The organism is Pseudomonas sp. B12(2026) (assembly GCF_057767015.1).
The window spans coordinates 3,556,662-3,614,332 of sequence record NZ_CM173430.1 but is presented as its reverse complement, the minus strand read 5'-3'; the positions used below and the strand labels follow the sequence as shown (position 1 = coordinate 3,614,332).

Here is a 57,671-nt window from a genome sequence, read left to right as displayed (position 1 = left end):
GTTGGTCGACGACGAACCGATGATCCTGACCGCCCTGAAACGGGCGCTGCGTGACACCGAATGGGAGGTGGAGGCTTTTTCAGACCCGGTGCTGGCCCTGCACGGACTGACCGAGAAGCCCTACGAGGTGATCATCTGCGATCACCACATGCCGGACATCGACGGCGTGACCTACCTGCAATTCGCCAAGCAATGCCAACCGCGCAGCATCCGCATATTGCTCAGCGGGCTGGCCGATCACCAGGCGCTGACGCAGGCGATCAACCAGGCGGAAATCTACCGCTACATCCCCAAGCCCTGGGACAACGACGAACTGGTCGGCATCATCGACGCGGCCCTGACGCTCCACCGGACGCGGGAGCAGGAGCGGAAGGACCTCGACCAGTTCCACATCCAGAAGCACCGCGACGATGCCGAGCGCATGCAGATCAGGGTGCTCAAGAGCCGCCATGGCGAGCTCTACGAAGTACGCCGCGACGAGCATGGCCTGATCATCCTGGACGGTGACGAATAGCCCCCGCGGCCGGGCGGACACCGCCGAGGGGGAGTCCTGCAATGGCGCCCCGGCCCGGCGTGGAGTTGGCGACGCAAGGGGCGCAAAGCAGCGCACGCCGGCGCGCTGTGCCACGCGCCGGCGATGACGCCCGGCGGGGCCGTCAGGCTTCGCGGTAGGTGCCTTTCTGCCGGGCGGCGTGGCTGGCCAGCGCATCCATCAGGGGCGGCGACAGGCAATCGTAGGGCTCCAGATTGAGTTCGCGCAGGCGCCCGCGGATCGCCGCCATCTGCGAGGGCGGGGTGCCGTTCTCGATCACCGAGGAGACGAAGGCGGCAAAGCCCGGCGCCGCCCAGCCGTCCTGCGGGGAAAGCTCGGTATGTACGAAATCCAGGCCATAGAAGGCGTGCCCCTGGTTCTCGATGCGGCCGAACAGGTGCGCGCCGCATTCGCGGCAGGCATGCCGCTGGATGACGGCGTTTTCGTCGACGATATGCAGCTTTTCGGGGTGGGCCACCACGCTGACCTTGTCGCGCGGCACCACCGCGATCACCGCGAAGGTCGCCCCCTCCGGCTTCCAGCACTTGGTGCAGCCGCAGGCGTGGTTGTGCAGCGTCTGGGCGCCGACCGCGACTTCCACCTTGTCGGTCGCGCACAGGCACTGCAGCGTTCCGCCGCTGAAGCCGGGCTGTTCCGGGCGGATGCCGTTGTCCACTGAAGGGTGAATGTGAATCGCGCTCATGGAATCGATCCTCCTGGCGTTCGATCCGGCAGGGCGGGCGCAGCGACATGCCGCGCCCCGAAGCCCCGTCCGTCGAAATGGATGATGGCCGCAGATGGACGTGTCTTCGTGCGGCAGGCCGAAGGTCTTGTCGATGCCTTCGTGGGCGAGGGCGTCCGGGGCGGGGCGGTCCCGCCGTTCGTCGCTTCTTCACCCTGCCGGGAAGCCGGGGATGCCGGCCGGAGGCCGAGTCCTTCCGGGTGCGGCCGGTGACCCGCGGGAAGGACCGGGGAATGGCCGCGTGCCGGCTCCGGCGCCGCCGATAATGATCGGCTGCCCTCAATCACGATAGGCGAGTTTCGGGGAGCCTCCCAGGCACCTTGATTCGATTGTGAGGGGACGATGGGGATGCGGCGTCGAGTCTCTTCTGTCAGTTGAAGAGACTCGACGAGGAGGGCGCCCGACAGCCAGCGTCTGTCACTCGCCCTGCCATTTCCTGAACAGAACGCTGGCGTTCACCCCGCCGAAGCCGAACCCATTCGACAGTGCGTATTGGGTGTTGAGCTTCTGGACCTTGCTGGAAATGCTCAGGCCCGCGGCGGAAGGATCGGCGCTCTCCAGGTTCAGGGTCGGTGGTGCAACCTGGTCTCGCAGCGCCAGCACCGTGAAGATGGCCTCGATGCCGCCTGCCGCGCCGAGCAGGTGGCCAGTCGAGGATTTCGTGGCGCTGATCACGGGCGACTTCTCGCGGAAGACGGCCTTTATCGCGGCCAGCTCAGCGTTGTCTCCAACGGGGGTGGAGGTGGCATGTGCGTTCAGGTGGCCGACCTGGTCCGGTGCGACGTCCCCTTGCTGCAAGGCTTGATGCATGGCCCGTCGGGCGCCGTCGCCATCTTCCGGCCCCGAGGTGATGTGGTAGGCGTCGGCGCTGGTTCCGTAGCCGACCAGCTCCGCAAGCGGCTTGGCTCCGCGCGCCAGTGCGTGCTCGAGTTCCTCGATGACCAGAAGGCCCGCGCCCTCGCTCATGACGAAGCCCTCCCGCGCGCTATCGAACGGGCGGGAGGCTTTTTCCGGGGCGTCGTTGAAGGCGCTTGCCAGCGTCCGCGCGGCGGCGAACCCAGCGAGGCTGACCCTGTGGATGGCGGCTTCGGCGCCGCCACAGAGCGCGACGTCCACTTCACCGGATCTGATCATGCGGGCGGCATCGCCAATGGCCTGTACGCCAGCAGCGCAGGCGGTCACCGGCGTCCCGAGCGGGCCTTTCAGATGGTGGCGGATCGAAACCTGGCCGGCGGCGAGGTTGCAGAGGAAGGACGGTATCGTGAAAGGCGAGAGACGGCGGGCGCCCTTGGCATCCGTGGTGCGGACCGCCTCCGCGATGGCCGGGAAACCGCCGATGCCCGAGGCGATGATCGTGGCGGTGCGCTCCTGCTCGATGGCGGTGGCCGGCGCCCATCCAGCCTGTCGCAGGGCGTCTTCCGCTGCGGCCAGCGCAAACAGGATGAAGCGATCCACTTTGCGCTGTTCCTTCTGGGAGAGAACGCTGTCGGGGTCAAACCCGCCCAGAGGGTCCGTCTCCACCCCCGGCACCTGCCCGCCGATGCGTACCGCCAGATCGCCAATCAGTTCCTCCGGCAGCGCATGAATACCGGAGATGCCCGCCAGCAGACGCTCCCATACCAGTTCGACACCCCGACCGAGCGGTGTGACCGCTCCCATTCCGGTAACGACGATACGCTTTCTCATGAAGGCTTCGCTCCTTTGCGGTTAAATACCTGGGTAAAGGACGTTACTATCATAATGAAAGTTACATCCGAAGCCGATTTCTTTAGCCAACGATGAGCGATGCCCATGCAGCGTAAGACCCTCACCGACTCCGAATGTCCGATCGCCCTCAGCCTGGAACGGGTGGGCGAATGGTGGAGCTTGCTGATCATGCGCGACGCATTGCAGGGGGTGTCCCGGTTCGACGAGTTTTCCAAAAGCCTGGAAATCTCGCCGAACATACTGACCCGAAGGCTGAACTCGCTCGTGGACGCCGGGCTGCTGGAGCGGCGCGCCTACAGCGTCAAGCCGCTGCGTCACGAGTACATCCCGACGGCGAAAGGGAAGGACCTCCAGGTCGTGCTCTATGCATTGATCGCCTGGGGTAACCAGCACTTCATCTCGAACGACATCGCCATACAGGTTGTGGACAGGACTTCAGGAAGGCCGCTGCGTCCCGTGATGTTCGATGAGGCAGACGGCAGAGTGGTGCCGTGGGACGAATGCGACCTGGCCCCCGGACCTGCCGCCAGTCAGGGCATGTTGGAGAGGCTGCAGCTGATGAAGCGCTCGCTGAAGTCGTAGCTCAGGGCTGCTCTCCAGGGAGTCGAATGGAGACTTCCAAGACCACTCGCTCCAGTCGACGGTGCGTCTTTGCACGGCTGGACTTGAAGGTACGGACGCGAGACGAAAAAACCGGCCCCGATGACCGGGGCCGGTTTTTCGTGGAGCAGGATCAGGCGATACGGCGCAGCGCCTTGCCTCCTTTTTTGGAGCGGGTATGGCGGAACAGGTCCTTGGGATCGTTTTCCTCGTCATTCTCGCCCCACGGCACCAGGTCGATACGCTGACCGAGGTTGAGCCGGGTCGCCTGCTCGTTCACATAGCGCAGCGCGGAGTAGTCCTCCAGCGCGAAGCCGACCGAGTCGAAGATGGTGACCTGCTCGGCGCTGGCGCGTCCTGGCAGCTGTCCGGCCAGGACGCGCCAGAGGTCCACCACCGGGAAGTCCGCCGGCATCTGCTGGATTTCGCCCTCGACCCGCGATTGCGGTTCGTATTCGACGAACACCTTGCCGGCGCGCAGCACGTCCGCGTGCAGTTCGGTCTTGCCGGGGCAGTCGCCGCCGACGCCATTGATGTGCATGCCGGGTTCGATCATTTCCGGGGTCAGGATGGTCGCGTAGGCCTTGTCCGCGGTCACCGTGGTGACGATGTCGGCGCCACGGACCGCCTCGGCGGTGGAACTGGCGCGGATGATCTTCAGGTTCGGGAATTCCGCCAGGTTGCGGATCAGCTTTTCGGTCGCCAGCGGGTCGATGTCGTAGACGGCGATTTCCTCGATGCCCAGGTGGAAGTGGAAGGCCAGCGCCTGGAATTCGCTCTGTGCGCCGTTACCGATCAGTGCCATGCGCCGGGAGTCGGGGCGCGCCAGTGCGCGGGCCGCCATCAGCGAGGTGGCGCAGGTGCGCAGGGCGGTCGCCACGGTCAGCTCGGAAAGCAGGATCGGGTAGCCGGTCTCGACATCGGCCAGCACGCCGAAGGCCATGACGGTGTAGAGCCCGCGCTGGGTGTTCTGCGGGTGGCCGTTGACGTACTTGAAGGCATAGCTCACCGGGTCGGAGACCGGCATCAGCTCGATGACGCCGATATCGGAGTGATTGGCGACCCGGGCCGATTTATCGAAGGATTCCCACCGCACGAAGTCCTGCTCGATGGTGTCGGCCAGCTCGCCGATGAAGCGCGCGACACCGATTTCTTGCACCAGTTGAGACATCGTGGGGACATCGACGAAGCGAGTCATGGCAGGACCTCCAGCTATTTTGATTGGTATTGGAATTTCAGCTTTGGTATCCCGAACGCCAATGCCTCGCGCGGATTCGCCAGGACCTTGTGACAGGTTGTCCGTGTTCGGCCGGGAGAGGCCATTGCACGCCGTGGGATGCCGCCATTCTCCCACCCGGCCTGGGGAAATCCCGGCTGTAATGGCGGGGCGCGCCGACCGATCCGGCTGTATTCGTCGCTGCGGACAGCCGATTCTGCTGTGTGGGATCGGCCTGGGAGACAGGCCATTTTCCGCTCGGGAAACAGGGAAAACGCGGGACGTGGCGTTACCGTGCCGACTCTTTGATGGTCGTCAGTTCGGGATGGGCGACGAGCTTGTCGATGTGCAGGCTTTCGTCGTTCAGCCAGGTCTCGGTGAGGGCGCGATAGTGCTCCATGTCCCGGCAGCGCATGCGCACGCTGTAGTCGAAGGTGCCGCTGATCAGCTGGCAGTGCAGCACTTCCGGGCAGGCGATGACGCAGGCTTCGAAGGCCTTCTGCGCGGTGCGCCCGCTCTGGTTCGACAGCGCGACCAGCACCAGCAGCGACAGGCCCGAGGCGATTTTCTGCTCATCGATGACGGCGCCGTAGCCGCGGATGATCCCGTGCTTCTCCAGCTTGCGGACGCGCTCCTGGCAGGGGCGCGGCGTGAGATGCACCAGCGACGAAAGCTTGCCGTAGGTGATGCGGCCCTGGTGGCGGAGGATTCTGATGATCTCTTCGTCGATGCGATCCAGCGTGAATGACGACGCGGTGTCCTGGTCTTTCGTGCTCATGGTTTCTTGCGTTCTGATTAAGCGGAAAGGGCCGCCGGACGCGCTTCATCGAGTGGCGTCCGGCGGCCCTTGCCTTTATGGGGTACGGCTCTGTCGTCTGTCAAAGACCGCCATCGACTGCATGGCGGCACAGGTGCGGGCCCGGTCAGATCTCCCTGGCCAGCCCGGTGTCGTTGCCACGCCGGTTCATCACGACGAGATAGACCAGGCCGAGCGCGATCCAGCCAATCCCCAGCGACTGGGCTTCGAAGCTCATGCTGACCAGCACATAGGCGATGATAACCAGGCCGATCAGCGGGAAGACCAGGTGCTTGAACACCTGCCCGGTCTTCTGGCGGATGAAGTAATGGTTGATCACCGCGACATGCAGCAGGCAGAAGCCGGTCAGCGCGCCGAAGTTGACCAGGGAGGTGAGCACGTCCGGGGAGTCGAGGAAATAGATACCGATGCCCAGCGACAGGACGCCCACCAGGTAGAGGCTGATGTGCGGGGTCTGGTAGTGCGGGTGGACCTTGGCCAGCACGCGCGGCAGCTTGCCGTCGCGGGCCATCGAGTAGAGCAGGCGGGAGACGGCGGCCTGCGAGGTGATCGACACGGTCACGCCCCAGGCCAGGGCGGTGGACACGGCGGTCAGCGTCGACAACCAGCTGCCGCCGGCCGCTTCGGCGATTTCATAGAAGGCGGTGTCCGCTGACTTGAACTGCATACCCGCGGCCAGGTCGGTGGCCAGCCAGGTCTGGATGATGAAGATGCCGCCCATGACGAACAGCGCGATCAGTGATGCACGACCGATCTGCCGGGCCGGGTCGCCCTTGACTTCTTCCGCCAGCGTGGAAATCGCGTCGAAGCCAAGGAACGACAGCACCGCGATGGACACCGCCTTCATCACCAGCCCGAGGTTGAAATGTTCCGGCTGCAACAGCGGCTCCAGGGTCAGGCGGCCGTTGCCCAGCCCTGACTGCAGGGCCTGGTAGCCAACGATCAGGAAGATTGCCAGTACCACCAGCTGGGCGATCAGGAACAGCAGGTTGAATCTCGCGGCCAGGGTAATGCCACGCAGGTTGATGAGCGTGGCGGACACCAGGAAGAACAGCATGAACACCAGCTTGGGGATCGCCGGGAACAGGTGGTTCAACGCCAGGGCGCTGAACACATAGAGCAGCGGCGGGATCAGCAGGTAATCGAGCAGCAGCACCCAGCCAGCGATGAAGCCGACGTGTGGATGGATGCCGCGCTGGGCGTAGGAGTACACGGACCCGGCGATGGGGAAGGCGCGGGCCATGGCGCCGTAGCTGAGCGCGGTGAAGAGCATCGCGACCATGCCGACCAGATAGGCCATGGGGACCATGCCACGGGCCTCTTCGTAGACCCAGCCGTAAACGCCGAAGGGGGCGATGGGGATCATGAAGATCATGCCGTAGATCACCAGGTCGCTGAGGGTGAGACTGCGGCGGAGCTGTTGCTTGTATCCGAACTGTTCGATAGCCACGGGAAATTCCTCTGGGAACGGCAGCTTTAAGGGTTCGGCGCTCTTGCGCTGAATTGTTCTTGTTGTCAGAACCTGCCCGGCCCTCGAACGGGGTGAGCCGGGTGGGGTCCTCAGAGCCAGGGAGCCAGGCGCTTCGCCCAGGTCTCCACCCCTTGCGGGGTCCGCAGTCCGTCATTGCGGATTTCGATCAGCACGGCGTCCACGCCGCGTTCGTCACCATGTACAGGGACGGTCATGTCCTCCAGTGGGTCGATGAAATAGGGTTGGTTCGAGCCGATTTCCTCGCCGCTCTGGCGCAGCCCGCCGATGATGCGGCGGGCGTAGGTTTCGGCCCTGCCGAAGAGCACGCCGGCGACCCACGGGCGAGGCTCGCCCCGGTACTCCGGTGTGAAGCTGTGCACCCCGACTATCCTTGGCGTGCGCTGCGCTGCGAGGCGCTCGTCGACCAGCTCGGCGAGTCGCCGATGGAACGGCTCGAAGATGCATGACACCCGTTCCTGCCGGGCGCCGGCGGCCAGCCCCTGATTGCCGGGGATCGGGTAGATCTCGCTGTGCTCGGGAATGGCGTCCGGCGCCGCCAGCGGCCGGTTCAGGTCGATCAGCAGCCGCGAGTAGCTGGCCACCAGCAGCGTGGCGTCGAGGCGGGCGGACAGGGCTTGCGCCAGGTCCAGCGCGCCGATGTCCCAGGCGATGTGTTCCCGCGCGGCGGCGTCGTCCAGCCCCAGTTGCCGCAGCTCTTCGGGGATGTAACGGCTCGCATGCTCGCAGACCAGCAGCACGGGGCTCTTGCCCCGGGGGTTGATGACCTGGAACGGCGGGCGCCGGTAGAGGCCGGATTCAGTAGAACTTTGCATAGGATTCACACAGTTGTTCTTCGCTGAGGTCGCGGGTCAGGGCCAGTTCCTGCCGCTTCATGGCGAAGTAGGTTTCCAGCAGGGCCGGCGGCAGCTCATTGCACAGTTCGCGGTCCGCCATCAGCAGTCGCTGGGCTTCGTCGAGCGAACCCGGCAGGGCCTTGATGCCCAGTTTTTCGCGGTCTGCGGCGCTGAGGCTGTGCGGGTCCACGTCGGTCACCGCCGACAGCGGCAGTTCCTGCTCGATGCCCAGGCGCCCGGCGATGAGCACGGCGGCCATGGCCAGGTGCGGGCTGGCGGTGGCATCCATGGGGCGGAACTCGAGGTTGAACTGGCGCGCTTTCGGCTTGCCGCCGATCTCCACCACCGGGCAGATGCGCAGCGCGGCTTCGCGGTTGCGCAGGCCGAGGCAGGCGTAGGCGGCGCTCCAGTGGTGCGGTTTCAGCCGCAGGTAGGAAACGGCGGTCGGCGCGGTGAGCGCACAGAGCGCGGGCAGGTGGCGCAGCACGCCGGCCGCCCAGTGTTCGGCGAGCTTCGACAGGTTGCTGGCGCTGGACTCGTCATAGAACACCGGGGTGCCATCCAGGCGCTGCAGGCTCAGGTGCAGGTGAACGCCATTGGTCACGGCGCCGGGGGCGAGCAGGGGCGTGAAGCTGCTGCGCCAGCCGAACTGCCGGGCGATCTCGCGGGTCACTTCGCGCACGTTCACGGCGCGGTCCGCTGCCGCAACGCCCTGGGTGGGGCGGCAGGTGACTTCGTACTGGTTGCGGCCGTACTCGGGCAGGAACATTTCCGGTTCCGCGCCGATCTGCTCCAGCGCGCTCATCAGCCAGCCGCCGAAGTTGCCGGTCTGCCGCTGGGCCTGCAGCGAGAAGGCGGCGGCGTGCTCAACGGGCAGGCCGAGCAGGTTGAATTCGTGCTCGAAGGCGGCGGTGACCTGCAGGTCGAGCTGGCGGTAGCGCGCGATCTCCCCGCGTAGCAGCGTGCGCGGGCAGACCGGCCAGGGTGCGCCCGTGGTCGTCACCAGGTCGCCGTGCAGGTAGTCCAGCGGCGCCGCCTGCGGGTCCGGGCCGTTTTCCAGGCGCACCCGGCTGCCCGGATCGGGCAGCAGGCGCAGGTCGCCGTGGCTGCCCCAGGGGTTGTCGTCGGCGATGATGTCCTGGGGTGTCAGCGCGCTGTTGGCGGGTACCCAGCCGCAGCCGGTCGCCAGTTGATCGGCGACGTCCGCTTCGGGGAGCGAACGGCCGCGGGTGATGCCGCAGAGATCGGTGGTGACGAAGCTGGTCAGGCGCAGCGGTGTGCCGGGATTGTTATTGTTGTGGCTCATGGCGTTCTTCCGGGGTCAGGCCAGCGTGGCGATTCGCGCCAGCACGGTGTCGGTGTCGGTGATCCAGCAGTAGCCCTTGATCGCGTCCAGGCAGGCCTGGTGGCGCTCGGGGGTGTGGGTGGCGCAGGCGTCTTCCACCAGGGTGACCAGATAGCCACGGTCAGCGGCATCGCGTACCGCCATGTCGACGCACTGGTCGGTGACCACGCCGCAGACGATCAGGTGGCGGGTGTTCAGGTTGCGCAGGACGTAGTCGATGGCGGTGGAGTTGAAGACGCCCGAGGAAGTCTTCGGCAGGACGATCTCGTTTTCCTGCGGCGCCAGGGCGTCGATCACCTGGGCGTCGGGGCTGCCCTTGGGCAGGTGCATGTCGGACAGCTTGTGGTCCAGCGAGCGGTCACGGCCGTCGGCGGTCAGGCTTTCGATGATGGTGTGCAGCACGTCCGCGCCTACCCCGCGCATCGCCTCCAGCAGCTTGCGCTGGTTCGGTACCACGGTCGCTTCCACGCGGTCGTAGAAATAGCGGCAGGCCACCGGGTCCACATGCGGGTCGCGGCCCGGCTCGATCCAGGCGCGTTGCATGTCGACGAACAGAATGGCGGTCTGACCCGGCGTGAACGGCAGGTCGCGGGGCGATTGATGGGGCAGGCTGAACACGGTTATTCCTCCAGGATGTGGCTGCCGAAGGCAGCACGCAGGTGATCGATGCCTTCAAGGCGTTCATCGAGGTGGCCATCCATGCGCGCCACCAGGCTGGCAATCAGCGCTTCGACCTGGGCGGTGGCCGGCACCAGGGTGTCGAAGGGCGAGGGCGACTCCACCGGCGCGCTGATGATCAGGTCGGCGAACTCGCGCAGCGGCGAGTCGTACACATCGGTGAACAGCACCACGCGGGCGCCGCGGGCCTTGGCGGCCTTGGCCACGCCCAGCGCCTGCGCCTGGTAGCGGCGGTAGTCGAACACCACCACCAGCCCCTGACGGTCGATATCGTTGAGCTGATCCGGCAGCGCGGCGCCGTCGTCCAGCAGCAGGCAACCCGGACGCAGCATGCGCAGGTGCGCCACCAGATAGCCGGCGAGGAAGCGGCTGAAGCGACCGCCGTGGCAGAACACGCGGGTGCGCGTGTCGAGCAGCCAGTCGCCCAGCAGGCGGATGTCATCGGCCTGGGTCAGCGCCAGGGTGCGCTGGATGCCTTCGCTGGCGTCGCTGAGAAAGTTCGACCAGGCGTCGTTGTTGTTCATCCCCTCGCGGCGCCCGGCGAGCAGCGTGCGCGGCGAGCGCAGACGATCGTCGACCTCCGCCATCAGGGCGTTCTGGAAGTCGCTGTAGCCGGCGAACCCCAGTTTCTTCACCAGTCGCAGGATGGTCGGGTCGCTCACGCCGGCCTGGCGGGCGAGGCGCGACATCGGCCCCAGGCCCAGGCGCGGGTAGTCGTCGAGCAGGGCGCGCAGGACCTTGCGCTCGGCTTTGGTGAGGTCGATTTCGGGGGAGTTCAGGCGGTCTTTGAGTGTGAGCATGGTGGCGTCCCTTGGTGTGCTCAATTTGTATAATGTGTTTCATAAATTAGCAATACGTTATTTTTGTAATGTTCACTACATTGTGCTGAATGCGTTCCGGGCTCCAGCCAATGTGGGCGCCAGGCTGCGGTTTTCCTGCGTAGAAGCCATGCCGGTGCCGTGCAGCAAGATGCAGTTGCGACTTCAGGGCTGGCGGGGGAGGGGGCCGCACTTCTGGCGTTCCGGGTTCGAAGGAACGGGAAGCTGACTGATCGAACGAGGGCGGCGGCTGGCGGATCCGGTATGCGGCCGCTAACCGCCTCGTAGCGAGGTCGATAGCTCACCCGCCCTTGTCTGGACAAGGGCGGGTGAGCGTGAGCTTGCACTCACTGCTGCGGATTCAACGCCTCGCCGGCATGCCTGGGCAGGGCGCTCGAAATGGCGGCGGCCAGCAGGACGAAGGCTGCCGAGATCCAGAGGCAGGCCTCCAGGCCGTGGGCCTGGAACACCCAGCCGGAAAGCAGCGTGCCGATCAGGCGGCCCATGGCGTTGGACATGTAGTAGAAGCCCACATCCAGGGACACGCCGTCCTCCTTGGCATACGAGACGATCAGGTAGCTGTGCAGCGAGGAGTTCACGGCGAAGAGCGCGCCGAACATCATCAGCCCGCCCAGCAGCACCACTTCGGCGGACAGGCCGGTATTCAGGCCAATGGCAATCGCCGCCGGCAGGATGGCGAGCGGCATCGCCCAGGCGAACGCCGCGCGGCCGTCGGGGACATGCCCGCGTTTCTTGCCGGTCAATGCAGGCGCAACCGACTGGACGATGCCGTAGCCGATCACCCAGGCGGCGAGGAATCCGCCGACCAGCCAGAAGTCCCAGCCAAAGGTTGCGCTCAGGTAGACCGGCAGGGCGACCACGAACCACACGTCACGGGCGCCGAACAGGAACAGGCGGGCTGCGGACAGGATGTTGATCGCCCGGCTCTTGGAGAGCATGTCGCGGAACTTGGGTTTGGCCTTGGCCTTTCCCAGGTCCTTCTTCAGCGACAGCAGGCTGCCGATCCAGATGAGGCCGAGCACCAGGGCCATCGCCAGCACGGCGCCCTTGAAGCCGAGCAGGGCCAGCAGCGCGCCGCCCAGGAAGAAGCCCACGCCTTTGAGTGCGTTCTTCGAGCCTGTGAGGATCGCCACCCATTTGTAGAGCTTGCCCTGTTGCGTATCGGGCACCAGGAGCTTGATCGAGCTCTTGGCGCTCATCTTGTTGAGATCCTTGGCGATGCCCGACAAGGCCTGCGCACTCATCACCCAGGGGATGGCCAGCCAGGCGGCCGGCACCGTGAGCATCAGCAGCGCCACCACCTGCATGGCGAGGCCGATGTTCATGGTGCGGTTCAGGCCGATGTGGGCGCCGAGGTAGCCGCCCACCAGGTTGGTGACGACGCCGAAGAACTCGTAGAACACGAACAGGGTGGCGATCTGCAGCGGCGAATAGCCCAGCGAGTGGAAGTGCAGCACCACCAGCATGCGCAGGGCGCCATCGGTGAGCGTGAATGCCCAGTAGTTCCCCGTCACCAGCAGGTACTGCCGGACTTCCGGTGCGAGCGACGATAGCGCCTTCATGATCGCGTCCTGCTCCCTCAACCGGCCAGGCCGACCAGCTTCGCCAGTTCGACGGTGCGGTTGGCGTAGCCCCACTCGTTGTCGTACCAGGCATAGAGCTTCACCTGGGTGCCATTGACGACCAGGGTCGACAGCGCGTCGATGATCGACGAGCGCGGGTCGGTGCGGTAGTCGATGGAAACCAGGGGGCGCTCCTCGTAGCCGAGGATGTCCTTGAGCTCGTTTTCGGACGCGCGCTTGAGCAGGCGATTGACCTCTTCGACGCTGGTTTCCCGCTCGACCTCGAACACGCAATCGGTCAGGGAGGCGTTGGCCAGCGGAACGCGGACGGCGTGGCCATTCAGGCGCCCGCGCAGCTCGGGGAAGATTTCCGCGATGGCGGTCGCCGAACCGGTGGTGGTGGGGATCAGGCTCATGCCGGAGGCGCGGGCGCGGCGCAGGTCCTTGTGCGGCTGGTCGAGGATGCTCTGGGTGTTGGTCAGGTCGTGGATGGTGGTGATCGAGCCGTGGCGGATGCCCAGGTTCTCATGGATGACCTTCACCACCGGCGCCAGGCAGTTGGTGGTGCAGGACGCCGCCGTGACGATGCGATGCTGCGCAGGGTCGAACAGGTGCTGGTTGACGCCCATGACGACGTTCAGCGCGCCTTTCTCCTTCACCGGGGCGCTCACCACGACGCGCTTCACGCCCTGGTCCAGGTAGCTCTGCAGGATGGCGACGGTTTTCATCTTGCCGCTGGACTCGATCACCAGGTCGCAGCCCGACCAGTCGGTGTCGGCGATGGCCTTGTTGGCGGTGACCTTGATGTGCTTGCCGCCGACGATCAGCGAGTCGCCATCGGCACTGGCTTCGTGGTGCCAGCGACCGTGCACTGAGTCGAAGTTGATCAGGTGCGCGTGGGTCGCGGCGTCGCCGGCCGGGTCGTTGATCTGCACGAATTCGAACTCGGGCCAGTCCCAGGCTGCGCGCAGCGCCAGGCGACCGATACGTCCGAAACCATTGATGCCTACTTTGATGGCCATGTTCTCGTTCTCTGTTGCGGTTATCGAGCGGTCGACAAGTGTTTGTCTAACTGATTGGTGTAGCTGAGGCCGGCTCAGGTGCGGCCAGGGCGGAATATGGATGTCATGAATGCCTCAGATGGAGCGCTGATTAACGCGCTTCGACAGCTCTTCCGCCGACTCCTTGCGCTCGGAGTAGCGGTCGACCAGGTAATCGGCGCGGTCGCGCAGCAGCAGGGTGAACTTCACCAGCTCCTCCATCACGTCGACGACACGGTCGTAGAAGGGCGAAGGCTTCATGCGGTTGGCTTCATCGAATTCGAGGTAAGCCTTGGGTACCGAGGACTGGTTCGGAATCGTGAACATGCGCATCCAGCGTCCGAGCACGCGCATCTGGTTCAGCGCATTGAACGACTGCGAGCCTCCGCACACCTGCATCAGGGCCAGGGTCTTGCCCTGGGTCGGGCGTATGGCGCCCATGCTCAGGGGAATCCAGTCGATCTGCGACTTGAACACGCCCGTCATGGCCCCGTGACGCTCCGGGGAGCACCAGACCATGCCCTCTGACCAGAGCACCAGTTCACGCAGCTCCAGCACTTTCGGGTGATCCTCCGGAGCGTCATCCGGCAGCGGCATGCCGGACGGATTGAAGATCCGTGTCTCGGCGCCAAAGTGCTCCAGCAGGCGTGCGGCCTCCTCGGTCAGCAGTCGGCTGAACGAGCGTTTACGTGTCGATCCGTAGAGCAGCAGGATTCGCGGTTTGTGTGCGGAGGGCTGCCGGGTGGCGAGCCTGTCCAGCGACGGCTGGTCGATCAGTTCCAGATTGATGTTGGGAATGTGGTCGGTCATGAATTCACTCCTGGGAAAGGGCTCCGGTGGACTGATCGAACCAGCGGCGCTTGAGCCACCAGGCCACGCCAACCAGGGAGATCAGCACGGGCACCTCGACCAACGGCCCGATCACGGTGGCAAAGGCGACCGGAGAGGCGAGGCCGAAGGTGGCAATGGCCACTGCGATGGCGAGCTCGAAGTTGTTGCTGGCGGCGGTGAACGCCAGTGCCGTGGTGCGCGGATAGTCGGCCTCCAGCAGCTTGCCCATCCAGAAGCTGACGAAGAACATCACGACGAAGTAGAGGGTCAGCGGGATGGCGATGCGCAGCACATCCAGCGGCAACTGCAGCACCCTGTCGCCCTTGAGGCTGAACATGGCCACGATGGTCAGCAGCAGGGCCACCAGCGTCAGCGGGCTGATCCTGGGAATGAAATGCTGCTGGTACCAGTCGGCGCCTTTGCTCTTGACGAGCACCTTGCAGGTCAGGAATCCGGCCAGGAACGGAATGCCGAGGTAGATCAGCACGGACTTGGCGATGTCGAGGAAGCTGGTCTCGATGACGCTGCCTTCCAGGCCGAACAGCGGGGGTAATACACCCAGGAAGAACCAGGCATAAACGCTGAAGAAGAGGATCTGGAAGATGCTGTTGAAGGCTACCAGCCCGGCGACGTACTGATTGTTGCCTCCAGCGATCTGGTTCCAGACCAGAACCATGGCGATGCAGCGCGCCAGGCCGATGAGAATCAGGCCAGTCATGTATTCCGGCTTGTCCGAGAGGAAGACCACCGCCAGGACAAACATCAGCACCGGGCCGATGACCCAGTTCTGGATCAGCGATAGCGCCAGGATGCGCTTGTCCTTGAATATCTGGGGCAGCTCTTCGTATTTCACCTTAGCCAGGGGCGGGTACATCATCACGATGAGGCCAATGGCGATGGGGATGTTGGTAGAGCCCACCGACAAGCTGTTCAGCCAGTTGGGCAGGCCCTCGAAGAGGCTGCCCAGGCCGATGCCGAGCCCCATGGCGAGAAAGATCCAGACCGTCAGGTAGCGATCCAGGAACGAAAGACGGCTTTTGCTCATTGCTGCCTCCAATGGCTTCAAAGTGTTCCGATACGGGCCAGCTCAGCCTTGAGCTGATCAGCGTCGAGCTGCCCGAATGGGAGCTCCAGGAACGCTGAGACTCGCCGCTCGATATGTTTGAGGGTGTCATCGAACGCGGCGCTCAGTTCCGCTTCGCTGCCCTTCAGTTCGGAGGGATCGGCGAGCCTCCAATGCGCTTTGACAGCCGGGCCGAAGAACACCGGACAGGCTTCACCGGCAGCCTTGTCGCAGACGGTGATCACGTAATCGGGCGCGAGGTCGGCGTGAACGTCAGACGACTTGCTACTCAGGCCATCCGTGGAAATGCCGGCGCGCTGCAGGGCAGCGATGCTCAACGGGCTCACTTCACCCTTGGGCTGGCTGCCGGCGCTGTACGCTTTCATGCCGGCGGGAGCGCGGTGATTGAACACGGCTTCCGAGAGGATGCTGCGGCAGCTATTGGCGGTGCAGAGGAAAAGGACTTTCATCGAATCTTCTCGTCAATCGTCAGCAGCAGGCCGCGACGCGCTCGGGACGGTCACCCATGTTGTCCAGGCGCGCCGTACTGGAAGTCAGCCATTGGCGGTTGGCTTCCAGCGTCGTCTTGAGAATCTCGCGAACCCAGACGGGCAGCTCAGGATGCAGCCGGTAATACACCCACTGGCCCTGCCTGCGATCTTCGAGCAGGCCGCAGGTGCGCAGTTGCGCCAGGTGGCGCGAGACCTTGGGCTGGCTTTCATCCAGTGCGCAGGTCAGCTCGCAGACGCAGAGCTCTTCTTCGCGAGCGATCAGCAGCATCATCCGCGCGCGGTTCTCGTCAGCGAGGCATTTGAAGACCTTGGTAGGCGTCAGGCGATCAGTCATGGCGGCACTCAATGTCTGGTTTTCACAAGGACGAACATCTCGATGCGGTCAGTGCTTATATGGTTTTTCGAATATACGTTTATCAGCATGAGTTGCAAGGTGGCGATGCTTTCCGATCGCTACCTGCTGACGGACACCCGGGAGGGCGGCGACGCATGCAAGCGCTTGCGTGCCGAGGTGCATCTGCGTGAGGGAGGCAGGACTGCGTCGTCCTGGACTGGAGCCGCGATGACGTGATCGGCGACATGCCCGATCAGCATGAGAGTGCCCGCATGCCATCGGCTGAACGAATGCGCTCCTTGGCGCTAGCGGAGAGGAGTGGCGCGTTCATCGGCGCCCGGATCGCAGGCCCAGAAATCCACCGCCGGGGTCGCCGTCGTCGGTGGCCCCAGCCAGTGCGCCAGTGCCTGGCAGCCGTGTTCGGTGCACAGCTGGTAGTCGCCGGCCTCGGGCGTGCGCCCGGCGTGCAGGGGCTGCAGTGGCGGTAGCTGGCGCCGGTAGTGCCAGGCCCCCTCGCGCAGGACCGCGCCGTCTGGGACCTCCATGCCGGCGCCGGTGCCGCGCACCCGCGCCTCGCCCAGTACCAGCCCGGCGGGCGTCACCTGGTAATCCTCCTCCCAGCGGATCTTCTCGATGCTGTGCTGCCAGGCGAGGGTGAAGTGCTGCAGCGGCAGGCTGGCCCAGACGACCCCGGCCAGCCCCAGGCACAGGCCGGTCATGCCGTCTGTCCGGATGCGCTGCGATGGCGCCAGAGGTGCCAGCCGAGCACCGCCGCGCCGAGGGCGAAGCCGGCTTCGTCGCTGATCGGCAGGGCGAGGACCAGCAGCAGGCCGGCGGCGAAGGCCAGGCAGCGCTCCCACCAGAACATGGGAGCGCTGAGGTGGCCGATGGAGGCCATGCCCCAGAGCATCACCGCGAAGAGCGCCTTGACCAGCATGTAGAACGTCGCCGCCCAACTGCCGCCCTGCATCATCAGCGCCGGGTCGTAGACCGCCATGAAGGGCACCACGAAGCCCGCCAGGGCGATGCGCACCGCCCAGAAACTGATCTTCAGCCCTCTTTCCTGGGCGATGGGCGCGGCGGCGAAGCAGGCCAGGGCCACCGGCGGGGTGAGGTCGGCGAGGATGCCGAAGTAGAACACGAACATGTGCGAGACGATCAGCGGCACGCCCAGCTCCAGCAGGGCTGGCGCCGCGATTGAGCTGGTGATGATGTAGTTGGGGATGGTCGGGATGCCCATGCCCAGCACCAGGCAGGTGAGCATGGTCAGCACCAGCGAGAGGAACAGGTTGTCGCGGCCCAGGTCGAGGATGTAGCCGGCGAAGGTGGTGGCGATGCCGGTCAGCGAGATGACGCCGATGATCACCCCGACCAGGGTGCAGGCGATGCCCACCGGCACCGCATGGCGGGCACCTTCGGCCAGGGCCATGACGCAGGCCCGCAGGGTGGAGCGGCCGCCGCGGATGAAGAAGCAGGTCAGCGCCAAGGCGGCGATGACCAGCAGGATGACGCCGATGCCCAGGCGGAAGAACCCCGAGCAGAGCACGCCCAGCGCTACCCAGAAGGCGATGCGCAGCCAGGAGTTGCTGGCGCGCAGGATGATCGCCGAGCCGAGGATGACGATGGCGGTCAGAGCCAGGCCGACCATGCCCGAGTACAACGGGGTGCGCCCGGAGAACAGCAGGGCGATCAGCACCAGCAGCGGGATCAGCAGGAACCAGCGCTGGCGCAGCGCGCCCCAGGCGCTCGGGCACTGGTCCGGCGGCAGGCCATGCAGGTGGCTGCGCCGGGCCTCCAGGTGGACCATCCAGTACACCGAGCCGAAGTAGAGCAGTGCCGGGATCAGCGCCGCCTTGGCCACCTCGGCGTAGGGCACGTTGATGGTCTCGGCCATGATGAAGGCCACCGCGCCCATCACTGGCGGCATGATCTGGCTGCCCATGCTGGCGGTGGCCTCGACGCCGCCGGCGAAGGCCGGCGCGTAGCCGAAGCGCTTCATCAGCGGGATGGTGAACTGCCCGGTGGTGACCACGTTGGCCACCCCGGAGCCGGTGATGGTGCCCATCAGCGCCGAGGAGAACACCGAGACCTTGGCCGGCCCGCCGCTGCGGTGGCCGAACAGGCCCATGGCGAAGTCGGTGAACAGGCGGATCATCCCGGCCTGTTCGAGGAAGGCGCCGAACAGGATGAACAGGTAGATGTAGGTGGCCGAGACGTAGGTCGGCGTGCCGTACAGCCCCTCCGTGCCGAAGGACAGCTGGTTGACCATCTGGTCGAAGCCATAGCCGCGGTGCGCCAGGTCGCCCGGCAGGTACTGGCCGAACAGCCCGTAGACGAGGAACAGGGCGCAGATGATCGGCAGGGCGATGCCCATGACGCGGCGGGCGGCCTCGAACACCAGCACGATCAGCACCAGGCCGATGAGCATGTCGCCCTGGGTCAACTCGCCGGAGCGCTGGATCAGGTCGGCCTCGAAGACCCACTGGTAGGCCGCGGTGGCCATGCCCGCCAGGCCCAGCAACCACGCCAGTGGTTGCCACGGGCGGTGGAGTCCGCGGGCGGGATAGCACAGGTAGACCACCAGCAGCAGGAAGCCCACGTGCACCGCACGCAGGACCTGGGTGGAGATCAACGGGAAGGCCGCGGTGGCGACCTGGAAGATCGAGAAGGCCAGGGCGACGGCGAACAGGCTGGCGGGCCAGCGCTCGGTGTCGGCGTGCAGGCCGTGAGCGGTATCTGTCATGCGGGGGTCTCCTGCGGTGGCCGGCCCCGGGGCGCGGGGCCGGCCCATGGCTCAGGGAAGCAGACCTTTTTCCTTGTAGAAGCGCTCGGCGCCGGGGTGCAGGGGAATCGGCAGGCTCTTCGCCGCCTTGTCCAGGCTGATGTCCTTGGCCGCCGCATGGGCGGTTACCAGGCGCGGCAGGTTGTCGAACAGCTGCTTGGTCATCTGGTAGGCCAACTCATCGCTGACATCCTCGCGGGTCACCAGGATGTTGACGATGGCCGCGGTGGGCACGTCGGCGTCCTGGCCGTCATAGGTCTTGGCCGGGATGGTCGCCGGCAGGTAGGCGTTGTTGCCGATCTTCGCCACCACCTCGGCGGGGATCGCCACGAAGCTCACCGGCATGGTCGAGGCGAGGTCGCGGATCGATGCCTGGCCCAGGCCCGAGGACTGCAGGGTGGCGTCGAGCTGGCGGTTCTTGATCAGCTCCACCGATTCGGCGAAGGGCAGGTACTCGACCTTGCCCATGTCCTCGTAGCTCAGCCCGGCGGCCTTGAAGATGGCGCGGGCGTTCAGCTCGGTGCCGGACTTGGGCGCGCCGACGGAGATGCGCTTGCCCTTCAGGTCCGCCAGGGACGTGATCCCCGATTCCTTGCTTGCGACGATCTGGATGTAGTTCGGGTAGGTGCCGGCGATGGCGCGCAGCTTCTTCAGCGGCGTCTTGAAGCCGGCATCCGCCTCGCCCTTCCAGGCATCGGACACCGAATCGCCGAGGGCGAAGGCCAGTTCGCCACGGCCGGCCTGCAGCAGGTTGAGGTTTTCCACCGAGGCCTTGGTGGCCTGTACCGAAGTCTTGCTGCCTTCGATGCCGTGGCTGTAGATCTGCGACAGGCCAACGCCCACCGGGTAGTACACCCCGCTGGTGCCGCCAGTGAGGATGTTGATGAAGGTGGGGGCAGCCTGGGCGGTGGCGCAGACGGCAAGGAAGGCGGCGCCGGCCAGCGCCAGGCGGGTACGTCGGATCATGTCTCGGTCTCCAGGTTCTTGTTCTTGTGCCTGAAAGGTTAACCCTAGAACGCCTGTGCCGGGCCTGCCCGTTTTTTATCCGAAAGTCTAAGAGGCCGCGACGGCGTTGAAGCTCGGGGTTTGTTCAGCACGGTCTCGTTGAAGATCTGCCGTGCCAGGGTGAAACCGCAGCTCCACCGTGGGCTCGACGACGCGCACGACAGCACGGCTCCGCGCAGTCCCTGGAAGTGCTGTCGTGTCATGATCACGACCAACAAGGCTTACTTGCCGTGGGGCAATGAAGCGTTGTCCATTCCCCTGGCATGGTGGCGGCGACGGGGCGTGGGGTCTTATTGGGAGGCGATAGGAAAGCGCCGACGCTACCCATCCCGCGCCTGCGAGTAGCGGAAAGAAATGCCACGTTGCCGACAGTCTTCGCTGCGATGCCCGACGAGGAGCACCCATCATGAAAATGCTGAAGCTGGAGAAGGCCTTCACCCTGCTGGAGCCCGGCCCGGTCGTCCTGGTCACCACCAGCGACGGTGGCCGGCACAACATCATGACCTTGTCCTGGACCATGGTGGTCGACTTCACCCCACGCTTCGCCTTCACCACCGGGCCCTGGAACCATTCCTACGCCGCGCTGGAGAAAACCCGCGAGTGCGTCATCGCCATCCCCGGCGCGGACCTGCTCGACATCGTGGTCGGCGTGGGGACCTGCTCCGGCGCCGACACCGACAAGTTCGCCCGTTTCGGACTGACCGCCCTGCCGGGCCGGAAGGGCGCGGCCCCGCTGATCGGCGAATGCCTGGCGAACATCGAGTGCCGGGTGGTCGATCTGGTCGAGCAGCACAACATCGTGGTCCTCGAAGGCATCGCGGCATACATCGACAGCCAGCGCGAGGAGCGCCGCACCCTTCACGCGGTAGGTGACGGCACCTTCGTGGCGGATGGCGAGAGGTTCGACCGCCGCCAGGCGATGCGCTCGAAACTACCGCCCGGCGTCTAGCCCGGGGCGTGCGCTAACAGGCCCTCCAGCGCCGGGCGTTCGATCGGTTGGCTGAACGGGTGGTCCTGCACCTCTTGGCACGATTCGCTCTCCAGCACTTGCAGCTGCCCCTTGGTCTCGATGCCCTTGGGGGGAGGGCGCTTTCAGTTTCAGTGCCTTGCTTCGGTCGGTGATCGCGGAATGATGGAGCAGACGCAGCCATTCTGGCCCAGGCGATAAAAAACTGCGGTCGATCCAAGGGATAGGTGCGGTATCGGTTGATCTTCGCCGGACGTGACCGGCAGAAACCGACCCGAAGCAGATGGCTAGCGGCAGGGGGAAGTCGCTTTTTACTTCTACCATCGGCACCCGTGTGGAGGTTCGATGGTGAAGCGTGATCCACCCTGCTTGCTAGAAGTGATCATCGAATGTCCACAAGAGCCGGGGGGCTAACAGCTCTTGAGTATCACGCCGAGGTCCCTGCAATTCATGCTGCTGGCGCCTCGCCAAAGAGAGCAGCATAAATCCCGCCTAGGGCCGCAAAGGATGAGAACTCACCGCGCCGGATTTCACGGATATTTGGGCGCTCACCCTTTTGGCCGGCCCGGTTGGCCTTTGTGTGCTTGGCCACCTTTGCAGCCTCCAAGCTGGGAAGGGGCTTTCCAGGTTCGCCGCCGAAGTACAGGAATGGCCCCAAGGCCAGGGTTTGTTCGTCGAAATAAATCCAGACCACGCATCCTGATGGCTTATCGCCGAGGCGAACATGCAGGTTCTGCTTGGCGGTACTGGAGCCAATGAACGACGCTTTGAGCTGCACGTGGCGAATTACGCCGTGTGCTTCAAGGATGACGTCATAGCCGGCGTTGTCGACCTCGGGTTTGGCTATTTCCAAATCACACCGATCCAGGCGCCAAGACTCTTTCAGTAGCTCGCCGACGAAGAGGTGTTCTACCAGCTTTTCGCGGTAGGAAGAGTGTTCGGTGTGCTTACTCATAGTTATCTAGGGCAGAAGTCCATTTGAGTGGTCAGTCTAACCTTTGGCCTGTGTCGAATCAGGCATCCATATGGAGGTTCGATGGCGGATCGGTGAAGCGTGATCCACCCTACCTGCTGCTATGAACGAGCCACGCGATGCATGCTACGAAGGGAGCAAACAGAATCAGGCTGCCGGTAGCTACTGCCCAGCCCCAGGCAAAGCCGCTCTCACCCTTGAACCGGCCACCGCTCAGAAAGCCCAGTACGCTGACGCCTATGCGATGCGCCAATAGGTTGAATATGAATTCTGAGATGAGGTCCATCTGATCTCCATGTCAGCGCCGATTTTCAAGCGCAGGGGCGAGTGGGAGTAAAGCATGACCTTCGAGCGGCCGGTGGCGACTGACCATTCTTGGCCGACCGCTGCCCATCGGCCAAGGTCACGGTGGCCAGCATATCGCTGATACTCACTGCCTTCGAATTCGTCCAGCGCGTTCCAGTGGTCGGTCAGATGCTCGGACTGGAAGACATGCCCATGGATGATCTCGCCGGGACCAGCCCGGGAAAACCCATGCCCGCGCCCCAACCGGCCTGGACCAGTTCACCCTTGAGGTGGGCGCTGGTCCAGGCGCCGCCGATCCTCGACAGCACCTGTTCATTGGGGCGGCCCGGCCCCAGGCCCCGTAGGTAAAAAGTCGTTCGACCATGGCGGGAGCCATCTCCCGATGCGAGATGAAAGGATGAAACGGACGGCCCGTGCCCTTCGACCGGCGAGCGAGCCTTGAAGGAGCACTACCGTAAAGGCGCAATCAGTTCGTGGTCTGGCGGTCCTGCGATTGCAGTTTCGGCGCGCCCGACGATTGAGCGACCTTGGCGGTGGACAGTCGGGATACGCCGAAGAGCACCAGAGCCAGTCCCGCCAGCTGGTACGGCGAGATCGCTTCGTTCAGCAGCGCCCACGAGGCGAAGACGGTCAGCACCGGGCCCAGGTTGCCAAACGCTGCCGCGTGGGTAGCGCCCATGCGTTGGATGGCCAGCGCCATCCAGTAGATCGGCAGCACGGTGGAGATCAGCGCCATCAGCGCACCATAGATCCACACCGCGCTCGGCAACGTCGCCAGTTGCTGCACGTCGCCGGTCACACCGTAGTGGACCAGCACCATCACCGACGAGGCTCCGCCGGCCAGCCCGGCCAGGCGCATCGAGCCGACGCGCCGTACCACCGCCGCCGTGCCCATGTAGTACAAGGCGTAGGTCACGGCGCTGGCGAATACCCAGAGGGCGCCCAGCATGATCTGCCCATCGCTGCCCTCGACCTTGATGTCATGTACCAGCGCGATGCCCAGGCCGAGGTAGCACAGGCCCATGGCGGCCAGGGTGCGGGAGCTGGGGCGCTCGCGGGTCACGGCCATCTGCAGGAACAGCACCAGCGTCGGGTAGGTGAACAGGATCAGCCGCTCCAGCCCGGCGCTGATGTACTGCAGGCCGTAGAAGTCGAACAGGCTGGACAGGTAGTAACCGAACAACCCGAGCAGCAGGATGCGCAAGCCATCGGCCAGGGAAAGCCGGACCTGTCCCGCACCCTTGCTGAACCAGACCAGCCAGAGAAACAGCGGAAGCGCCAGGCCCATGCGGATGGCCAATACCGTCACCGCATCCACCGGCGCGACGGCATAGGACAGTTTCACGAAGACCGCCTTGAGGCTGAAGCCGGTGGCGGACAGCACGGCGAACAACACGCCGTTGCGCAGGCTGCGCTGGTAGAGGGAGGTCGGAATGCTCATGGCGGCCTGGGGGCGAAGGCAGGAGAAGGCTTTATTCTAGGGAGAAGGCGGTGTTGCTAGAATCTCAAATTGGCGAACATGGCTTTCACATTTGGAGAATGCTTCATGCACTTTGATCTCGCCGACCTGCGTCTGATCGCGGCCATCGCCAGCACCGGCAGTTTGAGCAAAGCGGCGGCATCGGTTCCCGTGGCCGTATCGGCGGCGAGCAATCGCCTGCGGCTGTTCGAGGAGCGCTGCGGGCTCTCGTTATTCGCGAGGCACAGCGACGGCATGACCCTGACCCCGGCGGGCCGCCTGGTGCTGGAGGCCAGCCAACGCGTGCTGAAAGAGGCGCGGCAGCTCAAGGACACCCTGCAGCAGCTCAATGGAGAGCGGCGCATCACCTTGCGCCTGGCCGCCTCGACCGTGGCCAACAGCACCTTCCTGCCCACCGCGCTGGGCCCCTTCCTGGCGGACTACCCGGAAGTGGACCTGCAACTGATCGAACAGAACAGCAAGGACGTGCTGCGTGCCGTGCAGGAGGGGGAGATAGACGTCGGCGTCTACGACGGCAACCTGCCCACCGCCGGCCTGCTGTCGCTGCCGTTCCGCAATGACAAGCTGGTCCTGCTGGTGCCGCAGGATCACCCGCTGGCCAGCCGGCACCTTCCCAGCCTGCGCGATGCGCTGAGCTTTCCCTTCGTCTGCCTGCCTGCCGAGCGCGCCATGAAGCGCTTTGTCGAGGCGATGGCCGTGCGCAATGCGCTGCCCTTGAAGGTGCGCGTGCGTGCTCCCAGCTTCGATGCCATCGCCCAGCTGGTTGCTCAGCGGGTCGGTGTGGCCATGCTGCCGGAGGCGGCAGCCACACGGCTGGCGCAGGAGTTGCCGGTGTCGGTGGTGCCCCTGGAAGACGCCTGGGCCACTCGCGAACTGCGCATCTGCGTGCCCAGTTGGGATGCCCTTTCTTCCCACGCGGGGCAATTGGTGACCTATCTGATGAAAGAAGGGACTACGCCGCGCTAGACAGGCTGGGGGCGTGAGGATCCGAACTCGTTCTTTCGGGCCTTCCATGACTGGACGGGCAAAACGCCCGACGCATTGAGAGCGTCCGCCCGCTGATTGCCGGTGGCCGTATCAGGCGTGCTCCGCATCGCTCCAGCGGCTTGCGTTCGGCTGGCCGGGCGGCAGTTCGTCATGCAGGGAAATCCGCGAAGTCTCCGGTAACGCCAGGCCGCCGACCAGCGCCAGCAAGGCGATCACCACCAGGTAGAAGGCCGGCGCCAGGCTGCTGCCGGTCTGGCCGATCAGCCAGGTGGCGACCAGCGGCGCGGTGCCGCCGAAGATCGTATAGGCGATGTTGTAGGTGATCGCCGAAGCGGTGTAGCGGGTGCGGGTCGGGAACACCTCGGACAGCAGCGCGGCGGTGACCACACCCGACAGCACCGCGCCCACCGCCAGCAGGACCACCCCGAGAATGGCCGCCGCCATGTGCCCGGAGCTGGCCAGCCAGTAAGCCGGGAACACCATCACGATCACCCACAGGCAGGCCGTGGCCACGCTCCTGCGCCGGCCGAACCGGTCCGAGAAGGCCCCCGCCGCCGGGCAGGCAGCGGCGGCGAACAGCAAAGCCAGCGTCGAGACCAGCAGCGACTGCGCCCGGCTCAACTGCCCCACCACCTGCAGGTAGGTGGCGAAGTAGGTGGTGAACATGTAGAACGACAGCGCCGTCAGCGAGATGAACGCGCCCAGCCGCAGGATCATGCCCTTCTGCTGGCGCAGGGTTTCGCGCAGCGGCGAATGGCCGTGATCCTTGTCCTCGGCCATGGCCTGGCGGAAGGCCGGGGTCTCTTCCATTTTCCAGCGCAGGTACAGCCCGACCAGCCCCAGCGGCGCCGCCACCAGGAAGGGGACGCGCCAGCCCCAGGCGGCCATGGCCTCGGCCGACAGGCTGGCTTCCAGCACATAGGCGATCACGGCGGCGCTGGCAAAGGCCGAGAAGGTCGACACCGGAATGAAGCTGCCGTACCAGCCACGCTTGTGGTTGGGCGCGTGCTCCATCACATAGGCGCAGGCCCCGGCGTATTCGCCGCCGGCCGAGAAGCCTTGCACGCAACGGGTCAGGGTGAGCAGCACCGGCGCCATCAGGCCGATGCCGGCGTAGGTCGGCAGCAGGCCGATGGTCGTGGTCGCGCCGGCCATCATCAGCACGGTGACCGACAGCACGCGCTTGCGTCCCAGGCGGTCGCCCAGCGCACCGAAGAAGACCCCGCCCAGCGGGCGCAAGGCAAAGGCTACCGCGAACACGGCGAAGGTCTGCAGCAGGGCGACACTGGGGTCTGAGCTGGAGAAGAATTGCCGGGCGATGATCGTCGCGAGGAATCCGTAGACCGCGAAGTCGAACCATTCGACGAAATTGCCCACGGCGGCCGCCGCGATGACCTTGCGCAGTGTCGCCGGCGATACATTGAACGATTCACTCATCGCGTCGCTCTCCTGGTTTGTCGTTATTGAATAAGAAGGGCAGCAAAGGCGTCGGTATGATCTTAAGTACGCGATCGAAGGGGGGCCAGATTCCCCGATTACCTAGGTAATCGGTGGAACCACACGCGTATGTCCGAGGCCGATTGCCTGAAGCCCGAATGCCTGCTCCATCATCTGCCGGTGGCGGTGATCGTTGCCCGCGAGCGGGTGATCCAGCGCTGCAATGCGCGGGCGCTGAAGATGTTTCGGGCCACCGAGGCGCAACTGGTCGGCGCGTCGTTCGCCGTGCTGTATCCCGGGCGCCGGGATTTCGAATCGGCGGCGGAGCATTTCGCCCCGCTGCTGTCGCGGCATGCCGACTTCCACGACGACCGCCTCATGCGCCGCCTGGACGGCACGCATTTCTGGGTGACGGTGCGCGGCTATGGCTTCAACGAGCGGAACCCCTACGAGCTGGCGGCCTGGGTGTTCACCGATGTGGAAGGCGCAGGGTCTGGCGAGCGGGTCAGCCTGACCGCCCGCGAGCGCGACGTCGCCGCGCTGCTGGTGGACGGCCTGACCAGCAAGGAAGCCGCGAAGAACCTCGGCATCAGCCCGCGCACCGTGGACATCCACCGCGCCAGCCTGCTGCGCAAGTACGCAGTGAACTCCACCCCCGAACTGATCCGGTGGATCGTCAGCTAGCCATTGGTTGCCGCGTGTACTGGCGGATCGCAGGGCTTGGGCGCAACCCGCTGCGCCACGAAAAAACCGTGCACAAAGCAGTCAAGCGGAGCCGTGCCACAGGCTGCCGCTGCGCCATCGCGCAAACCTGTCGGACTCGCAAACGGTTACAACTGCGGGAGGCCCTGGGGCGCCAAGCAAAAGAATCAGGCGCCGAAGCAAAAGTGAACTGTGTCTCAAAATGAATAATGGGCGGCCCAGTAGGAGATTCAGCGCCACAGGGCGTCACTCATGTTCTTCCGTCGTTTTGTCCGTTCCGCTCTGCAATTTGCCCCCATGGGGTCTCGTGCTTGCCGCCGGCCATCCCTCACTGGCCGTGTCGATGTGGGCGGCCGGGGCCGGGGCGTCGCCGCGTCATTTGTGCCGGCGTGTCCGAACCTTCGGCCCGGTCGGGCGATAAGCCCGTCCCGCGCGCTGCATCGCGACTCCGCCGCCCCCGTCCTTTCACGTTGACCAGATCACTTCTATGCGAAGCCTCGACGATTTTCCCGGTGTGCCGGCCATCCGGCCGGTACGTTCCCAGGCGCTCCCTGCGCGTGCTCGTGGCGCCGTGGTGGCGGGACTGCTGCTGTGCAGCCCTTGGGCCCAGGCGGCGGACGGCTATGACGCACTGGTGATCAAGGCGCGCGCTGGCGACTACGCGCCGGCCCTGGACTACCTGGCGCGCCAGCCGGCCACGCCGCGTTACCTCAACGACCATATCGCCATTGCCGGGTGGGCCGGGCGTGACCGCGAGGTCGTGCAGGTCTACGAAGCCCATCGTGGCTCGACCGCGCTGAGCGCCGACTCCCAGGCCGTGGTGGCGCGCACCTACCGCAATCTCAGGCGTTGGCCGGACGCCCTGGCCGTCTACCGAGATGGCCTGGCCCGTGCGCCGCAGCATGCTGCTTTGCGCGTGGGGGAGGTGATGACCCTGGCCGACGCCGGGCAGCGCGACCAGGCCCTGCGCCGTGGCCAGGCGCTGGTGCGCGACCTGCCGCAGGACGCCGATGCGCACATCGCGCTGGCGTATGTCCATGCCCGGGCCGGCCAGCCCTATGCGGCGCTCTTCGAGCTGGACAAGGCGCACGACCTCGCCCCGCAGCGGGCCTACGTGCAGCGCGAGTACCTGGGCGCCCTGGAAGGCGCGCACCTGCCGGAAGCGGCGCTGCGCATGGGTTCGACCCAGCCGGCGCTGATCGGCGGGAGCCAGGTCCGTCGCCTGCAGGCCGACGCCCTGGCGCGCCAGGTGCGCTTTGCCCAGCTGCCGGCGCGCCGCGAGGCCGAGCGTTTCGTCATCGCCGACCGCGCCATCGCCCGCTCCGATGAGCTCATGGGCGAGTGGGCGGCCCAGCCGGACGCCGTGGCCGAGCGCAATCGCGTGCGCATCGATCGTCTCGGTGCGCTGCATGCGCGCATGCGCATGCAGCAGGTGGTCGACGAGTACGAACAGCTGCGTCGTGAGCAGATCGAACTGCCGGCTTACGCCGAGCGCTGGGTCGCCGGCGCCTACCTGTACCTGCGGCAACCGGAGACCGCCGCCGAGCTGTACCGCAAGGTGCTGGCCAGCGACTCGCCGAAGGACCCGGAGTGGATGGAGGACAACCAGGGACTGTTCTATGCCCTGGTGGAAAGCGAGCAGCTGGAGCAGATCCAGCCGATGGCCGATCAGCTGGTGGCCCAGCAGCCGGTGCTGGTCTATTCCCAGGGCGCCGCTGCCGGGGAGCCCAACCAGAACCGCCTGGATGCGAAGACGCTGCAGGCCAGCGGCTACCTGTTCCGTGACCAGTTGGACCAGGCCCAGCAGGCCCACGAGGAGATGGCCCACGCGGCACCGGCCAACGCTGGGCTGAGCACCGGGCTGGCCGGCGTCTACCTGGCGCGCGGCTGGCCGCGCCGTGCCGAGGACGTGCTGAAGGGCGCCGAGTCCCTCGGCCCGCGTGAAGCCGGGCTGGAAGTGCAGCAGGGCCATGTCGCCCTGGCGCTTCAGGAATGGCGTCAGGCCGACCTGCTGGCCGACGATGTCATCCGCCGTTTCCCCGAACAGCTGCCGGCCCAGCGCCTGGACAAGCTGCGCAGGGTGCAGCACATGTCCGAGCTGCGCGTCAGCGCCTACACCGGCCACAGCAATGGGGGCGGCGAGGCGGTCGGAGACCGCGACTTCGGCATCGACAGCGTGCTCTACAGCCCGCCGATCGACGACAACTGGCGGGTCTTCGGCGGCGCCGGCTATGCCACCGGCGACTTCCTCGAAGGCACCGGCCATTACCGCTACCAGCGCGCGGGCGTGGAGTGGCGCGCGCGTGGCAACACCGTCGAAGGCGAGCTGTCGCACAACGACTATGGCGACGGCGACAAGCCCGGCGCGCGGCTTTCCGGCACCCACGAGATCGACGACCACTGGCAGTACGGCTGGAGCGCGGAATACCTGTCGCGCGAGACGCCCCTGCGCGCACTCAACAGCGGCATCCGCTCCAACGCCGGCAGCGCCTGGCTGGCGTGGCGCCAGGACGAGACCCGCGAGGCGAGGCTTGCCGTCACGCCGCAACACTTCAGCGACGGCAACCAGCGCATGAGCCTGCTGCTGAGCGGCAGGCAGCAGGTCTACAACCAGCCCTACCTGAAGGCCGACATCGGGCTGGAGGTGGACGCCAGCCACAACAGCAAGTCGGACGACGTTCCCTACTACAACCCCAAGCGCGACCTCGGCGTGCTGCCGACCCTGGACCTGGAACACATCCTCTACCGCAGCTACCAGACCGTCTGGAGCCAGCAGGCGCAGTTCGGCGTCGGCACCTACACCCAGCAGGACTACGGCACCGACCCGATCGCGCTGGTCGGCTACGGACAGCGCCTGAAGTTCGACGACCGCTTCGACGGCGGCGTGAACCTCACGGCCATGAGCCGTCCCTACGACGGCGACCGCGAAATGGACTACCGCCTGATGCTCGACATCAACTACCGCTTCTAAGGGCACCCGAGATGAGCGCCTTCTTCCGCACCCTATGCCTCTGCCTGGCCGTGCTGCTGGCCGGCTGCGCCGCCGAGGCGCCGCCCTTCGTGGCGCCCAACGACCGCCCGGTCTCCGTCAGCGAGTCGCCGTGGCCGTCCGGCCAACTGCTGAGCCTGGCCTATCACGACGTCGAGGACGACGATGCCAACCAGGCCTACATCACCACCCGCACCGCGCACCTGATCGACCAGCTGGCCTGGCTCCGCGAGCAGGGCTACCACGCGGTATCGGTGGACCAGGTGCTCGCCGCCCACGAAGGCCGTGCGCCGTTGCCGGAAAAGCCGCTGCTGCTGAGCTTCGATGACGGCTACAGCAGCTTCCATACCCGCGTGCTGCCGGTACTCAAGGCCTACGACTGGCCGGCGATCATGGCGCCGGTGGGCGTCTGGCTGAAGACTCCGCAGAACCAGCCGGTGGACTTCGGCGGCCTGCCCAGCCCGCGCCAGCGCTTCCTCACCGAGGACCAGCTGCGTGAAGTGGCGCAGTCCGACCTGGTGGAGATCGGCGCGCATACCTATGCCTCGCACCTCGGCCTGCAGGCCAACCCCCAGGGCAACACCCTGCCGGCGGCGGCGAATCGCCTGTACCTGCCCAGGGAGCAACGCTACGAGACCGACGCCGAGCTCAACCAGCGCATGGGCAAGGACATCGGCCTGATCAGCGCCACGCTCCAGGGCATCACCGGCAAGGCGCCGCGCGTGTGGGTCTGGCCCTACGGCGCGGCGGGCGGCAGCACCCTGCGGATCGCCGGCGAGCATGGCTACAGCCTGGCGCTGACCCTCGACGACGGCATCGGCCGCGTCGACGACCTGATGAGCGTGCCGCGCTACCTGGTCAACGGCGATCCGGAAATCCGCGCCTTCGCCTCCGACATCAACGGTGTGCAGGAACACGGCCCGATGCGGGTCGCCCACGTCGACCTGGACTACGTCTACGATCCCGACCCGGCGCGTACCGACGCCAACGTCGGCCGGCTGGTGCAGCGCATCGCCGACCTGGGCGTCAACACCGTGTTCCTGCAGGCCTTCGCCGATCCGAAGGGCGATGGCAACATCCGCCAGCTGTACTTCCCCAACCGCCACCTGCCGATGCGCGCCGACCTGTTCAACCGCGTCGCCTGGCAGCTGCGCACCCGCGCCGGGGCGAAGGTCTACGCCTGGATGCCGGTGCTGGCCTTCGAGCTGGACGACCGCTTGCCGCGCGTGCAGGCGTGGAATCCGGAGACCGGCGCCGTGGCGGTGAACCCGGATCAGTACCGGCGCCTGTCGCCCTTCGACCCCGGGGTCCGCCAGCAGATCGGTGAGATCTATGAGGACCTGGCCCGGCACGCCAGCTTCCAGGGCCTCCTGTTCCACGACGATGCGCTGCTCTCCGACTTCGAGGACGCCGGTCCCGGCGCGCTGGCGGCCTACCGCCAGGCCGGGTTGCCCGGCGACCTGCGCACCCTGCGCGGCGACGAGCAGACCCTGCAGCGCTGGACCCGCTACAAGAGCCGCTACCTGATCGACTTCACCCGCGAGCTGACCGCCAAGGTACGCGCCATCCGCGGGCCGCAGGTGCAGACCGCGCGCAACATCTTCGCCCTGCCGATCCTCGATCCCCGGGCCGAGACCTGGTTCGCGCAGAACCTCGACGACTTCCTCGCCACCTACGACTGGACCGCGCCGATGGCCATGCCGCTGATGGAGGGCGTGGACTTCGAGCATTCCAACGCCTGGCTCGATCAGCTGGTGCGGGAGGTGGCCAGGCGCCCCGGCGCCCTGGAGCGAAGCGTGTTCGAACTGCAGGCGCGTGACTGGCGCCCTGGCCACGAAGCACCGATCGACGCGCAACGGCTGGCCGGCTGGGCGAAGCGCCTGCAGTGGAACGGCGTCCGCCACTACGGCTACTACCCGGACGATTTCTTCAACGATCAGCCACGCCTCGAAATCACCCGTCCGGCCTTCTCATCCTCCTGGTATCCGAAACTATGACTGATCGTCTCGTAGCCCTGCTGATCCTGGTGGTGATACTGGGCGCTCCCCTCGGTATGGCCCTGGTCGTCACGGGCGAACTGCTGCTGAATTTCGTGTTCTTCTACCCGCTGTTCATGTCGGCGCTGTGGATGTCCGGCGGCACCTACTTCTGGCTGCACTGGGAACGGCACTGGCCCTGGCGCGAAGCGGTGCCGGCGCTCCGGGGCAACCCCCTGGTGAGCATCCTCATCCCCTGTTTCAACGAGGGCCCGAACGCCCGCGACACCATAGGCGCGGCGCTTGCGCAGCACTACGGGAATATCGAGGTGATCGCCATCAACGATGGCTCCAGGGACGACACCGCCGAAGTGCTCAACCAGCTGGCCGCGGAACATCCGCGTCTGCGGGTGCTGCACCTGGCGCAGAACCAGGGCAAGGCCATCGCCCTGCGCATGGGCGCGCTCGCGGCGCACAGCGAATACCTGGTGTGCATCGACGGCGATGCGCTGCTCGATCCGGACGCCGTCGCCTACCTGGTGGCGCCGCTGATCGACAACCCGCGGGTCGGCGCGGTTACCGGCAACCCGCGCATCCGCACGCGCTCGACCCTGATCGGCCGCGTACAGGTCGGCGAGTTCTCCTCGATCATCGGCCTGATCAAGCGCACCCAGCGCGTCTATGGCCGGGTCTTCACCGTGTCCGGCGTGGTCGCCGCGTTCCGCCGCAGCGCGCTCCACCGGGTCGGCTTCTGGAGCCCGGACATGATCACCGAGGACATCGACATCAGCTGGAAGCTGCAGCTGGATCACTGGTCGATCTTCTACGAACCGCGCGGCCTCTGCTGGATCCTCATGCCCGAAACCCTGCGCGGGCTGTGGAAGCAGCGGCTGCGCTGGGCCCAGGGCGGCGCCGAGGTGCTGCTGAAGAACATCCGCACCATCTGGCGCTGGCGCCTGCGCTACATGTGGCCGCTGCTGATCGAGTTCTGCCTGTCGGCGACCTGGGCCTTCACCTTTGCCCTGACCATCCTGCTCTGGGGGCTGGGTTGCCTGGTCGACCTGCCGCCGGAGCTGCGCGTGGCCAGCATTGTGCCGCCGGCCTTCACCGGCATGCTGCTGGCGGCGGTCTGCCTGATGCAGTTCGGCCTGAGCCTGCTGGTCGAGCGGCGCTACGAGAAGGGGCTGGTCTGGTCCCTGTTCTGGGTCATCTGGTACCCGTTTGCCTTCTGGCTGGTGACCCTGCTGACCACCCTGGTGAGTTTCCCCAAGGTCATGCTCAAGGTGCGACAGCAACGCGCGCGCTGGACCAGCCCGGACCGCGGGATCAAGAGGAATCCTTCCGCATGAGCCTGATCAAGACCCCGCAGCACTGGCTGCACCGGACCATCGACACGCTGCTCACCCTGTGCGCCTGGGCGGTCTTCCTCTATCTGCTGGCGCGTGGCCTGAAGGCCATGGCCGAGGTGAGCCGCGGCGGGCCGCAGATGGACTTCATGGCGCACATGGTGAACACCTTCGGCACGCTGACGGCCTATGCGCTGTGCGCCGTGCTGATCGGGCTGGTGCTGCTGGGCTGGGCCAAATACAACGAAATCCGCGCCCGGCGCTACGAGCGGCGCGAACGTGTGCCGGACATTGCCACGCGAAGCCTGTTGCAGAGCTTCCGGGTCACCTCGGAAACCTACCAGCGCCTGCGCGCCCAGCAGGTATTGATCCTGCACAACGACGAAGTCGGCGACCTGATCTGGGTCGAGGACCATGTCCTCGAGGAAGAGGGCGAACCCAGCGAGGCCTGAAGGTCGGTAACGGGCCGCTTCGCGGATATCGCCCGGCCGCGGGTTTCGCGGCGGGGCGGAGCTCCCCCGTCGCGGCGGCGGGGCGGTCGCGGGCGGCCGGTCAGCCGTCGGAAAGTCTCCCCGGCGCCCCGCGCGGCAAAGCTTTCGTCCTGCCTGGCAAAGGTTCGGCGGGGCGGATGTCGCGATACTCCGCGCCTGTGAGCCACGCGCAGTCCCTTCCACGCCGTGGCGTGTGGGGGCTTCATTCTATGGTTGCAGGCATTACTGGCGCAGAGGACCGATGCCTGAACGCCTCAGCGCTTGTCGGTCTGGCGATGAGCCTGGCTCCCATGCCGGTCGGCTCGCCGGGGTGGCGAAAGAGGCTTCCCGTCTTCGGAGGGGGCGCGCGACAGGCGCAGGGCGCTCACGCGAACCCGCCAACTTCAGCCCCCAGTCCCCTGCATCCAGCACGTGCTTCCATCCGGAGCAGTTCTCTTGCCGTTGACCCTCCTGGTGACTCGTCGCTCCAACCTGCCTTATTGCGTGCTTTTGTTCTGGATTCTGCTGATGCCGTTGTGCAAGGCCTCTGCGGCTGCCTCCGATGAGATGGACCTGGCCGTACGACAGATGCTGCTGGGCATCCTCAGTTACGTGCGCTGGCCGGAAGAGCCGAAGGTGCTCTCGTTCTGCGTGCTGGGCGCGGCTCGCCATGCCGACGGCCTGTTGCAGGCGGACGATCCGCATCAGGCCAATGGCCGGCGCATCCAGGTGCAGCAACTTGCCCCGGGCGATCCACGCCTGAGCGATGCCTGCAACGTGGTCTATCTGGGGGCCCTGGATGCCGAGGAACGCAACCGGGTGTTCGAGCGTCTGGCCGGCCGCCCGGTGCTGTCCATCGACGAGGACAATCCCGACTGCAGCGTCGGCAGCATGTTCTGCCTGACCTTCGAGAGCCGGCCGCCGTCGTTCGCCATCAACCTCGACTCCGTGGCGCGCAGCGGTGTGCGGGTGCATCCCAATGTGCTCAGCCTCGGGCGGCGAAGGGGCAGGCCATGATCCCTCCGCGGCAGAGCGCGCAGCAGACGTCACGGCGCCGTACCCTGGGCCGCCTGCTGTATCGCGCGCACATGGGCGTGGCCCTGGCATCGGTGTGCCTGGTGGGCCTGGCCGTCAGCGTGGTCGGCCTGCTGACGCTACGCGCCTATGCCGAGTACAACCTGCAGTTGATCGGCCGCTCGATGGCGTACACGGTGGAAGCGGCCGTGGTGTTCGGCGACAGGGTGGCTACCGAGGAAGCCCTGCGCGTGATCGCGTCCACCGAGGATGTCAGCCGCTGTTCCGTCGTCGATTCGCAGGGGCTCGTGGTGGCGAGCTGGGTGCACGATCACGGCAACGACGCCTTGCATCGTTATATCGGGCACTGGGGGCTGGACTTCGAGGTGGCGCAGCCCATCGTTCATGATGGGCAGGTGGTTGGCGAAGTGCGCTTGAGCGGCGCCGGCGGCCGCGTGATGAGCTTCCTGCTGGCCGGCCTCGGCGGCATGCTCGGCTGCCTGTTGTTGATCGCCCTCGGCGCCTTCTACGTATCGCGGCGCATGGTCAGCCGCATCGTCAAGCCGCTCGACCGCCTGCTGCAGGTCGCCCACGCGGTGCGCCGCGACCGCCAGTTCTCCCTGCGCGTACCTCCGGCACACATCGTCGAGCTGGACGAACTGGGCGCCGACTTCAATGCCTTGCTTGACGAGTTGGCCTCCTGGCAGTCGCACCTGGAGCGGGAGAACGCTTCCCTGGAGCATCAGGCCAATCACGACAGCCTGACCCGCCTGCCCAACCGCGCCTTCTTCGAAGGCCGCCTGAGCCGCACCCTGCTCGAACTGGAAGAGCAGGGCGGGCAGGCGGCGGTGTTGTTCATCGATTCCGACCGTTTCAAGTCGATCAATGACGAGTTCGGCCATGCCGCTGGCGATGCCGTGCTGGTGGCCATAGCCGAGCGCATCCGCGGGCAATTGCGCGACAGCGACCTGGTGGCCCGCCTGGGCGGTGACGAGTTCGCCGTGCTGCTGGCGCCGCTGTCCGACAACCAGGCGGCACTGGGCGTGGCCGAGGCCATCCTCGCCAGCATGTCCATGCCCATCGGGTTGCCGGGCGGCAGTGAAGTGCAGACCTCGTTGAGCGTCGGGGTGGCGTTCTATCCCCAGCACGGCAGCAGCCCTTCGGAACTGCTGCAGAGCGCCGATGAAGCCATGTACGAGGCCAAGCGCGGCGGGCGTAGCCGCTGGGGATTGGCCCGGACCCGGCGCAGTCCCATATTCAGGAAAATCAGGAGATAGCCCGTGATTCAGATGAAACAGTCCTTGCGCCTGGCGTTGGCCAGCCTGCTGATCAGCGGCCTGCTGAGCGGTTGCCAGACGACACCACCGAGCGGCCTGACGGCCGAGCAGGTCGCCGTGCTGCGTGACCAGGGGTTCGTGCCCGGCGATGAGGGCTGGGTGCTGGGGCTCTCCAGCAAGGTGCTGTTCGACAACAACCTCGACACCATCAATCCCACCGGCCGCGCCAATATCGAGCGGATCGGCCGGACGCTGCTGCAAGTGGGGATCGATCGGATGTACCTGGAAGGGCACACCGATAATCAGGGCGACCGGGACTACAACCAGCAGCTCTCGGTACGCCGCGCGCAATCGGTGGCGGACGTGCTGATCGGCATCGGCATGCCCGCGACCCAGCTGAAGGTGGTCGGTCGGGGCATGGACCACCCGGTAGCGGACAACAGCAGTGCCGCCGGGCGCATGGAGAACCGCCGGGTTGCCATGATCGTGCCGGTTGACTGAGGAGGAGGGCGGCGCGGAGTCATTTTCCCTTTCCGACGTCCGCTGCTGGTCGATCTCTGCCAGCAGTAGGGTGGAAGTCGATTTTTACTTCCACCATCGGCGCCCGTGTGGAGGTTCGATGATGGCTCGGTGACGCGTGATCCGCCCTGGTTGCGGAGTTCCGCTCCCGGGCCGAAATCAGACGTTCAGAGCAGGAAAAGGAAATCTGTTCCCCTTGGCCATCAGTGAAGCGTAGGGAAACGCTCTTTCACCAATGCCTGCGCCTGGTAGGCCATCTGGTCGAGCAGGCGGTCGCGTTTGTTCTCGGCCTCGCGCATGGCCTTCCTGCCGTGTTGCTGCACAAGGTAGGCGTGAATCTGCCGCACTTCCTTGGATTGGTAGATCGGGGCCAGGTCCTGCACCGCCACCAGGCCGTTCGAGCGGTGATCGCGGGTGTTCAGCAGCACGTGCGGTCCCTGCGCCGCCAGTACCCGGAAGCCCATCGACTCGAAGGCCGGCACCTTGCCCGCCGCGCAGGCCAGCTCGGCGTGGGGCCGATGCTCGACCATCCTCTGCAACAAGGCCCGGGCGATCCCGCGGCGGCGGTGGCTGGCGCTGACGGCCAGGTAGGCCAGGGTGCAGGCCTCGGCATCGTCCTGGCTCGGCAGGTACAGGGCAAAACCCAGCACCCGGGAGGGATCGTCATCATCCAGGGCCAGGATCAGGCGTGCGGTGCTGTCCGAAGCGCTGTCCATGGCCTGCAGGTACAGGTGCACCTCGTAGCCAATCACGTACTGGTACAGCTGGTAGAGCGGATTGCTGGGCGTCAGCGGCACCGGGCTGATGTCGCTGAAGTAGTCCACCACCATTTGCAGAACCTGACTCTTCAGGGATTCGGGCGGTGGTGTGTCCAGGTTTACAAGGGTGAACATCTGAAGCTGGCTCCGGGCGTGCCCGATCCGGGGAATCGGCGCGGACGCCATTATAACGCCCGCTCCCGGCCGTCCGGGGCCGCCGGCAGAGGCCCAACTGCAGCGCCTCGTTCATTGAGGCTGAAGAAAACAGGCACCTGGGCAAAGGGTCACGGGATCGTCATGCGGCGATACTAATTTGCCATCATTTGCGGCTGAGATTAACGCAGTGATCCGCCGGATATTTTCCTCTCACGGTTTTCTGCTCCTGCTGTTGTTCCTGCTGTGTGCAATCACCCTCATGTTCCTGTGGGGGATGTACTTCCAGCAGAAAGCGACATCCCGGCAGGAGGCGCTCGCCGCCAAGGCGGCCGAGCATCTCAACCTGGCGACCATCACCGCGGAAACCTTCAGCGAGCTGGTGGACCGCGTCCAGGCCATCGGCCGGGTCGCGCAGGGCGATCTGCGCAACCCGGGGCAGGGCGGCCACGGCCTGGCGCGGATGCTGGCCGAGGACCCGGTGCTCAAGCGGATCAGCCTGTACGGCATCGACGGCCGGATGCTCGCGGCCAGCCATGGCGATGAGCTGGCGCAGCTGCCCGCCCCGTGGCTGCGCGAGCTGGACGAGCACATCCAGCGCCATGGCCCCACTCCGCTCCTGCCGCGTCTGGTGCCCGGCGCGGTGGAGTCCGCGCAGCCGACCTGGCGCCTGCCATTCCTCCTGCCGCTGATCGACCAGGCGACGGGCAGGCTGGACAGCATCCTGCTGGTCCAGCTCGATGTCGGCTATCTCGCGGCGCTGTTCCAGCACATCGAGCTGGGAAACAGCGGCCTTGTCTGCCTGCTCGACGGCGGCGGCAACGAGCGCCTGCGCATCAACAGCAGCGGCGTGGTGGTGGCGGGCGAGGTACTCCGCCCGACCCTGCCGGACAGCGCCGAGCTGGCGGGGAGTCTCAGCCAGCGCGCCGCGAGTGGCGAGTTCCAGAGCCTGTACCGGCGCGTCCCCCAGCGTGGTTTCAGTGTGGCGGTCAGTCAGCACGAGGATGAAATCCTGGCCGTATCGCAGCGCGCCTCCAGCCGCCAGTCCTGGCTGAACCTGAGCATGACGCTGCTGATGCTGGTCGGCCTGTCGTGGATCTGGCACGTACTGGGCAAGCAGCGCGGCGCCTTCAGGGCGCTGGAGCAGGCCCAGCAATTGAACCAGGGGCTGATCCTGCGTCTCGAAGAGGAGCACCAGCGCAGCAGCCATGCGGCGGCCACCGACCACCTCAGCGGTCTTCACAACCGTCGCCAGTTCCTCGAGGTGGCCGCCCGGGCGCTGGCCGGCCAGCGCGGCAAGCGCCGCCTGACGGCGGTGCTGTTCATCGACATGGACCGCTTCAAGTCGATCAACGATTCACTCGGCCACAAGGTCGGTGACCTGTTGCTGCAGGCGGTGGCCGGGCGCATCAGCCGGGCCCTGGAGCCGGGCGACGAAGCGGCGCGCTTCGGTGGCGACGAATTCGTGGTGTTGCTCGCCGGTGAACGCAGCGAAGAGCAGATCGAAACCTGGGTACGCGAGCTGGTCGGGAAGCTCTCGGCGACCTACTCGTTGGACGAGCACGAGCTCAACACCAGCCCGAGCATCGGCGTCAGCATCTGCCCGCGCGATGGCCAGAACGTGGACGAGCTGATCCGCTGCGCCGATGGCGCCATGTACTCGGCCAAGCAGGCCGGGCGTGGGCAGTACCGTTTCTTCGACCCCTCCCTGAATACGATGGACATCGAGGAATTCATCCTGGAGCAGGCCTTCGACCAGGCGTTGAAGGAGCGGCAGTTCGTGCTGCACTACCAGCCGCAGATACGCCTCGAGTCGATGCGGGTGGCGGGCTACGAGGCCCTGGTGCGCTGGCACCATCCGGAGTTCGGTCTGCTCTATCCGGACAAGTTCATTTTCCTCGCCGAGCGCAGCGGCTTCATCGTCGACCTCGGCTGGGAGGTGCTGCGCCTGGCCTGCGAGGAACTGGCGCGCTGGCAGGCGCAGGGCGTGCGGGCCTGGCTGGCGGTGAACGTGTCGCCACTGCAACTCTGCCAGGTCGATTTCAGCGAGCGCCTGCTGAACGAACTGCGACGTCAGCGGATCGAGCCGCAGGGCCTGGAACTGGAGATCACCGAGACCTCCGTGCTGAACGACGAGGGGCTGGCCATCGAGCATCTCTCGCGGCTGCGCGACGCCGGCATCAGCATCAGCCTCGACGACTTCGGCCAGGGCTACGCCGGCTTCTCCCACTTGCAGTCGCTGCCCATTCGCCGGCTCAAGATCGACCGTTCGCTGATCGCCCAGCTTGCCAACAGCCATGACGACAGCCCCATCGTCTCGTCCACCATCATCCTCGCCAAACGCCTGGGGCTGGAGGTCGTGGCGGAAGGGGTGGAAACACGCGAGCAACTGGTGAGCCTGCGCCTTGCCGGCTGCGAGGTTGCCCAGGGCTATTACTTCAGCCGGCCGCTGACGGCGCAGCAGCTGCGCGAGTACCCCCACTTCGTCAATTCCCTGGAGACCGCATGCGAGTCCTGAACCTCCTGGCTACTGTCGCGCTGCTCCTGGCCGCGTCCGGCACCGTACAGGCACAGTGCCCCCCGCACAGCCTGCGCATCGGGATCATTCCGAAGAAGGACATGGACGTGCTCATCCGCGAGTACCAGCCGTTGCTGAAGCAGTTGAGCGCCGCCGTGGGGGTTCCAGCGGAAATCGTGCAGGAGGCGTCCTACGAGAGCGTGGTCGACGCCATCGTTTCCGGCGGCGTGGACATCGCCTTCCTCGGGCCGGCGTCCTATGTACTGGCCTACCAGCGCGACCCGCACATCGAGCCGTTCGCCAGCCTGACCATCAGCAAGGGATATTTCACTCCGGCCGGGCACCACTACCAGTCATTGCTGCTGGTCCGCAGCGACGCTCCCGGCATCGAGGCGCTACGGGGCAAGCGCGTCGCACTGAGCGACCCGGCCAGCACCTCCGGCAGCGTCATCCCGAACGCCGAGTTCTCCACCCGGATCGGCATGCCCCTGCCGCAGTTCTTCGGTTCGCTGGTGTACACCGGCTCGCATGACAAGGCGCTGGATGCGTTGCTGGAAAAACGGGTCGACGCGGCGTTCGTTGCCAGCGTGCGCGCCGATGACTACCTCAACAGCGGCCGCATCGGCCGCGATACCTTCAAGGTGCTGTGGCGCTCGGAGCCCATCTATTACGACCCCTATGTGTTCAGCAGCAGCCTGTGCCGCGGGTTCAAGGCGCGTATCCGCAAGGCCATGCTGGAGGACCAGCAAGCGTTGGCCGCGTTCTTCGCCTCCCAGGGCGCGTCCGGCGTCGATCCGGTGAGTCACGCCGAATACGCTCCGCTGCTGCGCATCATGCAGGGCAGGTCGGAGCCTTGATTCCTCGAAGCGGGGAAGGGTGATTGCCGGACTCCGGTAGCCGGCGACCTGGCTGATTCCGAGGTCGACGCCCCAGGCTGAAAGTCCATGTTGTAACGTCCGCTCCTAGTCGGACATTCAGGCCACTCCCCTGAGCAGTGCATGCCTCAGGAGAACAGCTTATCGATCACCCCCTGGATCCTTGCTCGAGTTGATGCAGATACTTTGCCCATCCCGAGCTCGCGAGCCATGGCGTAGAGCAAGTCATCTCCGACAAGGCTTTGGTCGGTCAATGAGCGTGCTAGCGCCCGAAGTTCCAAGCTGCAGATCTCGTCGACGGGGCGGATGTTGTCGGCATCAGCGGGCTGCCGGTATGCGATGGATTCGTGATTCGGCAAACGGCGAGGCCAGTAGAATTGCCCAGACTCGTCTTCAAGCTTGTTGTGCTCGCGATCAGCCACGGTCACGACTCGATCGCGAATTCGTGCACCCGTACGAGTCCATCCATGCACACGGGCGATTCGGCGTGCGAGAGTGGTATCGAGGATAGGGCCTTCCTCTTCAATCACGTGCTTGATCATCATCTCCAGAACAGCGTCATAGCGTGCTTCGAAGAAGGCATCTGGATCCACACCTTCTACTGCGTTTAGTGGATCGCTCTCACGGTAGTAGGCGAAGGTTGCCGAGGGGCGTGCTGCGTCTGTTTGCGTACGGGCATAACGCACGCTCGGTGTTTCAGCCTCCTCAGGCCCGGCTTCAGGCTCTACGGAGTCATCAGGTACTTTGAAATGGGATCTGTCGACTGGCAGCTCTACGATGTTGTCTCCGAGCGGAGCTTCGCTTTCAGCTGCAATAGTCGCCAACTGCTCTTGGACTTCACGGACTGCACGTTGCTGGCGGCTTTCGACCAACAAGGACTCAAGGCGCTCATGGATCTTCTGAGCGGTACCCTGAGCGTCGATCCACCAGTCTGTCGACCAGATGCGCAGGATTTCCCATCCCAGACCTTTGAGCACCTGCTCACGCAGTTTGTCCCGATCACGAGCTGTCGCGCTGCGGTGATAGGTTGCACCATCGCATTCCACACCGGCGAGGTATCGCCCAGGAGCGTCCGGATCAACCACCGCCAGGTCGATTCGGAATGACGACACGCCAACCTGAGTGACAACTTGCCACCCCTTCAGGCGTAGTGCGTTCGCAACGGCCTCTTCGAATGGGCTGTCGTACCCGCCCAGGCTTCCGGCATCGACTTCCGCAAGTGCGCGAGCACCGCGGTCAGCAAATTCGAGGAAGTGTTTCAGATCGCGCACGCCCAGTGCCTGGGTACGTGCAAGGTCTATTTTTTCGGCTCGAAGCGTGCTGAAGACACGAAGCTCGTGGCGGGCGCGGGTGACGGCGACATTGAGCCTGCGCTCCCCGCCAGTCCGGTTGAGCGGGCCGAAGTTCATTGCAACATTGCCGGTAGCATCCGGGCCGTAGGTGATCGAGAAGTACATGATGTCCCGCTCGTCACCCTGCACGCTTTCCAAGTTCTTCACGAAGACGGGTTCAAGCTCGTTCTCCGAGAAGTAGCTTTCCAGCGATGGATCCCTTCTGCGTTCAGTGTCGAGCAGATCTTCGATCAGCTTCTGCTGTTCGCCGTTGAACGTTACGACACCGATAGTCAGCCTGCTCTCTTTGAATCCGGGGCTGCGCAGACGGTCGATCAGATCGTTGACCAAAGCTTTGGCCTCTGCCGGGTTGGTGCGCGCAGAGCCTTTCTCGTATACCCCGTTGACGATGTGCAGACTGACCGCGCGATCGCTGGTAACAGGGGAGGGGAAGGTTACCAGCTTGGATTCGTAGTACCTCTGGTTCGAGAACGCGATCAGGCTCTCGTGCCGGCTGCGGTAGTGCCAGTTCAGGTTCCGAATCGGCAGGTTGGCGCTGATGCACTCATCTAGAATGCTTTCGAGATCAGCCTCGACATCAGCGTCATCCTGAGTGGATTCGGCTCGATCGAAGAACGAGGTTGGCGGAAGCTGTTTGGGATCGCCGACCATCACTACTTGCTTGCCACGAGCGATTGCACCGATCGCATCCCACACCGGAATCTGCGAGGCTTCGTCGAAGATTACGACGTCGAAGACGCTCGAGTTCGCGGCCAGGTATTGGGCGATCGAGAGCGGACTCATCAGCAGGCAAGGAGTCAGCTTGGTGAGCGCGTCGGGAATCTTCGACATCAGCTCGCGCAATGGCAGGTGGCGCGTCTTCTTCGTGATCTCGTGCCGGAGCACACCCCATTCCGAGTTCTTGCTCACCGAATCTTGAGTGGGGAGCTCGGCGCAAAGGCGCGCGCGCAATAGATCGCGTGTCAGTGCGGTGAAACGGTCGTCCAAAGCTCGGAAATCGCGAATACGCTGCTCGTGTTCGACACTTACGAATGTACGTATGACGGGCTCGTGATCAACGGCCGTGTTCAACCACCAGCGGGCGTAGTTGGTTTCAAATGCCTTGCGTACGGAGCCCTGTGGAACATGGCCGGCTTTCAGGGCATCGACCAACGGAAGTAGGCCATGCGCGGATGCTTCATCGCATGCTTTTTTCCAGGCGCACCAAGCATGTAAGCCATTTCCGGCCTGCACAATTTGCTCGCACTGAAGTCGCTGCTGGCTGAGTTCCTGCTCGGTGAAGCCTGCAGCATCCTCGGCCAAGAAATGTCCAGCGTCGACGAGCTTGTGTGTCTGCGCGATGTAGTGATCTAGCGACTCCAACAGCTCGTGGCCTGCTTGAGCCAGCTGGCCTTCGGGCTCAAGGAGAGCATTGGCGTCACCTAGCAAGCGCGACAGAGCAGACTTCACACCTTCGACATGCTCAGGTGTTTGGACGAGTGCTGAGATAGCTCCGGCCAAATGAGCATGGAATTTGAGCACACGGGAGACTGCGTCCTCTTTCGTGTGCAGCCCCAACCACAGACCTGAGGTCAGTTCACGCAGGTCGGTCAGGTTGTCCAACTCTCGTTCGATTGCCTCACGTTGCCTGAGAATCTTCAGCTCGCCCTGAAGCCGTTCTCCACAGGTACCGCTGGCGACGAGCTCATGCTCGTCTTCCAGGCGACCTTCCTGTTGAATGGATCGCCGTGCACGTTGGAATGTCACTGCAGCGTTGAGCGCTTTAGTCTGAGTCTGCAGGCCGGCCCAGATAAAGCTCGTAACTTTGGTGAGTGGCTCAAGCGTAGAAATCTCGTCCTCTACAGTCCGAATCTCTCGCATGCGCTCAAGTGTCTCCTTGATCGCGATGCCAGCTTGCCCCTGACTGATAAGCTCGAAGCCCTCATCTGACCATGGTCGACCCTCGACAGATGCTGCAAGCGCAGCTTGTACACGCATAGCTACAGCGAGAAGGGCTGGATCGGTTTTGGAACCCTTCCAGACAGGATTACCCGATTGTCCTGGGTCGATTGCGTCCAACCGAGCGCGGAGTTCGCGAATAGCGATCCAGCGTTGAAGATCATCAACTACGGATGTAGGGGAAGGAGAGCTTTGAGTGCTTTCTAATTGGTTCCGAATCTTACGCTGGGTAAGCCAGGACTTCGGCCAGAATGATTTGCCGGCTAGCTCCCATTCTTTCAGCAGCGCTTGGACATCCAAGGCTTCGATCGTGTCGTTGTAGCCAACAGATAATGTCTGCTTGACTCGCTCGATCTCGGAGAGGGTCTCCAAACCTTGGTTGAGCAAAATCATGCTCGCCACTGGCCAGGGTTGGGGGAGTCCGGATCTGAGCTCTGCATGTCGCGTTAACAGGTCTAGCCCGCGTTGGCAGTCTTCCAGCGTGCTGGATGTCCAGAAAGCGGGGAGCGTCTGATTGAGCGTGCGGTGCTGCTCAACGAGTTTCACGCCTGCTTCCAGGCGTTGCCCTATGGCTCTCGCATCAGGGCGGAGCACGAAGCTCCAATTCTGTCCGGCGGCAGTGGGAAGGATCTTCGCCAAAGCCCCTAGTCCCTTGAGTGTCCTGCTATTGGCCGGTAACGAGGGCAAGCCGGACATCTGGGTATAACGCTCACTAGCATTCTGCACTGCATGTGTGGCAGGGCCTAGCTCGCGTGCCGCTTCGATTACCTGATGTTGCCAGGTCGGTGACCAGTCGTTGTTACCAATCAGGTGCAGTGGGTGCTGGTTCAGCGTGTTGAAACCGACCGCCTGTGCGTTAACCTCCAAGCGGTCAGCGATTTCCCTCATGGCGAGTAGATCTGCAGCCTGGTGTTGCGAATGCGATGTCCACGTCAGGTTGATCGGGGCAATATCTGGATTAGTGCTTACGATGCCGATGGCGTCGTAGATCGTGTACCCGTTCGGGTAGCGCTCATGGAGTCGTTCGACATACAGGTTCAGAACATCGCGATGGCCCTGCAGACGCTGAGCTTCGGCCTGCCAGGTTGCGGCATCCGCTGTACCGCGAGCTTCCCACGCTGAGTGCAGCTGGGAAAGGACTTCGGTTTTCTTCGACTTGTTCGAGTGAACCTCAAGGCAGAATTCGCCGAGACCCACCTCACGCAAGCGACGATATACAACATCCAGCGCGGCGATCTTTTCGGAGACGAAGAGCACGCGCTTTTGCTGTGCAATGAACTGGGCGATCATGTTCACGATCGTCTGACTTTTGCCGGTACCTGGTGGCCCAATCAAGACGAAATCGCGCCCTTGAGCCGCCGATAACACCGCAGAGAGTTGTGAGGAGTCAGAGGGAAGAGGGCAGAAGACCTGCTGTGGGCTGTACTGGGAGTCCAGCGAGCGTTCATCTGGGAATACTCCGCCTCCACCACTGAAGGCATCGCGTGGTGTATCCAGCAGATGCTTTACGACTGGGCTTTGTCGCAGAGCCTCGGAGCGCTCCGAGAGGTCTTTCCACATCAAGTATTTGGCGAACGAGAACATCGACAGCACGACATCCTCGTTGACTTCCCAACCTTTGATGTCCTTGACCGCGTGAGCGACCGTCCTCCAAATCAGTGCGACATCCAGGCCCGAGTCGTCTTTCGGAAGCTCACCTTCACTGATGCCCAGGCTCAGCTCAAAGTCCTGGCGAAGCATTTCCTGCAGGGTTGGATTGAAGCGCGGTTCATCATCATGAATCACCAGGGTGAAGCCTGCCCGAGCGCTCTTTCGCTCCAGGGTCACCGGTACCAGTATCAGCGGGGCCCGGTAGCGTTGGCTTTCTCTGTCTTCGCGTGTCCATGTGAGGAAACCCAGCGCCAGGAATAGCGTGTTGGAACCACCTTCTTGCAAGTTCGTGCGGGCGCCGCGATAAAGCTCTGTCAGGCGGGTGTCCAGCTCATTGACGGGCAGGCCCACGAATACTTGGTTGCGCTTCAGAGCATCCAGGGCGTGTTGGCGTCGCAGGTCTTCACGCTCGCGCTCCTCATGCAGAACTTGGTCGCGTGGATCCGCTCCGTCCATCAAGTCGGGGCGTGTCTGCAGTTTCAGATGCTGTCCGCTGGCGAGGATGTCCTCGAGTGCAGCAGCATCTGGGGCCTCTAGTCGTACCGCTTTCTTTCCGGCCTTGAAGTTCAACAGGTTGTTGCGCAAGGACAAGTCGAGCAGCTTGCGCTGCCAACGAGCGAGGCGGTCTTTCGGATCAAGCGAGGCAACATCGACTTCAATGGGAGCCTCATCAGGAAGCTCAGGTGGCAAGTCGATGAGTAGTTCCTGGCCGTTCTGGTTCTGTTCATTGTCAGTGTCGCTGAGGGCTGGAGTAGCCTCCGCGCTGGCCAGTGGTTTGACTCTTTGCAACCGGGCACGCCGGATATCCAAGGCGAGCTCGAACTCATGTTCCTGCCCTTCAGCGAGATGCTGGGCACCACGCTCGATGGCGTAGGAAAGAGAAGGGGTGTTTGGTTGGGTGATCAGCGTGGTCTCAAACAGCTTCAATTCGTTGAGCTTCATGCGCTTGCGTAGCGCGGTGATGTCGTCAACGGTGCTGTTCGAGAACTCCTCGGCTTTGAGCCAGAAGCCCGAGAATGCGTGGCCTCGGGTGAATATCAACAGGGGATTAAGGCCGGCCTGCTCCAAAGCCGCACAGAACAGCAGAGAGAGGTCGAAACAGGTTGCCAAGCCGCTCTCCAATATATGGCTTGGACCGCGTACTTTCTGGCCGAATTGCTCGAAGCTGGCAGGGGGGAGGGCGTAGTCCAGCTTGAGGGAAGCGGCTGCGGCCCAGATCGCCGATGCGATCTCCCAGGCGTGTGCGGAACCACCGGAGTATCCATTCAGCGCGGGATTTTTGCCTTGGGCGCGCAGTAGCTCCGCTGCTTTCTTCAGGAGTCGTTCGACAGCAATATCGTTCGGTTGGACGAACGCTGCTGTCATGTCGGGAAGATGTGATAACCCGCCCCACTGATTGCGAGGGAGCAGTTCGAGGCTGAGTTCAAGGCGGGCGACTTCATGGCGCTCTTCACCATCAATGCCCTGGGCCGTCAGAGTGAAGGTGGCAGTCGCATGCTCGGCTTCAGTCAGCCGAGCGAGCAGAGCGCCATCGATCTGCAGATCGAGCCCCGGTATGGGAAGGAATGTGCTGGGGCTCAGTGCATCGATGTGCCACGTCTTCGTCTTGAAGACGAGAGGGTCGGACAGGAGCTGAAGTTCCAAGTCGCTGTATTTCTGATCAGTGTCGTTGATCAGCCGCAGCTCACGGATGGCAGGAACGGAGTTCTGGAAGTCAGCTAAGTTCAGCTTTGCAACCAGCGTGGCCTGAATGCGAACTGTTTTTATCGGAGTAGGCTCAACAGCCTGAGCGATAGCTTGCGTATCCTGGGGCAGCTCCCTGTCGGGCTGCTCAATAACCTCGTCACTCATGCCGATCTCCTTGTCCAAACCTGACGGTGTAGCCAGGCGGAGGAAGACTCTCGAGCGGGGGCCTTCCCCCCGACGCGCGCTTCCCTGCATCGCGTCATCCTATCGGCTAGACCCCATGATGGCGAGTGGCCGAGAGTGTCTGTCGTCGGTTCGTATGGCTCATAGCGTCAATGAGCTCTCCAGTCGACCGAGTCGGGTGTGGGGATCACAAATTCCTTAGTCGGAAGCGCGGGTCTACAGGCTACGTATGCGTCCGCTACACCTGATTTTGGATTTACGGGTGCCCGCTTGCCGACTGGAAGGTCGGCGCCGGTACTGAGCCGCGGTCAGATTCCAGTTGGCTCTGCCATCTCCAGAGCATGATCGACTTCTATCCGTATATTGATGGCAGCTCATGTAAGCGCTTGCCGAATGTGCAGCTACCGCAGATCTCCTGCTTGGGTAGTGCTGCCTCTTCCAGCTCTAGTCAGGCGACACCGTGCGGCTCAAGCGTGGCCTTCCTCGATGATGACGTTGAACTGTTTGCGTAGCTGCCAGACATCGGCCAAGGCGAGATCCCGGTCTGTGCGGATGCCCAGGGCGTTGAGCTGCTCGGTGGTGCGCCGGCCGATAGCCCACGACATGCCCGCTGTGGGGGGGTAGTGCAAAACTCCAAATACATATCAATTGATATTTTCTATAGATACAGGATTAATTGATTGTAAAAATAAATTGTAAAATACCAACACTAGGTGCTATCAGTCATTACCAATGCGAATCATTATCTAAAGCATTTGAGGTTGAACCACATGGACGAGGTCATTCGAAGCCTATGCTTCTATTTCTCCCTGCTCGGCGAAAAATTTGACGTTGCACAACTTCGCCAAGAGGTTCAGAGCATTGCGGAAAATGACTCTGAAAGAATATATATAAGAGTTTCAAAATCTCTTGGTTTTCAATGCAGAAAACAAAAAGTATATAAGGCTAAGATTGGTGGGATTGAATTACCCCTTATATTCAATCATGTCGAGCATGGGTGCTGCGTTCTGACGCGAATAGATAAAGGCGCATGTTTTATTTTCAAGGCAAGAACTCCCAATTCGCCATTAATCCTTCCTGTATCTGACTTGGAGAGGCTGAAGGGCACTGTTGGATTTCATTTAAGGAAGGGTCTTTTCCGTTGCAGTAATATTGCGGACGGTCTGAGAGTGTTCTTTACGGTAAGAGTTGTCGCGCTAATTATATCGGCATCGCTTCTGATTCAGGTGCTTGGATTTTCAATTCCTATATTTGGTCAGATAATAATTGATCGTGTGTTGGTGCACCAAAATATTTCCGCTTTGCATGTGTTTGGTATTCTGGCTGCCGTGTTGGCCTGTTCAGAGTTGATGCTGTCGGTGGCACGAATAGTAATAACTACTGAAATTGCAGGGAGGGCAGATATTTTAATTGGCTCAAGACTGTCACGCTCAATACTCAATAGACCACTCCCATTTTATACCGAGAATAAGGTTGGAGACTTGGCTGGATTATCACGACGCTCCGGCATATTTCAAGGGCTAAGCATGAGCGGGGGTGTATTCAATGCGCTAGACCTGCTTTTCTGTTCGGTATTCCTAGTGCTTATGGCGTTCTATAGTTTAGAACTGACCGCAATCTGCCTCTTGTTTATAGTTGTTATCGCGATCATAAACTACGTCTTTGAACTGGCCAAAGAAAAACAGAAACTATCCAGGATCGATCCTGCAACTCTTTTGGTTGAGGCGCTACATGGGATTGAGACTCTAAAACTTACATGTCGAGAGGAATGTCTTCTCAAGAAGATAGAATTGTCTCAAATCACTAATGCAGAGGTTTCGGCGCGAGAGGTCAGGCTCGTCAATTGGGCTGTTGCAGTAAACATCTGGATTCAACGGGGGGGAATGCTTACCACCCTATGGTATGGCGCTATTCTGGTTCTTGATAGCAAACTAAGTATGGGGCAGCTAATTGCATTCCAGATGTTCTCTAGCAGAGTTTTTCATCCGATTGCGCGATCCGCATATACATTGCAAGAACTAAAGAAAGCAAAGACAGTATTTGGAGAAATATCTCAAGCGATAGCAATTGAATCGCCACCTAAAGAGCTTGTGGTTGGAAAGATATCCAATATATCCATGAGAGACATAAAGTTTCAGTATGCTCCAGGTGTGGCATGGGTGGCTGACGATCTTAATCTCGAGGTCAGAAGGGGGCGGAAGGTTGCAGTAATTGGCGAAAGTGGATGTGGAAAAAGTACTCTATTGAAGCTTATGGCTAATTTGTATCAGCCACAGTTTGGTCAGGTAAAAATAAATGGAGTTGATATTCGCCAATTTAATGAATCCTTCGTCAGGGTGAAAGTATGTCTAGTGCCTCAGGACTCCTTTATTTTTAGTGGGACAATTCTGGAGAATATATCTCCGCTTTCAAAGCCTGGCGAAATTGACTATTTGCACAAATTGGCTCGCCTAGTGTTCGCAGATCAAGTAATTGAATCTCACCCTGACATGTATTTCCGAGAAATGACAGAGGCCGGCACTACGCTTTCAGGAGGACAGCGTCAACGACTTTGTCTCCTAAGGGCGTTGGCCGTCAACCCGGAAATACTTATGTTAGATGAGTCCACAAGTGCACTTGATGAAAGGTCCGAAACGATAATTCATAATAATATAATTGAGGCCTTCCCTGATTTGACTTTAATTACAGTATCTCATCGACTTGCACCGCTGGATAGATATGATGAGATTTACAGGCTGGTTAATGGGAAGTTGTACCCAGTCAAAGTTCAGGAAGCAATAGAGACTGTATGACTACTAAAGGGCACGGAAGTCTAGCTGAATACCTCGAAAAGCCTAATGGAAAACTCTCCAGCTTTGTCATTGCTGGTACGGTCGTTTCTCTTGCGCTAGCAATCATCATGTCAATAATCTTAAAGATTGACACCGTTGTAACTGTTAACGGCCACCTTGCACCTGACGGAAAGGTAAAGACTGTACAGTCAATGGAATCTGGAGAAATTAAGAGTATTCAGGTTAAGGAGGGGCAGTTAGTTGAGAAGGGGCAAGTTTTAGCAATACTTGAGGATCAGGTACCCAAAGCAGAATGGGAAAAATCTTCACAGCTTGCCGATAAGCTCCAATGTGACTTTGAAAGAGCACAAGCTTCTCTGGATGGTAGAGAGCCAGTTTTCAAGACCAAAGATGTTGTTTTAAAAAATGCTGAGATGGAAGCATGGAAGGCCTCCGAGTTGAGTTTCAGGGAGTCTTTAAGTGACTTGCGCCACCAAGTCAACCTCCAGGAGCTTAGCATTGAGAGCGCTGAGGGTGAAATAAAGAAAACAAGCGATCTCTATAAAAACGCAAAAAATCAAGAGGAACTCGTTCGCGGAGCAATCGGCCTTGCAGTTTCTCGCTTCAAGTATATGGAATACCTAGATAATCGCGACAGGCTAGATAACGAATTAAAAATATTAAAAGTAAAATTAAAAGTATCAACAGAAGAGCTAAATGTGGCTAGAGGAAAGATTGATGCGCTGCGTGAAAATAGAGTCAACTCTCTGATAAAGGAGCGAGAGGAGTCGAGAGTCCGACTTCAAGCTGCACGCACGGATCTTGTAAGAGCTACACGGAGCGTCGTATATCAGGAGGTTCGAGCGCCTGAGAAAGGCTTTCTAACCGAATTCAAAATCACGCATGCACATCAAGTCATAAAAGCCTCGGAAGAAATTGCCAAAATTGTACCAGTTGACGCCCCGCTTGTAGTGAGGGGGAAGGCAAGTTCAAGTGATGTTGGGTTTATTAGCGTAGGTTCTTTGGTAGAGATAAAGGTCGACTCCTTTCCTTATCAGACGTACGGCAGTATGTCTGGGAGATTAAACTGGCTTAGCGCTGATGCAGAAGAAGAGAGCCTAGAGTCACCGGATCGGCATAACAGACAGTATGTACTGGAGGCAAGTATACAAGGATTGGGTTTCTCTAGTGGCATAAGGGAAAAGCTAAAACCAGGTATGTCTGTGCAAATGGATGTTAAGACAGATAGAAGATCAATAGCATCAATAATATTTGATCCTATTACGAAAAATATAGATTCTGCACTCGGGAGAAAATGAAGTGAGACTTGTTTTTTTCTGTTTGGGTATGGCTATTTGCTCGCCAGAAATTGCTCTAAGTTCGGAGTTAATCAAGGGTGACCTAATTGTTTCGTATGAGCGAAAAGAGCTTGCGGAGAATCAGTTAGAAGGATACACCTCAGCAAGTATTCAAATTCGCAATCAACGGGAGAAATTATTTGAAAAAAACACGGGGCTACTTCCGGGGTGCGAGAAGATCTCGGCGTTATCGTTCTCTGAGTACCATGGGAAGGATGTCTTCTTCCTGTGCGGAAGCTATGGTGGGCCTCATGAAACCGTGCAGGCTTACTCATATATAAACGGTGATATCAGTGGTGCTGAACTAAATTTCGGAGAGTCTAGCGCCGACATGAAAAATGTAGAGGGTGATCTATATTCCCTAACTGCTTCTGCTGGACCTAATCGATCGATAGACGGTCTTCAGTTCCAAGTTTATAAACTGCATGCTGATGATAGCACCATATCATTTTATCCCGTGGATGATGCCGCCGCTAGTTCACTTTATAGAGAACGTCTCTCTGCCTACCTAAATTCTAATATTACAACGGAATCATTAGCCAGGGATGCTTCAAACCTGATCGAAAAGTCGAAATACAGTAATAGAGAGGTGTGCGCTCAGTACGAAGTCCTAAGCCAGAAAATTGACAGTGCGCAAAGTGACGTTGCGATACTTATTAATAAAATAAAGAAATCAAAATGCAATGGAGTGTAAGTTATGGCGCGCCTCTCTAACGTCCAGTTGAATAACGTTGAAGCCATTTCCAACTATGGCTTCCAACATGGGTTCTCTGACTCTCAAGTAGAGTTTGCAGTGAAGGTCTCCTTTATCGAGTCATCACTTGGAACCATGACGCAAAACCCAAACTCAACAGCATCTGGACTTTTTGGGTATCTTGCAGGTACTTGGGCGGAAAATCATGGAGCGCTAGGAGATAGATCCTCCAACGCCAATCAAATTCAGGCCTTTTTTGACGATATATCTCGATTCACTGCCCGCTACAATGATCCATCGATAAACCCACCAATCAGAGCTGCGGGGCTAAGTGTGGATCAATATATTTACATAAAACACCACGACGGCCAGAATTATACAAATTTTCAAAATGCTCCAGGCCTAGCAATTTTCAATGGTTCTAATTTCAAGCCGGATCTTACAGATGTTGGCGGTGCGCAAGCATATGGTGCGCCAGTTGGTGGCCATGCCTTTGATTTTTTTGACCCAATTTATGCTGCTTCCCATGCATTTTGGTTCACAACTTCAAACTATGCTCCAGTCGGCGTCGTAACGCAGGGAGAGCTGCAGTTCGTTAGCGGCCAGGATCAGGACTGATGCGATTAAGTATTGAATCTGACAGCTTTAAAGAAAAATACTTTGAAAAGCACGCGGTTCACTTAAAGGGAGTGCATGATCCGATCATATCCAGTTGGGATGAGATTGATGAACTGCTTTATGCTCTTGATGTCAACGCAGCAACCGTTAAGCTTATTCGCAACGCACCAGTTCCCGAGTTGGAGTTGTCCGAGCGAATCCCCTATTATGGGCAGGTTAAGGTTTCACTAAATAAAGAGCGCCTATACAGCGAGCTTGGCCTTGGCGCGACCCTAGTGCTCAATAGGGTGGAGATGCGTTCATTACGAATTAAACGATTTTGCAACAAAATAGCCCGTCTGGCTGAGGGGCAGGTAGTTGCGAATGGGTATCTGGCGATGACCGGAGACAGTGCCTTCGGTAATCACTGGGATGCGCATGACGTATTTGCTACCCAGTTAATTGGGCGAAAACGTTGGAAAATATATAAGCCAACTTATGAAAACCCTATTGCTGGGCAACTAAGTCGTGAGCGCCGAGATGAATGCCCTGCGGAGCCAGTGCTGGATATAATTACTGAGCCTGGAGACGTCCTCTATATCCCCAGGGGGTGGTGGCACTGTGCGTACCCGTCGGAAGGACCTTGTTTTCACCTTGCAGTTGGAGTTCATAAACCATACGTATTGGATTACGTTGGTTGGGTGAGTGCTAATATACTTAGCAAAATAGATAGATATCGAAGCTCTTTCAGTATCGGAAATAACTCTGGAATTACTATACAGATGAGAGACGAAATTGCGGAGCTGATTGCTTCTGAAAGTAGTCTGAAAGAGTTTGAAAGGACTGTGTACTACAAAGAGAAACTTGACGGAGGCTTAAATCTAAGAGCCTACTTCTCTGAGTCGCCTGAGGATTTAGATCACCTAACCTTGTCGTTGGCATCGCCTTATTTTAGTCTTGTCAATAGAGATAGGCTCTCTCTGAATGGTTTGAAAATAGGTGAAAATATAATTGCTAACTTACTTTCTAAAGGGAGCTTAAAATTCGCTGATCTACGGGCTGAGTTGCAAGAAATTTCTACAGAATCTGTTATTGATAGCGTAAAATACTTGCTCTCTAAAGGAGTGATACATATAGAATAAAATATGACTAAGGCCCGGAACTTGGACCTTGGCTTCTCTCCAGTTTCAAGCGTTCGAAACAAAATGAGACTTCCCCACAGAAAACCCTGCCCACCCACCCGGCAGACAGGGCTCCAGTCACCGCATCACTTTTTCCGGATGCTCACGATTCTCGCGGCGCCGTCGCCGGTGTGGAAATCGAAGGTCACTTCGTCGCCGGCCTTCAGGCCCTTCAACTGCTCCGGGGTGGCCTTGAACGCCATCGTCATGGGCGGCCACTTGAGGGCCGACACGGCGCCGTGGGCGAGGGTGACGGTGCCGTGCGCCGCATCCATTGCCTTGATGACGCCCTCGGCGCTGGCGGTCGGTGCGGCCTGCATGCTGTCCATGCCCTGCATCTGCATGCCGGACATGTCTTGCGCCTGCGCGCCGAAGGCAAGGGCGAGCAGCAGCGTGGCGCACATGTAGCGAGGTTTCATGGGAGGTCTCCTTGTGGGACGTGGGTCGTGGTGGTGGTGAGCGTGCGGCGCCGAAGCAGCCAGTACGCCGCGGGAATGACGAACAGCGAAAGCAGCGGGGCGGTGATCATGCCGCCGACCATGGGTACGGCGATGCGGCTCATCACCTCGCTGCCGGTGCCACTGCTCCAGAGGATCGGCAGCAGGCCGGCGACGATGACGGCGACGGTCATCGCCTTGGGGCGGACGCGCTGCACCGCGCCTTCGCGGATGGCCGCGAGCAGGGCGGCGGAATCGCCCGGGCCGTGGCGCTCGGCCCAGGCGTTCTTCAGGTAGATCAGCATGATCACCCCGAACTCCGCCGCGACCCCGGCCAGGGCGATGAAGCCCACGCCGGTGGCGACCGACAGGTTGAAGCCCATCAGGTACAGCAGCCACACGCCGCCGGTGAGGGCGAAGGGCAGGGTGGCCATGATCAGCAGCGCCTCGTCGAAGCGCCCGAAGGTCAGGTAGAGCAGCACGAAGATAATCGCCAGGGTCGCCGGCACCACCAGCTTGAGCCGGGCGTTGGCGCGCTCCAGGTACTCGAACTGGCCGGAGTAGCTCAGGCTCATGCCCGGCGCGAGTCGCACGTCGCGCTCCACCGCCTGGCGCAGGTCCGCCACCACCGAGGCCAGGTCGCGGCCGCGCACGTCGACGTAGACCCAGCCGGAGAGCCGGGCATTCTCGCTCTTGAGCATCGGCGGCCCGCCGCTGATGCGCACCCGCGCCACGCTGCCCAGGGTGATCTGGCCGCCTTGGGCGGTGTAGATCGGCAACTGTTGCAGCGCGTCGACCGAGTCGCGCCACTCGCGTGGGTAACGCACGTTGATCGGGTAGCGGGCCAGCCCCTCCACCGTCTCGCCGACGTTCTCGCCGCCGATGGCGCTGCCGACGATGGCCTGCACGTCGGCGATGTTCATGCCGTAGCGCGCCGCCGCCTGGCGGTCGATGTCGACGTCGATGTAGCGACCGCCGGTGAGGCGTTCGGCCAGCGCCGAGGTCACCCCGGGCACGCCCTTGGCCACCCGTTCCACCGCCTGGGTGGCGCGGTCGATCTCGGCCAGGTCGGTGCCGGCGACCTTCACCCCGATGGGGCTCTTGATGCCGGTGGCGAGCATGTCGATGCGGTTGCGGATCGGCGGAATCCAGATGTTGGTCAGGCCGGGCACGCGCACCACGCGGTCGAGTTCCTCCACCAGCTTTTCGCTGGTCATGCCCGGGCGCCATTCCTCCCTGGGCTTGAAGCGGATGGTGGTCTCGAACATCTCCAGCGGCGCCGGGTCGGTGGCCGATTCGGCGCGGCCGGCCTTGCCGAACACGCTGGCGACTTCCGGCACGCTCTTGATCAGGCGATCGGTGCTCTGCAGCAGTTCCGAGGCCTTCTGCGCGGACAGCCCGGGCAGGGCCGAGGGCATGTACAGCAGGTCGCCCTCGTCCAGCGGCGGGAGGAACTCGCCGCCCAGGCGGGACAGCGGCCACAGCGTGGTGAGGAAGACCAGCACCGCGGCCGCCAGGGTCGCCCGCGGGTGGCGCAGCACCGCGTCCAGCGCCGGCTGGTAGAGGCGGATCAGCCAGCGGTTGAGCGGGTTGCGCTGTTCCGAGGGCAGGCGTCCGCGAATCCAGTAGCCCATCAGCACCGGCACCAGGGTCACCGACAGTCCGGCGGCCCCGGCCATCGCGTAGGTCTTGGTGAAGGCCAGCGGACCGAACAGGCGGCCCTCCTGGGCCTCCAGGGTGAACACCGGAATGAACGACAGGGTGATGATCAGCAGGCTGAAGAACAGCGCCGGCCCGACCTCCACGGCCGCCTCGGTCATCACCCGCCAGTGCTGCTCGCCCACCAGCGGCGTGCCGGGGTGTTTCTCGTGCCAGGCCTCGACCCGCTTGTGCGCGTTCTCGATCATCACCACCGCCGCGTCGACCATCGCGCCGATGGCGATGGCGATGCCGCCCAGGGACATGATGTTGGCGTTGATCCCCTGGTGGCGCATCACGATCAGCGCGATGAGCACGCCGACCGGCAGCGAGACGATGGCCACCAGCGACGAGCGCAGGTGCCAGAGGAACGCGGCGCAGACCAGCGCGACCACGATGAACTCCTCGATCAGCTTGCCGCTGAGGTGGCTCACCGCGCGGTCGATCAGCTGGCTGCGGTCGTAGGTGGTGACGATTTCCACGCCCTCGGGCAGGCTTTTCCTCAGCGTCTCCAGCTTGTCCTTCACCCGCGCGATGGCTTCGCGGGCGTTCTTGCCGCTGCGCAGGACGATCACCCCGCCGACCGCTTCGCCTTCGCCGTCCAGTTCGCCGATGCCGCGGCGCATTTCCGGGCCGAGCTGGATGCTGGCGACGTCGCCGAGGGTGACCGGGCTGCCGTTGGCGGCCAGGCGCAGGGGGATCGCGCGGAAGTCGGCGAGGCTCTGCAGGTAGCCCGAGGCGCGCACCATGAACTCGGCCTCGCCGAGCTCCAGCACGCCGCCGCCGGTTTCCTGGTTGGCCTTGCCGAGCGCCTCGATCACCTCGTTCTGGGTAATGCCCAGGCTGGCCAGGCGCACCGGGTCGAGCAGCACCTGGTACTGCCGGACCATGCCGCCCACGGTGGCGACCTCGGCCACGTCGGGCACCGTCTTCAGCTCGAACTTGAGGAACCAGTCCTGCAGGGCGCGCAGCTGCGCGAGGTCGTGCCGGCCGCTGCGGTCGACCAGCGCGTACTGGAAGATCCAGCCGACGCCGGTGGCGTCCGGGCCGAGCGCGGTCCTGGCGGTGGCCGGCAGGCGCGACTGCACCTGGTTGAGGTACTCCAGCACCCGCGAGCGCGCCCAGTAGAGGTCGGTGCCGTCCTCGAACAGCACGTAGACGAAGCTGTCGCCGAAGGAGGAAAAGCCGCGCACGGTCTTCGCCCCGGGCACCGACAGCATGGTGGTGGCCAGCGGGTAGGTGACCTGGTTCTCGACGATCTGCGGGGCCTGCCCCGGATAGCTGGTGCGGATGATCACCTGCACGTCCGAGAGGTCCGGCAGCGCGTCGATCGGCGTGCTGCGCAGCGACCAGACGCCCCAGGCGACGACGAACAGCGTGGCCAGCAGCACCAGGAAGCGATTGGCCACCGACCAGCGTATGAGTCTGGCGATCATGGCTGGCCCTCCA

The 57,671-nt window shown here is 62.7% G+C and carries 46 protein-coding genes (2 of these 46 cut by a window edge); 19 read left to right on the top strand and 27 right to left on the bottom strand.

Annotation, left to right across the window (positions count from 1 at the left end; genetic code table 11):
* Positions 1-514 carry the 3' portion of a response regulator gene (locus tag AC3B6A_RS16750; protein ID WP_488398334.1) on the top strand. The gene continues 14 nt to the left of window position 1, outside the view, so 514 of the gene's 528 nt are visible here — the last part of the coding sequence; its start codon lies beyond the left edge, outside the window; the stop codon is at positions 512-514.
* Positions 515-656: 142 nt separating this feature from the next.
* Here AC3B6A_RS16750 and gfa read toward each other — a convergent pair whose 3' ends face one another.
* Entirely contained in the window at positions 657-1,235 is a 579-nt protein-coding gene (gene gfa, locus AC3B6A_RS16745) for an S-(hydroxymethyl)glutathione synthase (protein ID WP_488398333.1), read from the bottom strand.
* Between the two features lie 456 nt (positions 1,236-1,691).
* Complete coding sequence (fabF, locus tag AC3B6A_RS16740) at positions 1,692-2,960, bottom strand: beta-ketoacyl-ACP synthase II (RefSeq protein ID WP_488398332.1); 1,269 nt, start codon at positions 2,958-2,960, stop codon at positions 1,692-1,694.
* Between the two features lie 105 nt (positions 2,961-3,065).
* On the opposite strand from fabF, the gene AC3B6A_RS16735 reads away from it, so the two are divergent.
* Complete coding sequence (locus AC3B6A_RS16735; protein ID WP_488398331.1) at positions 3,066-3,563, top strand: winged helix-turn-helix transcriptional regulator; 498 nt, start codon at positions 3,066-3,068, stop codon at positions 3,561-3,563.
* Positions 3,564-3,714: 151 nt separating this feature from the next.
* On the opposite strand, the gene ocd is transcribed toward AC3B6A_RS16735, so the two are convergent.
* From ocd to AC3B6A_RS16655, 16 genes are all read right to left on the bottom strand, one after another.
* Positions 3,715-4,779 carry an ornithine cyclodeaminase gene (gene ocd, locus AC3B6A_RS16730; protein ID WP_488398330.1) on the bottom strand — a complete coding sequence of 355 codons (1,065 nt, stop codon included), beginning with the start codon at positions 4,777-4,779 and terminating at the stop codon, positions 3,715-3,717.
* Between the two features lie 307 nt (positions 4,780-5,086).
* Positions 5,087-5,575 carry an Lrp/AsnC family transcriptional regulator gene (locus AC3B6A_RS16725; RefSeq protein ID WP_152222979.1) on the bottom strand — a complete coding sequence of 163 codons (489 nt, stop codon included), beginning with the start codon at positions 5,573-5,575 and terminating at the stop codon, positions 5,087-5,089.
* A gap of 145 nt (positions 5,576-5,720) precedes the next feature.
* Complete coding sequence (locus AC3B6A_RS16720) at positions 5,721-7,064, bottom strand: APC family permease (RefSeq protein WP_488398329.1); 1,344 nt, start codon at positions 7,062-7,064, stop codon at positions 5,721-5,723.
* A 110-nt stretch (positions 7,065-7,174) separates the two neighbouring features.
* Positions 7,175-7,918 (bottom strand): N-formylglutamate amidohydrolase, encoded by a 744-nt coding sequence (locus AC3B6A_RS16715; RefSeq protein WP_488398328.1) that lies wholly within the window; start codon positions 7,916-7,918, stop codon positions 7,175-7,177.
* Positions 7,902-9,245, bottom strand: a complete 1,344-nt coding sequence (locus AC3B6A_RS16710) for a glutamine synthetase (protein WP_488398327.1) — start codon at positions 9,243-9,245, stop codon at positions 7,902-7,904. The genes AC3B6A_RS16715 and AC3B6A_RS16710 overlap by 17 nt, the downstream gene beginning before the upstream one ends.
* Positions 9,246-9,260: 15 nt before the next feature.
* On the bottom strand, positions 9,261-9,902 hold the full coding sequence (locus AC3B6A_RS16705; RefSeq protein ID WP_488398326.1) for a cysteine hydrolase family protein: 642 nt from the start codon (positions 9,900-9,902) through the stop codon (positions 9,261-9,263).
* A gap of 2 nt (positions 9,903-9,904) precedes the next feature.
* Positions 9,905-10,762: a MurR/RpiR family transcriptional regulator gene (locus AC3B6A_RS16700; RefSeq protein ID WP_488398325.1), complete on the bottom strand. Its 858-nt coding sequence runs from the start codon at positions 10,760-10,762 to the stop codon at positions 9,905-9,907.
* Between the two features lie 365 nt (positions 10,763-11,127).
* Positions 11,128-12,363 carry an organoarsenical effux MFS transporter ArsJ gene (gene arsJ / locus AC3B6A_RS16695; protein ID WP_488398324.1) on the bottom strand — a complete coding sequence of 412 codons (1,236 nt, stop codon included), beginning with the start codon at positions 12,361-12,363 and terminating at the stop codon, positions 11,128-11,130.
* Between the two features lie 17 nt (positions 12,364-12,380).
* Positions 12,381-13,385 carry an ArsJ-associated glyceraldehyde-3-phosphate dehydrogenase gene (locus tag AC3B6A_RS16690; RefSeq protein ID WP_488398323.1) on the bottom strand — a complete coding sequence of 335 codons (1,005 nt, stop codon included), beginning with the start codon at positions 13,383-13,385 and terminating at the stop codon, positions 12,381-12,383.
* Positions 13,386-13,499: 114 nt separating this feature from the next.
* Positions 13,500-14,213, bottom strand: a complete 714-nt coding sequence (arsH, locus tag AC3B6A_RS16685) for an arsenical resistance protein ArsH (protein WP_488398322.1) — start codon at positions 14,211-14,213, stop codon at positions 13,500-13,502.
* A gap of 4 nt (positions 14,214-14,217) precedes the next feature.
* Positions 14,218-15,279 carry an ACR3 family arsenite efflux transporter gene (gene arsB, locus AC3B6A_RS16680; RefSeq protein ID WP_488398321.1) on the bottom strand — a complete coding sequence of 354 codons (1,062 nt, stop codon included), beginning with the start codon at positions 15,277-15,279 and terminating at the stop codon, positions 14,218-14,220.
* Between the two features lie 17 nt (positions 15,280-15,296).
* Entirely contained in the window at positions 15,297-15,767 is a 471-nt protein-coding gene (locus tag AC3B6A_RS16675; RefSeq protein ID WP_488398320.1) for an arsenate reductase ArsC, read from the bottom strand.
* 19 nt (positions 15,768-15,786) lie between these two features.
* Positions 15,787-16,143 (bottom strand): metalloregulator ArsR/SmtB family transcription factor, encoded by a 357-nt coding sequence (locus AC3B6A_RS16670; protein ID WP_488398319.1) that lies wholly within the window; start codon positions 16,141-16,143, stop codon positions 15,787-15,789.
* A 305-nt stretch (positions 16,144-16,448) separates the two neighbouring features.
* The gene (locus AC3B6A_RS16665; RefSeq protein ID WP_488398318.1) at positions 16,449-16,862 is read right to left on the bottom strand and encodes a DUF1850 domain-containing protein; all 414 of its coding nucleotides are present in this window, start codon (positions 16,860-16,862) and stop codon (positions 16,449-16,451) included.
* The gene (locus AC3B6A_RS16660) at positions 16,859-18,886 is read right to left on the bottom strand and encodes a TRAP transporter permease (protein WP_488398317.1); all 2,028 of its coding nucleotides are present in this window, start codon (positions 18,884-18,886) and stop codon (positions 16,859-16,861) included. Before AC3B6A_RS16660 ends, AC3B6A_RS16665 begins: the two co-directional genes overlap by 4 nt.
* 51 nt (positions 18,887-18,937) lie before the next feature.
* On the bottom strand, positions 18,938-19,891 hold the full coding sequence (locus AC3B6A_RS16655; protein ID WP_488398316.1) for a TAXI family TRAP transporter solute-binding subunit: 954 nt from the start codon (positions 19,889-19,891) through the stop codon (positions 18,938-18,940).
* A gap of 445 nt (positions 19,892-20,336) precedes the next feature.
* Here AC3B6A_RS16655 and AC3B6A_RS16650 point away from each other — a divergent pair, with 445 nt between their 5' ends.
* A complete protein-coding gene (locus AC3B6A_RS16650) occupies positions 20,337-20,879 on the top strand; it encodes a flavin reductase family protein (protein WP_488398315.1) in 543 nt (180 codons plus the stop codon).
* Between the two features lie 466 nt (positions 20,880-21,345).
* On the opposite strand, the gene AC3B6A_RS16645 is transcribed toward AC3B6A_RS16650, so the two are convergent.
* On the bottom strand, positions 21,346-21,852 hold the full coding sequence (locus AC3B6A_RS16645; RefSeq protein WP_488398314.1) for a hypothetical protein: 507 nt from the start codon (positions 21,850-21,852) through the stop codon (positions 21,346-21,348).
* 790 nt (positions 21,853-22,642) lie between these two features.
* Positions 22,643-23,617 carry a DMT family transporter gene (locus AC3B6A_RS16640; protein WP_488398313.1) on the bottom strand — a complete coding sequence of 325 codons (975 nt, stop codon included), beginning with the start codon at positions 23,615-23,617 and terminating at the stop codon, positions 22,643-22,645.
* Positions 23,618-23,722: 105 nt separating this feature from the next.
* Here AC3B6A_RS16640 and AC3B6A_RS16635 point away from each other — a divergent pair, with 105 nt between their 5' ends.
* Positions 23,723-24,622, top strand: coding sequence for a LysR family transcriptional regulator (locus tag AC3B6A_RS16635; RefSeq protein ID WP_488398312.1), 900 nt, complete (start codon positions 23,723-23,725; stop codon positions 24,620-24,622).
* 111 nt (positions 24,623-24,733) lie between these two features.
* Here the strand turns inward: AC3B6A_RS16635 and AC3B6A_RS16630 are convergent, their stop codons facing one another.
* Entirely contained in the window at positions 24,734-26,080 is a 1,347-nt protein-coding gene (locus tag AC3B6A_RS16630) for an MFS transporter (RefSeq protein ID WP_488398311.1), read from the bottom strand.
* Positions 26,081-26,209: 129 nt separating this feature from the next.
* Here AC3B6A_RS16630 and AC3B6A_RS16625 point away from each other — a divergent pair, with 129 nt between their 5' ends.
* The 8 genes from AC3B6A_RS16625 (at position 26,210) to yfiB (ending at position 36,355) form a co-directional block, all read left to right on the top strand.
* Positions 26,210-26,764: a helix-turn-helix transcriptional regulator gene (locus tag AC3B6A_RS16625; protein ID WP_488398310.1), complete on the top strand. Its 555-nt coding sequence runs from the start codon at positions 26,210-26,212 to the stop codon at positions 26,762-26,764.
* 505 nt (positions 26,765-27,269) lie between these two features.
* Positions 27,270-29,753, top strand: a complete 2,484-nt coding sequence (gene pgaA, locus AC3B6A_RS16620; protein ID WP_488398309.1) for a poly-beta-1,6 N-acetyl-D-glucosamine export porin PgaA — start codon at positions 27,270-27,272, stop codon at positions 29,751-29,753.
* Positions 29,754-29,764: 11 nt separating this feature from the next.
* On the top strand, positions 29,765-31,768 hold the full coding sequence (pgaB, locus tag AC3B6A_RS16615; protein WP_488398308.1) for a poly-beta-1,6-N-acetyl-D-glucosamine N-deacetylase PgaB: 2,004 nt from the start codon (positions 29,765-29,767) through the stop codon (positions 31,766-31,768).
* Positions 31,765-33,096, top strand: a complete 1,332-nt coding sequence (gene pgaC / locus AC3B6A_RS16610; RefSeq protein ID WP_488398307.1) for a poly-beta-1,6-N-acetyl-D-glucosamine synthase — start codon at positions 31,765-31,767, stop codon at positions 33,094-33,096. The genes pgaB and pgaC overlap by 4 nt, the downstream gene beginning before the upstream one ends.
* Positions 33,093-33,545 carry a poly-beta-1,6-N-acetyl-D-glucosamine biosynthesis protein PgaD gene (gene pgaD / locus AC3B6A_RS16605; RefSeq protein WP_488398306.1) on the top strand — a complete coding sequence of 151 codons (453 nt, stop codon included), beginning with the start codon at positions 33,093-33,095 and terminating at the stop codon, positions 33,543-33,545. Before pgaC ends, pgaD begins: the two co-directional genes overlap by 4 nt.
* 474 nt (positions 33,546-34,019) lie before the next feature.
* Complete coding sequence (gene yfiR, locus AC3B6A_RS16600; protein ID WP_488398305.1) at positions 34,020-34,580, top strand: regulatory sequestration protein YfiR; 561 nt, start codon at positions 34,020-34,022, stop codon at positions 34,578-34,580.
* Positions 34,577-35,854, top strand: a complete 1,278-nt coding sequence (gene dgcN, locus AC3B6A_RS16595) for a diguanylate cyclase DgcN/YfiN (RefSeq protein ID WP_488398304.1) — start codon at positions 34,577-34,579, stop codon at positions 35,852-35,854. Before yfiR ends, dgcN begins: the two co-directional genes overlap by 4 nt.
* A gap of 12 nt (positions 35,855-35,866) precedes the next feature.
* Complete coding sequence (gene yfiB, locus AC3B6A_RS16590; RefSeq protein WP_488403620.1) at positions 35,867-36,355, top strand: outer membrane lipoprotein YfiB; 489 nt, start codon at positions 35,867-35,869, stop codon at positions 36,353-36,355.
* Between the two features lie 221 nt (positions 36,356-36,576).
* On the opposite strand, the gene AC3B6A_RS16585 is transcribed toward yfiB, so the two are convergent.
* Entirely contained in the window at positions 36,577-37,266 is a 690-nt protein-coding gene (locus AC3B6A_RS16585) for a GNAT family N-acetyltransferase (protein ID WP_488398303.1), read from the bottom strand.
* A gap of 208 nt (positions 37,267-37,474) precedes the next feature.
* Here AC3B6A_RS16585 and AC3B6A_RS16580 point away from each other — a divergent pair, with 208 nt between their 5' ends.
* Both AC3B6A_RS16580 and AC3B6A_RS16575 read left to right on the top strand, forming a co-directional pair.
* Positions 37,475-39,802 carry a putative bifunctional diguanylate cyclase/phosphodiesterase gene (locus AC3B6A_RS16580; protein ID WP_488398302.1) on the top strand — a complete coding sequence of 776 codons (2,328 nt, stop codon included), beginning with the start codon at positions 37,475-37,477 and terminating at the stop codon, positions 39,800-39,802.
* Positions 39,790-40,659, top strand: coding sequence for a phosphate/phosphite/phosphonate ABC transporter substrate-binding protein (locus AC3B6A_RS16575; protein WP_488398301.1), 870 nt, complete (start codon positions 39,790-39,792; stop codon positions 40,657-40,659). The genes AC3B6A_RS16580 and AC3B6A_RS16575 overlap by 13 nt, the downstream gene beginning before the upstream one ends.
* Before the next feature lie 146 nt (positions 40,660-40,805).
* Here AC3B6A_RS16575 and proA read toward each other — a convergent pair whose 3' ends face one another.
* Entirely contained in the window at positions 40,806-47,468 is a 6,663-nt protein-coding gene (proA, locus tag AC3B6A_RS16570) for an anti-phage protein ProA (protein ID WP_488398300.1), read from the bottom strand.
* A gap of 485 nt (positions 47,469-47,953) precedes the next feature.
* Positions 47,954-48,091 carry a hypothetical protein gene (locus AC3B6A_RS16565; protein ID WP_488398299.1) on the bottom strand — a complete coding sequence of 46 codons (138 nt, stop codon included), beginning with the start codon at positions 48,089-48,091 and terminating at the stop codon, positions 47,954-47,956.
* A gap of 165 nt (positions 48,092-48,256) precedes the next feature.
* Between AC3B6A_RS16565 and AC3B6A_RS16560 the strand changes: the two genes are divergently transcribed.
* The 5 genes from AC3B6A_RS16560 to AC3B6A_RS16540 are packed head-to-tail and all read left to right on the top strand — an operon-like array spanning position 48,257 to position 54,048.
* Positions 48,257-50,278, top strand: a complete 2,022-nt coding sequence (locus AC3B6A_RS16560) for a peptidase domain-containing ABC transporter (protein WP_488398298.1) — start codon at positions 48,257-48,259, stop codon at positions 50,276-50,278.
* Entirely contained in the window at positions 50,275-51,576 is a 1,302-nt protein-coding gene (locus tag AC3B6A_RS16555) for an HlyD family type I secretion periplasmic adaptor subunit (RefSeq protein ID WP_488398297.1), read from the top strand. The genes AC3B6A_RS16560 and AC3B6A_RS16555 overlap by 4 nt, the downstream gene beginning before the upstream one ends.
* A gap of 1 nt (position 51,577) precedes the next feature.
* Positions 51,578-52,309, top strand: coding sequence for a hypothetical protein (locus AC3B6A_RS16550; RefSeq protein ID WP_488398296.1), 732 nt, complete (start codon positions 51,578-51,580; stop codon positions 52,307-52,309).
* Between the two features lie 3 nt (positions 52,310-52,312).
* The gene (locus AC3B6A_RS16545) at positions 52,313-52,927 is read left to right on the top strand and encodes a hypothetical protein (RefSeq protein WP_488398295.1); all 615 of its coding nucleotides are present in this window, start codon (positions 52,313-52,315) and stop codon (positions 52,925-52,927) included.
* Positions 52,927-54,048: a cupin domain-containing protein gene (locus tag AC3B6A_RS16540; RefSeq protein ID WP_488398294.1), complete on the top strand. Its 1,122-nt coding sequence runs from the start codon at positions 52,927-52,929 to the stop codon at positions 54,046-54,048. The genes AC3B6A_RS16545 and AC3B6A_RS16540 overlap by 1 nt, the downstream gene beginning before the upstream one ends.
* 125 nt (positions 54,049-54,173) lie before the next feature.
* Here AC3B6A_RS16540 and AC3B6A_RS16535 read toward each other — a convergent pair whose 3' ends face one another.
* The 3 genes in view from AC3B6A_RS16535 to AC3B6A_RS16525 are tightly spaced (each overlapping or abutting the next) and all read right to left on the bottom strand, a layout consistent with a single transcriptional unit that may run on beyond the window.
* On the bottom strand, positions 54,174-54,506 hold the full coding sequence (locus AC3B6A_RS16535) for a copper-binding protein (protein WP_488398293.1): 333 nt from the start codon (positions 54,504-54,506) through the stop codon (positions 54,174-54,176).
* Entirely contained in the window at positions 54,503-57,658 is a 3,156-nt protein-coding gene (locus AC3B6A_RS16530) for an efflux RND transporter permease subunit (protein ID WP_488398292.1), read from the bottom strand. The genes AC3B6A_RS16535 and AC3B6A_RS16530 overlap by 4 nt, the downstream gene beginning before the upstream one ends.
* Positions 57,655-57,671 carry the 3' portion of an efflux RND transporter periplasmic adaptor subunit gene (locus AC3B6A_RS16525; RefSeq protein WP_488398291.1) on the bottom strand. It continues 1,465 nt past the right edge of the window, so the window shows 17 of its 1,482 coding nt (coding positions 1,466-1,482); the start codon falls outside the window, past its right edge; its stop codon occupies positions 57,655-57,657. The genes AC3B6A_RS16530 and AC3B6A_RS16525 overlap by 4 nt, the downstream gene beginning before the upstream one ends.

Coding starts and splice junctions, on each gene's coding strand:
- ocd (WP_488398330.1), bottom strand. CDS start 4,779: ATGACTCGCTTCGTCGATGTCCCCACGATGTCTCAACTGGTGCAAGAA.
- AC3B6A_RS16535 (WP_488398293.1), bottom strand. CDS start 54,506: ATGAAACCTCGCTACATGTGCGCCACGCTGCTGCTCGCCCTTGCCTTC.
- AC3B6A_RS16560 (WP_488398298.1), top strand. CDS start 48,257: ATGGACGAGGTCATTCGAAGCCTATGCTTCTATTTCTCCCTGCTCGGC.
- pgaC (WP_488398307.1), top strand. CDS start 31,765: ATGACTGATCGTCTCGTAGCCCTGCTGATCCTGGTGGTGATACTGGGC.
- AC3B6A_RS16585 (WP_488398303.1), bottom strand. CDS start 37,266: ATGTTCACCCTTGTAAACCTGGACACACCACCGCCCGAATCCCTGAAG.
- AC3B6A_RS16635 (WP_488398312.1), top strand. CDS start 23,723: ATGCACTTTGATCTCGCCGACCTGCGTCTGATCGCGGCCATCGCCAGC.
- arsH (WP_488398322.1), bottom strand. CDS start 14,213: ATGACCGACCACATTCCCAACATCAATCTGGAACTGATCGACCAGCCG.
- proA (WP_488398300.1), bottom strand. CDS start 47,468: ATGAGTGACGAGGTTATTGAGCAGCCCGACAGGGAGCTGCCCCAGGAT.
- AC3B6A_RS16565 (WP_488398299.1), bottom strand. CDS start 48,091: ATGTCGTGGGCTATCGGCCGGCGCACCACCGAGCAGCTCAACGCCCTG.
- AC3B6A_RS16735 (WP_488398331.1), top strand. CDS start 3,066: ATGCAGCGTAAGACCCTCACCGACTCCGAATGTCCGATCGCCCTCAGC.
- AC3B6A_RS16555 (WP_488398297.1), top strand. CDS start 50,275: ATGACTACTAAAGGGCACGGAAGTCTAGCTGAATACCTCGAAAAGCCT.
- AC3B6A_RS16700 (WP_488398325.1), bottom strand. CDS start 10,762: ATGCTCACACTCAAAGACCGCCTGAACTCCCCCGAAATCGACCTCACC.
- AC3B6A_RS16675 (WP_488398320.1), bottom strand. CDS start 15,767: ATGAAAGTCCTTTTCCTCTGCACCGCCAATAGCTGCCGCAGCATCCTC.
- arsJ (WP_488398324.1), bottom strand. CDS start 12,363: ATGAAGGCGCTATCGTCGCTCGCACCGGAAGTCCGGCAGTACCTGCTG.
- arsB (WP_488398321.1), bottom strand. CDS start 15,279: ATGAGCAAAAGCCGTCTTTCGTTCCTGGATCGCTACCTGACGGTCTGG.
- AC3B6A_RS16670 (WP_488398319.1), bottom strand. CDS start 16,143: ATGACTGATCGCCTGACGCCTACCAAGGTCTTCAAATGCCTCGCTGAC.
- AC3B6A_RS16575 (WP_488398301.1), top strand. CDS start 39,790: ATGCGAGTCCTGAACCTCCTGGCTACTGTCGCGCTGCTCCTGGCCGCG.
- AC3B6A_RS16630 (WP_488398311.1), bottom strand. CDS start 26,080: ATGAGTGAATCGTTCAATGTATCGCCGGCGACACTGCGCAAGGTCATC.
- AC3B6A_RS16660 (WP_488398317.1), bottom strand. CDS start 18,886: ATGACAGATACCGCTCACGGCCTGCACGCCGACACCGAGCGCTGGCCC.
- AC3B6A_RS16540 (WP_488398294.1), top strand. CDS start 52,927: ATGCGATTAAGTATTGAATCTGACAGCTTTAAAGAAAAATACTTTGAA.
- pgaD (WP_488398306.1), top strand. CDS start 33,093: ATGAGCCTGATCAAGACCCCGCAGCACTGGCTGCACCGGACCATCGAC.
- AC3B6A_RS16645 (WP_488398314.1), bottom strand. CDS start 21,852: ATGAGTAAGCACACCGAACACTCTTCCTACCGCGAAAAGCTGGTAGAA.
- AC3B6A_RS16710 (WP_488398327.1), bottom strand. CDS start 9,245: ATGAGCCACAACAATAACAATCCCGGCACACCGCTGCGCCTGACCAGC.
- AC3B6A_RS16690 (WP_488398323.1), bottom strand. CDS start 13,385: ATGGCCATCAAAGTAGGCATCAATGGTTTCGGACGTATCGGTCGCCTG.
- pgaB (WP_488398308.1), top strand. CDS start 29,765: ATGAGCGCCTTCTTCCGCACCCTATGCCTCTGCCTGGCCGTGCTGCTG.
- AC3B6A_RS16650 (WP_488398315.1), top strand. CDS start 20,337: ATGAAAATGCTGAAGCTGGAGAAGGCCTTCACCCTGCTGGAGCCCGGC.
- AC3B6A_RS16715 (WP_488398328.1), bottom strand. CDS start 7,918: ATGCAAAGTTCTACTGAATCCGGCCTCTACCGGCGCCCGCCGTTCCAG.
- gfa (WP_488398333.1), bottom strand. CDS start 1,235: ATGAGCGCGATTCACATTCACCCTTCAGTGGACAACGGCATCCGCCCG.
- dgcN (WP_488398304.1), top strand. CDS start 34,577: ATGATCCCTCCGCGGCAGAGCGCGCAGCAGACGTCACGGCGCCGTACC.
- fabF (WP_488398332.1), bottom strand. CDS start 2,960: ATGAGAAAGCGTATCGTCGTTACCGGAATGGGAGCGGTCACACCGCTC.
- yfiB (WP_488403620.1), top strand. CDS start 35,867: ATGAAACAGTCCTTGCGCCTGGCGTTGGCCAGCCTGCTGATCAGCGGC.
- AC3B6A_RS16625 (WP_488398310.1), top strand. CDS start 26,210: ATGTCCGAGGCCGATTGCCTGAAGCCCGAATGCCTGCTCCATCATCTG.
- AC3B6A_RS16725 (WP_152222979.1), bottom strand. CDS start 5,575: ATGAGCACGAAAGACCAGGACACCGCGTCGTCATTCACGCTGGATCGC.
- AC3B6A_RS16655 (WP_488398316.1), bottom strand. CDS start 19,891: ATGATCCGACGTACCCGCCTGGCGCTGGCCGGCGCCGCCTTCCTTGCC.
- AC3B6A_RS16665 (WP_488398318.1), bottom strand. CDS start 16,862: ATGACCGGCCTGTGCCTGGGGCTGGCCGGGGTCGTCTGGGCCAGCCTG.
- AC3B6A_RS16640 (WP_488398313.1), bottom strand. CDS start 23,617: ATGAGCATTCCGACCTCCCTCTACCAGCGCAGCCTGCGCAACGGCGTG.
- AC3B6A_RS16545 (WP_488398295.1), top strand. CDS start 52,313: ATGGCGCGCCTCTCTAACGTCCAGTTGAATAACGTTGAAGCCATTTCC.
- pgaA (WP_488398309.1), top strand. CDS start 27,270: ATGCGAAGCCTCGACGATTTTCCCGGTGTGCCGGCCATCCGGCCGGTA.
- AC3B6A_RS16530 (WP_488398292.1), bottom strand. CDS start 57,658: ATGATCGCCAGACTCATACGCTGGTCGGTGGCCAATCGCTTCCTGGTG.